This is a genomic window from Spirosoma sp. KCTC 42546 (assembly GCF_006965485.1).
In the GTDB taxonomy this organism is placed as follows: domain Bacteria; phylum Bacteroidota; class Bacteroidia; order Cytophagales; family Spirosomataceae; genus Spirosoma.
Genome location: NZ_CP041360.1, coordinates 6011686 through 6069356 on the forward strand (window position 1 = coordinate 6011686; position 57671 = coordinate 6069356).

The window sequence follows — 57671 nt, forward strand, 5'->3', positions numbered from 1 at the left end:
AACTCGGGTAGCCACTGCCCAGGAAGCTACTGACTATCTTCAGGATTGTGTAACCAGGCAATTATCATTACCTCGATTGGTTCTGCTGGATTTATATCTGCCTACACGGGAAGCTGGATTCGCATTTCTCAACGCTATCAAAACCTTCACGCCAATCTCAACCCTTAGACGGTTACCTATTGTTATTTTGAGTAGCTCCGATCACCTGGATGATATTGGCCAGGCATATGAATCAGGAGCTTCTTCATACTTCACGAAACCCACCTTCCCACAGGAGTGGACAGCCTATTTTCAGGCAATATTTGAGTACTGGGGTCGAACGGTTACGCTACCAGACAGTAATGCCAGTTAATACCAATACTTCCACTCACAAGTAGGACCAAGTCCATCTAGTCAATTAGGCATCATAAAACCTCGCCGGGCATTCACTAACCCGACTCGTAAATGGCTTTTGTAGTCAATGATTCTACTGTCTTTTTAAAGTTTCTGCCTGCTTCCGTATTTTTTTGGCATCATTTTCCCTTTGCCTAAAAAAATACACGATCCGAAATACTTTAGCCACTTATCTTCGTTAGTTCACATATAAGCCCTTTTCGATGCACAGAAGTTAACAAAAGGCATGGATTTCGCTATAGCTCTACGAAAGCTTATACCTGTACTGACCGCTTACCTCAACATGACTCTTACATTTGCCCAATACAGTATTCTCAAGGCCACTTATAAAGGGGTGACCTATGGACAACTAGAACAGGAAACCAATTTTGATTACCTGATGATTACATATTATATCAGTGGGTTATTAACGATTGGTTTGATACAAGCGAGTAATAAAGAAGGTAGCGAAACTACGTTCTACAAACTAACCGATGAGGGCGAGAATTCGATTGAAGAGTATGAACGGGCGAATCCGGCCCTGATTATTAAACAGGCTAGTAACCAGTCGTAAACTCTTACTGAATCCCGCCCATCCACTTCCTAAGCGGTTTTGCCAACAGCAATAGCAGAAAACCAAAACCTAAGCTGAAATACGCGACGCTTTGAAACATGCTGGGCATCTGGCTCACATTTTTTTCATCGAAGCCCCCTGCAAATAACCCGGCAATCAGGTTCCCCAGTGATGTGCCAACGAACCATACACCCATCAATTGGCTGGTGTATCGTTTCGGTGCCAATTTAGAAAAAGCACTTAAGCCCACCGGACTCAGGAATAACTCGCCAAGTGTAAAAAACAGGTAGGTAGATGACAGATAGAAAGGCGATATGCGTGTTCCTTCTAACGCCAGTTTAGAGGCAATTACCATTATTACGTAGGCCAGACCAAGCAAAATGAGGCTGGTTGCAAACTTGGCAGGCACGGAATAGCTAATCTTCCGGTTTGCCAGAAAAACCCACAACATGGCAAGAACGGGCGAGAAAGTCAGGATAAAGGCCGGATTAAGGTTCTGAAACCAGCTCGATGGCATTTGCCAGCCAAATAGGTTAAGGTCGGTATACCGGTCGGCAAAGATTTGCAGTGAAGAGCCTTGCTGTTCATTACCCGCCCAGAACAGGGCAGAGGCCAGAAAGAAAACAAACAAGACGACCACCCGCTTTTTCTCGACAGTATCCAGCCCACCCGCTAACAGAATATAGACAAAATAACCCACAGCGATCAGCGAAATGATGGTACCCATCGCGCGGGCCAGCCCTTGGGCAGTGGTCATGTCTAAAACACCGGTCAGTTGGAGTGTCGTTAACAACACGATAATAACCGCTAAGAATGCCAGTAGTGAGCGGTTACCGGTCGATGAGGCCTCGGTTGGGGGTTGTACTACGTAGTTGCCGTGTTCGCCCAGAAACCGCTGCCCAAACAGTCGGAATGTAACAAGGCCCAGCGCCATCGCTACGGCAGCAGCTCCAAACCCATAATGCCAGCCAACTCGCTGCCCCAGGTACCCAACTGTAAAAATACCGAGCAGCGAACCGAGGTTGATCCCCATATAGAAAATAGAAAAAGCGGCATCTTTACGAGCGCCCCCTTCAGGATATAGTTCACCCACAACGCTGCTGATGTTCGGCTTGAGAAGCCCAGTGCCCATAGCTACCGTGCATAGACCCGCATAGAATAGCCCCGGTCCGGATGGAATGGCCAGAATGATGTGGCCGAGCATGATGATTAATCCGCCATACCAGATGGACTTACGCTGTCCCAGAATGGTATCGGCAATCCAGCCGCCGGGCAGTGAGAGTAGATAAACGGATGCCGTATAGATTCCATAAATGGCCGCGCCCTCGGTTTCATTCAACCCCAAACCACCCCGAACGTTGTCGATCAGGAACAGCAACAAAATGGCTCTCATGCCGTAGTAGCTGAACCGTTCCCACATCTCGGTAAAAAACAGGACGAAAAGACCTGCCGGGTGCCCGAAAAGGGTAGTCTTGTCTATGGGCTTTTCAATAGTGGCTTCCATTTAGTTAGGTTAAGTGTTCAGTTTGCCGAAGAATCTATTCGTAAGTAACAAAAAAATAGATGTAAATATACTGCTGGCAACTGAATCCGGCAAGGCTACGTATCAGAAGCCCGGATCAAACGCCCACAAATCATCGAACCGTGTAGTACCAGTCGAACCCGTACTTATATAGCCTTTCGATCCGACCGCAAAACCAACCGCTTTTATCCGGGCTGCACCTTCAAAAGATCCTTTTTGAACCCATGAATCTATTTCTGGTCTATAAGCTAAAACCTGGTTTAGGCCCGCACCTATTGTGCCGGTTATCAGATAGCCAATACCATTAACGGCAAAACCAACACTATATGAACTATTAGAGACTTCATCCGGAATACTTCGACGTTGCGCCCAGCTATCTTGATCGGAATCATATACCCACAGATCGTTATGGGTCTTATTTAGTGAGCTTCCCGCTCCAACATAAGCGAGATTATTTATGACAAACGTAGCCGCACTAACGCGTGTGCCATCTCCGAAATCCTTGCGCTGTGTCCAGCTATTCGTAGAGGGATTAAATCTCCAGAGGTCTGCTTTTTCACTTCCATCGAAACCTAGCCCAACAAACCCCGCATCATATAGAGTAAAAGCAACCGCCAAACGCCGGGCACTACCCCCAAAATCAGCTACACGCATCCAGGTATTTGCGGTTGGGTTGTATTCGTAGAAGTCGCGGAAGAAATTACTCTGTGCATCTACCCCAGTCCCAACATAGCCTTTTGAATCGACAGCGAAAGCAACAGCTTCAGTACGTCCTTTTCCGGGTAAACTGGCTATCTGCGTCCAGGTATTTCGGGAAGGATCATATTTCCAAAAATCATTGAGCGCGTTATTGGAAACATCCAGCCCAGTGCCAAGGTAGGCCATATTCCCGATCGTAAAGGAAACGGCTGCAGCCCGGGCTGGCCCTTCCAATTCAGCCTTCAACGTCCAGTTGCCCAACAGGGGGGATAACGTTATTGTACGCTGTGTACACTGCTGGAGCAGGAAGATTAAAACCACGCTTAAGCTTAGGACTATATAATTGACTTTCATTGGATTAAGAGATTTAGTTAAACAAAAACGCGTTTTCCTGCATAAAAAAGATGGTGATTAGCGATGCTTAACTTAGTTTAAGGTAATGTTTCCCAGGTTTACTTCGAACGACTAATGCTTCTCCCCTTCGACTATAAAAAAGACCCTTACCTGATTCTTGACTTCTCAGCTTCCAACCCTGATCTCGAAACACTCGACCTGACGGATACGGCCCTTTTCAGTGCATATGTATACGGTAAACTTCGGGCAGCCGGTGCCAGGGTGGGTATGGGTGGCTACAACGAACACCGGGTTATTTACCGGCGGAGTAAGCATTTTAATACATCTGACGAAACCTCCCCGTACAACGGTCCGCGTGAAATTCACCTTGGTATCGACTTCTGGGCCGAAGCCGGAACGCCCGTTTTCGCCCTTCTGGCAGGTCGTGTGCATAGTTTTCAGGACAACGCTCACTTCGGCGACTACGGCCCCACAATTATTCTGGAACATACGGGCAACGCGGCTGGAAAGTCGTTTGGTCAAACGGCTTTCCAGCCGCGTTACTCGCTGTATGGGCATCTGACCCGCCAATCGCTGGATGGGTTGCAGGAAGGAATGGAATTTAATGCCGGTCAGAAAATTGGCGAAATTGGGCCCTATCCCGAAAACGGCGACTGGCCTCCTCACCTCCATTTTCAACTCATGACTGATATGCTCGGACTAAAAGGGGATTTTCCGGGTGTATGCTCCCTAGCGGATCGTGAAAAATTTCTCCGTATTTGCCCCAACCCAAATGATTTATTAGGCATTGCTGGACTAGGTTAATTCATTGGCTACAAAGCTGTTTAGGCTTTACTTTTTAATGGATGAGTACTTAATTTTATCAGTCAGTTTTACCCCTAAATCCCCTGAAGGGGACTTTGCTCGTGTTCAAACAAAGTCCCCTTCAGGGGATTTAGGGGTAAAACAGGTTAGAAAAATAATCCTAAACAGCTTTGTAGCCAACGAGTGTCTTGCGCAACCATTTCTTTCAAAATATTTTGAAAGTATAAAAACAATTGCTTATCTTTGAGCATGGAATTCAACGAAGCCAAGGATAAATTTATTCATACCTGGGGTACACTAGCCACCCAATGGGGTATCAATCGGTCGATGGCGCAACTGCATGCGCTGCTGCTAATTGCCCCTCAACCGTTGGCTACAGAAGATGTGATGGAACAGCTGCAGATTTCGCGTGGCAACGCCAGCATGAACCTGCGCGACCTGATGGATTGGGGCCTGATTTATAAACAATTGAAACCAGGTGAGCGCCGGGAGTTTTTCATAGCCGAGAAAGACATCTGGAAAGTGGCCCGGCAAGTAGCCAAAGAACGTCGTCGCCGGGAAATTACGCCGGTTGTTGAGGTATTAAACGAACTGAAAACTATTTCAACCGACACGCCTGAGGCAAAGGAGTTTCAACGAGTGATGGAAGGGTTAAGTAGTGTAGTGAGCTTTGCCGATAGCACACTTAACGCCGTGATCAAAGCCGAAGAAAATTGGCTGATAGGTCAATTTATAAACGTATTCCGGTGATATTTTTTTACCATTATCTTTCAATAGTTTCTGAAATTTTAAACAGTACAAACTAATGAAAAAATTAATCGTTTATGACGAAAGCTGCCCAATGTGTCGACTCTATACAAAGGGTATGGTGGCTGCCGACACGAGCGGCTGCCTAACGCGAGTCAGTAGTAGTAAGTTGCCGCCTGAATTAGTGATTAATCGTTTGGATAAGCAACGGGCACGTCATGAAATACCCATGATTGACCTCGACGGTGGGGAAACCCTCTATGGAGTTGATACTTGGATTTATGCAGTTGGCCAGATGAATCAACAACTACAGAAGCTACTATCACTCAATTGGTTAAAACTCATGTTGCAAAAAATATATGCATTTATCTCCTACAATCGACGCATCATCATTACCTCGCCACCAGGTCGCTGGCAACTATTGGACCTTCAACCCGATTTTCATGCAGGTCAGCGGCTTGCCTTCATCCTATTCATTTTTGGGTTAACAACCAGCCTTTGGTTTTCTGGAAACAGCTCTGCCTGGCCACCAGCTCTATTCCTAGTAACAGTGGGTCAATTAGCAGCTGTTAAGCTTTACTTGCTTACACAACCATCGGCCAATACCACTGAAACAGTACTGGATTACACAGGTCACCTGGGCATGAGCCTTTTCCTGGGAGTACTGATTATCAGCATCAGTTCTCTTGTAGGATGGCAGATCCTTGGTCTGGTTGGCTACGCACTAATGATTGGTCAGCATTTTATTCGAACCTACCGGCTTGGCCTAAGTCCGTGGCTAAGTATCTGGTTTACTACGCTGGTTTTCGTACTGCTTCTGCAAGCGTAAAGCAGAGTTGCAAACATCCATAGGTAGGAAGTAGCAAAATCAAATTCAAGCAACGTTTTTCTAGCCGATTATAACTATGCGAAATACGTTCGACCCCTATACTTGGCACAACAACCTGTATTTTCGGTGGACAGCCCTACCGGTTTTAGCGCACATGTTCAGTTGGATGACTGGTGTTGGTGGTGTACTTCTCTTCCCGATTCTGATAACGGTTGCCCAGTATCTTATTTTCAAAGTTCATCCAGCTGTTGCGCGACCCGGCTTCTGGTTCGTAACCTTACCGATCACGTTTATTTGTTGGGTGAAATGGGGACCATTTATTACATCCACTCAGTCAGGGGGCATCATACAGGGAGTAACGGCTTATTATATAGGCCAGCTTGTCATCGCACTGTTTATCCCCCTGATAATCAAACCGGAACGGCCAGAATTCTTACTAAACTGGATTGGGTGTACTATAACATCTGGCCTAGGCTGGGTCGTACTCTACTGGTTTGTAACGGGTATGCAGGGCAACAAAGTCAATATCCCAGGAAACGTTACCATATTCCTGATTTATCCGGCAATCGCTTTGATTGCGAACAGTGCCAGTGGCTTTTTCCTGTTAAAGGAGTAGTAACCAGATCACACTGACACATCTATAGCTACGGTTTCGTCAAAAACTCCACGACGGCTTTCGAAAACTCAGGCGTACGCATGGCACCACCATGATTGCCCGGTACAATAACCAGCCTGGACCCCGGAATAGCATCTACCAGTGTCTGCGGATCACCATTGTCCTTATCCTGATCCCCGTTGACAACAAGCACCGGAATCTTAATCTTCCCTAAATCGGCACGACTCGTCACAGGCTGAAACTCCTGTAGACGGGCCAGCACAAGCGTATCGGCTCCAGCCTTTTTAGCATTATCTACAGCTGGTTGCAACTCAGGATGGCTGCCGGGTTTTGTTAGGGCTTCGTGGAAATTTTTGCGCCGAATCCAGTTGGGATCCGAAAAATCGACACTAATGCCGCCCATCACGGCCCGACGCACCAGTTTGTCCATGGTCAGTAGTTTAGCTGCCAGAATGGCTCCCCGCGAATAACCCACCACATCATAACTGGTTATGCCAAGGTATTGCACTAAGGCCATCACATCTTTCAGCTCGGCATTATTATCGTAGGCATCAGCAGCATGCGGCTTATCTGATAGGCCGTTGCCGCGTAAATCAAGGGTTATGACTTTGAATCCAGCATCGGCAAGCGACTGTCGTACAGGTGCCCGTTTCCAGCTTTCACTGGTCGAGATAAAGCCATGGAGTAACACAACCGGCTTGCCTTCTCCTATAATATCATAATGAATTTTCGTCCCATCGAACGATATAAACAACGGGTCACGAGTGGATTGAGCGCGAACAGCAAAAACCGTCGACAGACAGAGCAGAAACAGAACTGATTTCATAGCGTTTGTGAGCAATCTAAAGATGCCAGGCAACTGGACAAGTCTAACTTTTCGCTATTCTAATGAGTTATTCCCTCATAAACAAATCACTCAACGACTATGACAACCCTATTGACTCATGAAGCCCCCGCCGATGCCGAATTGATTGGTTCCCGCATTGGCCGTATTGACCCCGACAATTTTGAGAATCAGAGTGGAGCGGCCATCGAAGACGGCGACGATACAGACGAAGAAACTACTGATGAGGAAGAACTGGCCGATGAGCCACTTGACGAAGATGGTGACCCAACGGGTGAACACGACCATCATCAGGATGATAATTATGCCCTAGGCGGCCATGTGACTCGCTCAGGTAGCTAATCCATACATAGTTTTAAACTTACTATGAACACGACCAACGAAAATTATAATCCTGCCGACGATGGCAATCAGGGCGTTGTCCAGCTGATGGCGCAAAGCGAAGAAGCGAATGCCAGTGTTGCGCTGGATCAGCAAATGAACCCTGTTCACGCATCAGGCCCCGAACCCGAAAAAGCAGAAGTCAATGATTCTGACGTGGATGCAAATGGGGTCAACAACGATTTGCTGGAAGAAGAAGAGGTAGAGAACGGGGTCATTGATGAAACTGAAGATGACCAATAGCCAGTTAGCGCAACTTGTGATACGTATTGGACTGGGCATCAACATGCTTATGCACGGTTTGGTACGTATTCCTAACCTGAACGCCTTTGTCGCCAAAACGGGAGCCGGGTTTGCCAGTACCATCCTCCCCCCTATTTTGACTAAAGCCTTTCTCTATACCTTGCCATTTGTAGAATTGACTGTGGGTATTCTCATTCTGCTGGGTGGTCAGTTTAGTAAGTGGGGCTATTTGCTGGGCGGCTTAACGATTGGTGCCTTATTATTTGGCACAACGCTCAAAGAAGACTGGTCTGGTGCCGGAAATCAATTAATTTATGTGATTGCTTTTTATCTCGCATTGAGAGGGTTAGATGAGTCAGGGCGTCGGCGCTAACGATTTGATGATTGATTTTGCAACGGTTTGTTGGTCGCTTGGGTCAACAAAAGCAAACCAATTCATATAATCATGACAGTAAAATCAATTCTGCTCTTCGTCACAATCAGCTTTTCATTGATCGTTTCCTCCTGTAAAGAGGATATGACGCCAGTACAATCCAACACTCTCTATCAATCAAACTTTCAACAAAACCAGGACGGCTGGACTGCCGACATTGCCGATTACAGTACGCAACAACAGGACATTCGCTTTGAATCGGGATGGGCTGGCTTACCAAGCCCTCTGGATACTACCCGCAAGTCGATCCGGGTATCGAGCATGAATCGGAGCGACGATCTCTTTATGTTTCTGAAGAAAAAGCTCACAGGTCTTCAACCTAATACGGATTATAGACTTGTTTTCGACATCGAACTGGCATCGGCCTATGCTACAAATTCAATAGGTGTTGGCGGCTCGCCGGGTGGCAGTGTCTATCTGAAAGCGGGGGCCACGGCTACGGAACCAGCAAAAGTGCTGGACGATGATTTCTACACCATCAACCTCGACAAAGGGAATCAGTCGACGGGCGGAAAAGATGCCGCTCTACTGGGCAACATCGGCGCGGGTGAAGATGTAACTGATTATAAGCTAATTACTCGCACCAACGCCGAAAATCCGCTTACGGTTCGCTCAAACGCAGCAGGTGAACTCTGGCTTGTTGTTGGTACCGATTCAGGCTACGAAGGCCTTACAACGCTGTATTACAGCAACATAAAAGTGACAAAGAAGTAAGTAGCCCTACTTTCATCCATCTAACCAATGCCATCACCAGAAAGTGATGGCATTTATGTTTTACCAATCAGGTTAGTTAGCTAAACTCAGAAAGGTTGCTGAAATACCGAGAAGAAGTTCAATATTGATACGTCGTTGAGGAGATGCCATAACCAGATAGACTATACGTATTGAAATACCCGAAATAACGGAAAGTTTCCGATATTTGTCCAGCCTGCCCGGAACGTACCTATAGGGCAATTTGTTAAAAAAGCAGTGCATTGGTTCACTACCATGCAACTAACCGAGACTATGAGCAAGGACGTTGAAATTTTAGAGAGTATTACCAACGCCGAATATAAATACGGATTTGAGACGCTAATTGAGGCCGATGAGGCCCCTGTAGGCCTTGATGAGAGTACGATTCGCTTCATTTCTGCAAAAAAGAATGAACCCGACTGGTTGCTCGAAAATCGCCTGAAAGCCTTTCGGATGTGGCAGGAAATGACGGAGCCGAAATGGCCTAATGTTTTCTATCCCAAAATTGATTATCAGGCCATTAAGTATTACTCGGCCCCGAAACAAAAAAAGACGCTTAACTCCCTCGACGAAATTGATCCCGAACTGCTCGATACGTTCAAGCGGTTAGGCATTTCGCTGAACGAACAGAAGCGGTTGGCAGGTGTAGTTGACGGACCCGATGAGGATTCAGCCCAATCGAATCGACCACGAGTAGCGGTTGATGCGGTCATGGATTCGGTATCGGTAGCAACTACGTTCAAAAAAGACCTTGCCGAACGCGGTATCATTTTCTGTTCCATCACTGAGGCTGTTCATGAACACCCCGAACTGATCAAGAAATATCTTGGGTCGGTTGTTCCGGCTAAAGACAATTATTTTGCAGCCCTGAATGCGGCCGTCTTTACCGATGGTTCGTTCTGTTACATTCCAAAGGGAGTTCGTTGCCCCATGGAACTGTCGACCTATTTCCGCATCAACGCAGCCGGAACCGGCCAATTCGAGCGGACGCTAATCATTGCTGATGAAGGTTCGTACGTAAGCTACCTCGAAGGCTGTACCGCCCCCATGCGCGACGAAAATCAACTTCACGCTGCGGTTGTTGAACTGATTGCGATGGGTAACGCCGAAATCAAATACTCGACGGTACAAAACTGGTATCCAGGCGATAAAGAAGGCAAGGGAGGTATTTATAACTTCGTGACCAAACGCGGTATCTGTGATGGTCCGAACGCCAAAATATCCTGGACGCAGGTGGAAACCGGGTCGGCCATTACCTGGAAATACCCTTCGGTCATTCTGAAAGGCGACAATTCTATTGGTGAGTTCTATTCGGTTGCGGTAACGAACAACATGCAGCAAGCCGATACAGGCACCAAAATGATTCACATTGGCAAAAACACCAAAAGCCGGATCGTATCGAAAGGAATTTCGGCTGGAAAAAGCCAGAACTCCTACCGGGGTTTGGTGCAGGTGATGAAACGTGCCGAAAATGCCCGCAATTACTCCCAATGTGACTCGCTCTTACTAGGCGATAAATGCGGAGCCCACACATTCCCCTATCTGGAAGTAAACAACCCCTCGGCTACGGTCGAACACGAGGCTACGACCTCTAAAATCGGGGAAGACCAGTTGTTCTATTGCAACCAACGCGGTATCCCAACTGAACAGGCTGTAGCACTGATTATCAATGGGTACGCCAAAGAAGTATTGAATCAACTTCCTATGGAATTCGCGGTAGAAGCTCAGAAACTGCTCGCAATTAGTCTGGAAGGAAGTGTTGGGTAACTAGTTTATTAATTTTGTTTATATTGGAGCCTCTGTGAAAACACAGAGGCTTTTTTGTTATATTTGATTAGTCCCATCCGTACCTAATGACCGAAGATGAACATACAGACCTGCTAAGATTAAAAGCATTTCTGGAAAAAGCGTTGATCTCAGCAGAAGATGATCTGATACTTACTGACCCAAGGTTGTCAAAAAACGACTATGATTTTTTGATTAAGAAAGCCAGAATGTATCGTAATAACTTAGATAAAGTAATTGAATTACTGAACGAATCTAACAGATTGACATGAGCATGAACATAGTAGACGAATATCGGAACCGAATTCGCAAGGCTACTAACCTTGACGAGAAGAAAGCTATCGCAGCAGAACTTCATCTGTTGGCTGATACATTCGACAAAGTACAACGATCTAATTATGAACAAGCGATGCAGGAACTGCGTAGTGATATTGCCTTTCAGCTAGAAGTTATTGATCCGATTTCCCAACGTGCTGAAGCCATTCTGAGCCAATATTCATCCGTCGTAAAAGGGTAATATAAAGTGTTTGATGTGACCCCTATACAAGCGGAAGCATTATTACAGAATCTTGTATTACGCAATGCACGTTTGAGTCTTGAACTAAAGTAGAACTTGAAATAAAGCTAGCCCAGAAGAACAGCTAGTATCAGCTTGTCATACTATTCTATTTAATCAGCGGCTCAATTACGTTTCCCACGCTACCACTGGGTTCCAGAATCTTAAGCAGTGCCGATACAGTTGGCGCGGTATCGGCAACAACAGTACGGTTAAAGGTCTCGCCCGCTTTGACACCCCAGCCATAAAATAGCAAGGGAATATGGGTATCATACGCATAAGGCCCACCGTGACTGGCCGCAATAGAGCCCGCCATCCAGCCCGGTTCAATAACAAGCTGAATATCACCACTCCGTTTAGCGTGCGTACCGTTTTTATATAACGTCAGTTGGTAATCGTTCAAATTAGCCGTTCTTAACTCATGCAGGTTAAGAACATCTGCCACACCGTCCGTATTGAGAATGACACCACGAATAGCCAGATAGACGTCGTTTACCGAAATCTTTTTCGTTTGTAACAGCTCATGATTGAGATAAAACTGGTAATTCTCCGAAGCCCGGATATAATCACCTTCGCCAAATTTCTCCCTAAGCGCAGTTTTCACCGCAGCATTAATTCCACCCATATTGAGTCGACCGGCGGGCAGGTGGTGTTCCTTCAATAACTCCACTACATCCATTACACCGTGATCGGCAGTGATAAAAAACAGGTAGTTGCCTTTGCCAACCCAGGTATCTAATGTTGTCAGCATATCGGCCAGATCACGGTCAAGGCGCAGGTAAATATCCTCTTCCTCAACTGAAGTTGGGCCAAAAGCGTGGCCTACATAATCGGGCGTTGAAAAACTGACCGCCAGGAAATCGGTAGCGGTTCCTTTCCCCATATTTTCGTTTTTGAGTGCTTCCAGTGCTATTTCCTTCGTCAAGGTATTGCCATGGGGCGTACTGGCTATAATCCCGAATGCATCCCCCGACCGACCGGCCAGATCATACGGGAAAACCGATTTTTTCGAACCTGCCAGCTTGAATTCATAGGCTTTATCATCGGCGGTACTTTCTGTGTATTGGTCAATGGGCAGCAGCGTCTGCCAGCCTAACTTCATGAGTTCAGAGGGCCGTTTTCGGTCGTTATACTCCTTTACCCACTGCGGTAGCTCAGGTCGGTAAAATGTACTGGTGATCCAGTTACCCGTTTTACCATCAAACCAATACGCCCCATTGGCCGTATGCCCAGCGGGCAAAATGGCACCGCGATCTTTGAACGCCACGCCAATCGTTTTCGATTGATAGTTAGTGCCAATCCGCAACTGGTCGGTAACCGTACTGACCATCAGGTTTCTCGGCGACATTTTTCCCGCTGCGGCATTCGTTGTCCCCACGGCCTGAACGGAACTATCGCCCACGCAATACACACCTGTGCCCTGCCGTTTATCATACCATTCATTACCAACAATGCCGTGAATAGCCGGCATTGAACCGGTATAAACGGAGGCATGACCCGCAGCCGTAACTGTCAGTGCGTAGTGGTAATGATGGTTTCGACAGTTAAATCCTTCGCGCAATAAACGCTTAAATCCTCCTTCTGAATATTTATTGTAATAGCGATACCAGTAATCATAACGCATCTGATCCACGACCACACCAACCACCAGTTTTGGCCGGGCTAACGGTTGGACAGTCGTTGTTTTGTTCGTTTGAGCGAAAAGGGAGGATGTGACCAGCAGCAAAAAAAGCGAAAGACGGAACATAGTCTAGATAAATTGGGAGAATAGGAAATTGAATAGAGAACACAAAGGAACTAGTCAATTCTGGAAAAATTCTGCATTCTTCGGGCCGTAGCGACGGCCCACTTTCTGTTTTTAAAACGAATACGTGACCGATGCCCAGAAGCTTCCTGGCAGAATGATACAGCCAATTTGCCAGGAACCTCTCTCGAAATTGCCGTTTTGCAGGAACTGATCGCCACGAACGTTGCCTTCCGTTACCCCCCGACTATTGAGCAGATTGTCGCCCCAAATACGTAAACCAATTGATTTGCTCAGCCGATAGTCGACGCCAATGGATAGTTCGTCATACCCCCTAATTGATACACATAACTCGGCGAACTCCACCGCTTCCACGGGTAAATTTCACTTTGCCCGACAATTTATCTGTACAACATGTGGGCCTCTTACGACCGATGCCATCCTGAGACTCTACAGAATCCAGAGAATCTGGTTTAGTATCGCCCGCAAGTTGATCACCCCAGCCTCATGATCGCATAGTTAAAAACAGCCAGAGTGGCCCTTTTATCAAAAAAAATCTGAATTTTACCGCATGAAACTTTTCCGCTTCGGCTTGCCCGACCACGAACACCCCGGCGTAGTACTGCCCACCGGCCAACATATTGACGTAACCCACTTTGGTGAAGATTACGACGAATCTTTTTTTGCCAGCAATGGTCCCGAACGCCTGACGCATTGGCTTACGGCTCACGCACACACGTGTCCCGAAGTTTCGGCTGATGAGCGCTTCGGACCCTGTGTCAAGCGGCCATCTAAAATTGTATGTGTTGGCCTGAACTATGCCAAACATGCGGCAGAAACCAACGCTCCCGTTCCAGCCGAGCCGATTCTGTTCTTCAAATCGACCAGCGCGATTGTTGGCCCGAATGACAACGTCGTGATTCCCAAGCGCTCTGAAAAAACTGACTGGGAGGTAGAGTTAGCTATCGTTATTGGCAAGAAGGCCAGTTATGTTGAGCTGGACGATGCTTTTGATTACATAGCCGGTTACGCACTGCACAACGATTATAGTGAGCGGGCGTGGCAATTAGAGCGCGGTGGTCAATGGGTGAAAGGCAAAAGCGCTGATACGTATGCGCCCCTGGGCCCTTATCTGGTCACGAAAGACGAAGTAGCCAACCCTAACGCCCTCAATCTGTGGCTAAACATCAACGGTGAGCAATTGCAAAATTCCAATACCGACGACATGATTTTCAACGTCCCAACGCTGGTTAGCTACATCAGTCAGTTTATGACGCTGTTACCTGGCGATGTAATTTCCACCGGCACCCCAGCTGGCGTAGGAATGGGGCTGAAACCCCAGCGCTTCCTCAAACCCGGCGATGTAGTCGAATTAGGCATTGAAGGATTAGGTGAGCAGAAACAGACAGCGGTCGCATTTACTTAATGGATAATGAATAATGTAAAATGCATAATGAGGCTATATCCATAATTCATTATGCATTTTACATTATTCATTATCCATTCTACATTAACGTTATGACCATCGACTCACACCAACATTTCTGGTATTTCGATCCCGTTCGGGATAGCTGGATTACGGATGATATGGCCATCATTCAGCGCGATTTCTTACCCGCCGATTTAGAGCCGGTTCTGACGCAGAATGGCATCGATGGGTGCGTGGCCGTTCAGGCGTCGCAATCGGAGGAAGAAACGCTGTTTCTGGTCAAAATGGCCCAGAATTATGACATCGTGAAAGGGGTGGTTGGCTGGGTAGATTTGCAGTCCGAGCAGTTGGCAGATCGGCTGGAGTTGTTTTCGCAATACAAGGAAATCAAGGGCTATAGACACGTAGCGCAGGCTGAGCCCGACGACTTTCTGGCTCGGCCGGCGGTTATCGACGGCATTCGGCAACTGGCCCATTTTGGTCTGACGTACGACATCCTGATTTACCCCAGCCAACTGAAAGCTGCCCTGCATCTGGTACGGGCTGTCCCTGAAGTCAACTTTGTAATTGACCACCTGGCAAAACCATATATCAAGAAACAGGAGATCAGTCGGTGGTCGAATTTCATGACCGAGCTAGCAAAAAACAAGAACGTTTCGTGTAAACTATCCGGCATGGTAACCGAAGCCGATTGGCACAATTGGAGCAAACGCGACTTCTTTCCTTACCTGGATGTAGCGTTCGAGCACTTTGGCCCCGACCGGCTCCTGTTTGGCTCCGATTGGCCGGTTTGCTTAGTTGCAGCCAACTATACGCAGGTTAAAACACTGGTGGAAGACTACGTTGATCCTTGGGGAGCAGAAGCCCGCGCAAAAGTCTTCGGCGAAAATGCGGTGGCGTTTTATAAGCTGACTGACTCATGAACAGTTATTACACAGAGAGTGATAGAGATACATGGAGAACAAAGAAAAACTCGGTGTATCTCTATCACTCTCCGTGCGTCTCTGTGTTTCATTTTTTTATCTCCTACTTATGAATTGCTTTGTTGGCGTTGACGTCGGCACAACCAACGTAAAAGCCCTGGCGATGCCGTCGGATTTGAGTCAGATTCTGGCCCATGCATCCGCTCCGCTTACCACACTCAACCCCGAAGCGGGTTATGCTGAACAGGACCCCGCCGAAATCTGGTCGGCTTTTGTTCAGGTCATTTCGGAAGTAAGTCGCGAAGTAGCCCAAAGCGGCAATGTGATCACGCACGTTGCCTTTTGTACGGCCATGCACAGCCTCTTGCCAATTGATGGGAATGGCAACCCGCTTGGCAATGCCATTCTCTGGTCCGACAACCGAGCCGAAGCGCAGGCAAACGAACTCCGAACCACGCAGGCCGATCTGGGAAAAACCATTCATGAAGAAACGGGCACACCCATCCACCCCATGATTCCGCTTTGCAAGCTGGCCTGGCTACGTGAACATGATCCACGTCTATTGCGCCGTACAGCTCATTTCGGTTCAATCAAAGAGTTTTTATGGCAGAAACTAACGGGTGAGTTTGAGATTGATTTTTCAATTGCAACCGCTACGGGTTTGTTCAACGAAAGCAAGCGTCACTGGAGCAAGCGCGCCATGGATTACGCGGGTGTACGGGTCGACCAGCTATCGACGCCCGTTCCCACAACCTACCAGCGCACCTACCAGCGCAGACCCGAAACAGCCGGAACCGGATTGCCAACGGGAGTTTCCCTCCTGATTGGTGCCTCCGATGGCTGTCTGGCTAATCTGGGCGCCGGGGCCATCAAACGGGGCACCGCTACGCTGACCATCGGCACAAGCGGAGCCATTCGGCAAACGGTTCGTAAACCGCTACGAGATCCGCAGGGGCGCTTATTCTGTTATTATCTGGATGAAGGGTATTATGCGGTTGGCGGCCCTACCAATAATGGGGGTAATGTATTGGAGTGGGTTTCCGAAAAATTAACCCAACAGGATACTAAAACCGTTCTGGAGGAAGCCGCCACCATTGTGCCCGGCTCGGATGGTCTCTTATTCCTCCCCTACCTGCAAGGCGAACGGGCACCTTTATGGGATGCCTCCGTACGTGGTGCCTACCTGCACGTTGATTGGCAGCATACGCGAGCGCATTTTATACGTGCTGCGCTGGAAGGTGTCTTATTTAATCTGCTCAGCATTAACGAGCTTCTGAAGGAGTACACAGGCCCTGCGCGGGTTATTCATGCCAACGGAGGCTTTGCCCAATCTACGCTCTGGGTGCAGATGCTAGCCGATATGGCGGGTGTTCCAGTGCGGCTCAACGCCAGTAACGAAAGTGGTTCAATGGGTGCGATCTTGTTGACCATGAAAGCCATTGGCATCGTAAAAACGCTGGACGAAGCCGCCGAACGAGTTGCTTTTGGCGAAACGTTTGAACCGGACTTAACCCGTCATAAAACGTATCGCGATGAGTTTAGAAAGTGGCAGGATGCCCTGACGCGGCTATGAATTAACAACTGGCGTTCCAAATAATAAAACCTCGTCACCGGTTGTAAGACGTACAGGCCGCTCAAAACGTAAGCCCAGCTTTTCGAGAAGATGAATGGAGTTTTGGTTATCAGGATTGGTAATACCGACAATTCGGGCGGCACCCAATACGTCGCGGGCATAAGTCATGACGGCGTTAGCAACTTCATAGCCGTACCCTTTACCCACATAACCAGGCAGCAAGGCAAAACCGATGTCAATATCCTCCAGGGTATCGCGCTTAAACAGGCCGCACATGCCAATGGAGACTCCATTGCTTTTTAGTGCTACACGATAAGGTCCAAAACCGTGTTCTTCATAACTTTTGATCGACCCATTTTGAATGTACTGACGTGCATCGTCCAGGTTTCTAACACCCCGATCACCAATGAACGTAAGCCACGAGGGTGTATTCAGAAGCTCAAGTATGAATGGAGCATCCTCTATCGTGAACTTATCGATTAGTAAGCGGTCAGTTTCAAGCATCACACGTAGCCTGGATGTCCACGTCCGGGTATTGCATTATCCTTTATACCTTTACCCAGACGTGGACGTCCAGGCTACAGTATACTTAAAACGCTACTGATTTCAGGCGGAGTCCCGTATCCTCCGGCAAACCGAAAACCAGATTCAAATTTTGAACTGCCTGACCCGATGCACCTTTGGTCAGGTTGTCGATTATACTGGTAATCAGCAATTGGCCATCGTGTACTTCCAGATGCAACAGGCATTTATTTGTATTTACAACCTGCTTCACATCGATGGGTGCGTCGCTCACGTGGGTAAACGGATGGCCTGCGTAATAATTTTTGTAAAGTTGCTTCGCTTCTTCCAGGGTACCTGAAAATGGTGTATACACGTTGGCCATAATTCCTCGTGTGTAATCACCGCGATACGGCACGAAATTGATAGCGTGGTTGAAATCAGGTTCCAACTGAGTTAGACTCTGACGAATTTCGGCTAAGTGCTGGTGCGTGAAGGCTTTGTAAATCGACACATTGTTATTTCGCCACGTAAAGCCTGTTGTAGGGACAAGCGCCTGCCCTGCACCCGTACTTCCTGTAATGGCACTTACCTGAACCGCATCGGTTAGCTTTCCAGCTTTAGCCAACGGCAGCAACGCCAACTGAATGCTGGTTGCAAAGCAGCCCGGATTCGCAATGCGCATGGCTTCCTGAATACGCTCCCGCTGTAATTCGGGGAGGCCGTAAACAAAATCATCGTGCTCATCGCGAAAATCGGCACTGAGGTCAATCACCGCAACGTCGTCGGATATGTCATGCTCAGCCATAAACGTGACCGATGCACCATGCCCTGAGCACAGAAAAATAGCGTCAACGGTTGCTTCCCCATCCCGCAAGGACGGAACCTCACCCGAAAACGTTAGGTCTGTATCGCCCAGCAAATCAGTATGTGTAGACCAGACAGGTTTACCAGCCTGGCTATTACTGTACACGAATGCGACGTTAACAAACGGATGATTTATAAGAATACGGAGCAGTTCGCCACCCGTGTAGCCTGCCCCGCCAATGATACCAACATTTATTTTTTCCATACTTTTTAGCTAACGACCGCCTTAGCTGATTGATTCACTTCGAACTAGTAACCCGGCTCCGTTCATTCACGTTCCGAAACCAGTCCATTGCTTGTTCCAGCACAGCGTCATCAAAAACGGTAACATATTCACTCTGAAAGCCAGGCCGATCAAGAATCAACGAGCGACTCAATTCATGATTATGAATCACCATGGTTGGCTGGCTGGCGATCGGAAAAAATTGAATACCCATACCATTTTTCTGAAACGAAAATGTTGGACAACCTAAACAACAGAGGTGCATGGGTAACGAGTCGAGTGTAAAAGCGGCTTGTGCCTGTTCGCTCAGGCTGGCAATATCCTGAAGGTTCAAATTACCAACGGCAGGTGTCAGTCGATCAGCCGCAGCTGGGTTCTCGGCCCGAACGCGTTCGTATAACTCCGTTGTGAAGGCTTTCTGGCCACTAAATACAAGTGGGTGTGGCGTTTCGATTAACAACCGTTTTGCCAACTGACTCCAGTAATCAACGGAGAGCATCCGAACCTCACTTCCTGATTCAGGAAAAATCAGAATAGGTTTCTGCAGAGGAACAGGGCGGTTTAACTTTGCCCACAACTGGGCTGGCGATTGGTCTGGGTGAACAAAATAGGGTTCAACCGTTCGTAAATCGCCGACAACACCCATTGGCTTCAGTACCTTCAAAATCAGGTCGAAGTTATGAACTTCCTCATCGGGCATAAAAAACTCATCGTCGAGCAGACCGCCAAAACCACGGGTACCAAAGCCAATTTTGCGTTTGACCTGCAAATAAGGCAACACAAAGTGCATGGGCGAATCCGAGAACCGAACATCAACCGAGTAATCATACACCGTATCGCGTAGGTCTTTTATTGCCGATCGGGTTGTCCGGTAAAATTCCTGCCATTTGGCCCATTTCGACAATGGACGCCGATTTGTGCTGACGTGGTTGAGGTGAACAACCCGCCGAATGTAGGGGTTACCTTTCCAGATGGGATCGCACCAACTCCCCGCCAACACGTCGATTTGTGCGTTAGGGTAACGCTGACGGATGAGCGGGAACGCATACGACAAAATCAGGGCGTCGCCCAAATGTCCCGACGTCATGAGCAAAATTTGGGGAGCCTCCTCATCCAGTGAACCGAAATCGCGCTGGCTGTAGCTTCCCCGCGCGTACTGATCAACCACAACATCAAGGAGTTGAAGTGGGTAACCAATACGCCTGGGAGCGCAATATTTTCTCGGTTTACCGATCACTGATTGTTAATTTTCTCGTAGATCATCACCTGGTTGGAAGCCACTTTGGAGAAGCCCCGCACATCATCGCCAGTCCAGGCGTTGTTCATTTCGCCATATGAACCAAATTTCGACGACATCAGATCATGGTCCGACTCAATGCCCAGTACCTGGAACCGATAGGGTGCCAGCAATACGTGCACCTTACCCGAAACATGCGCCTGCGTATCGGCCAGGAACGTTTCAATGTTGCGCATTACGGGGTCCATAAATTGGCCTTCGTGTAGCATCGTTCCGTACCAGTTGGCCAGTTGCTCTTTCCAGTACAACTGCCATTTGCCCAGTACGTGTTTCTCGAGGGTATGGTGCGATTTAATAAGAATCAGCGGAGCAGGAGCTTCGAATCCAACCCGTCCTTTAATACCAATGATTGTATCGCCTACGTGGATGTCGCGGCCAATGCCAAACGGCCCGGCCAGTTCAGTGAGTTTACGAATGGCATCAACTGGATTGGCAAATTTCTCGTCTCCAATTGCCTTGATTTCGCCGTGCTGGAAGGTAAGCGTAATGGTCTCCTGCTCCGTTTTCGTTACCTGAGTTGGCCAGGCTGACTCGGGCAGAAACTGGTCAGATGTCAGGGTTTCCTTACCCCCTACTGAGGTTCCCCACAGTCCTTTGTTGATCGAATAGGCGGCTTTGTGCCACTCCTGATCGACGCCTTTAGCCTTTAGGTATTCGATTTCGGCCTCCCGCGATAATTTAAGATCACGGATGGGCGTAATGACTTCGGCATCGGGCGCAATGATCCGAAATGCCATATCGAAACGAACCTGATCGTTACCCGCACCAGTACTACCGTGTGCAATGGCCGAGGCACCAATTTCCCGCGCGTATTCGGCAGCGGCAATCGCCTGAAAAATTCGCTCGGCACTTACGGAAAGTGGGTAGGTGTTGTTTTTCAGGACGTTACCGAACACCAGAAACTTCAGGCATTGTTGGTAATAATCGTCCGTTTTGGAGATCGTCACGTGGGACTTAACCCCTAGTGAGTATGCCCGTTCCTCAATCGCTTTGAGTTCGGCATCGGAGAAACCGCCCGTATCGACTAGCACCGAGTATACATCCATACCCCGGTCTTCGGACAAATATTTAACGCAGAAGGAGGTATCGAGACCTCCGCTGAAGGCAAGAACTACTTTTTGAGACATCAGACAGAAGACACCGAACGCCATAACGCCCGGCATCAGTATAGTTTTGGAGGAGCAAATATCGGGCTTTTGACGTTTAGTTGCGCTAATGACTGTAAAAGGGTGCAAGACAAGTCCATTTTTACGGCTTATCAGCGCAGATTGTGTCTATTTGTATGACAGGATTACAGGATTTCGGTTTACCGATAATCCTGTAATCCTGTCATACAAATTTGTTTTGCACTCGTAAGCGTCAGGGTGGTTTACAAGGTACTCGAAAGATCCTAATCACATTTTAATCCCTGATTACAGTCAGATAACCAGAAGGTTATGCCCACTTAGCTTATCCGAAGAGCAAGTGCCTTTTCCTTACTATTCACAAATCCAGGAAAATGAGTTTTATTAAACCGCTTTTAGGCTGATGCGCGTAACGAGTTCTCAACCACCAATGGGTTGCCTTGGAGAACAAGGCCCGTTACAAACAAAATAATACACAAACCAACTCGATGTTTATCTTAAAAACAAAGACGATTTATGACCAATTTATTCGTTAAACAGTTATGTACTGTTCTAATTGGAGCAGTTATTCTTTCTTCGTGCAGTAGGCCCGTCGCTTATTTTCAGCGTAGCCCTGTTGAACCGGCAACTCTATTCAACACGCAAACAGCAGCTATTTCGACACCTACTCAGGCTATTCTGGTACCAACTGAGACACTCACGCCAGCCAATGATACCAGTAAGCAACTTGACATCTATGCTCGTACTGATAGCAGACTGGTGGCCAACAAAAAGTTAAGCAAGCGCATGGATCGGGTGAGAAATTTGTTGGCCACAAGCTTTGGAGTAAAGGCAGCAACCGGTGCGAATACCCCTCGTAAGATGAATATGGTGGAGCGGTTAATGCTTAAGAAGGTAAACAAGCAGATCAATCGGCAACTGGCCCCTACCCATCCAGAAAAAGCAATGCTTAGCCGGGGTTATCTGATTGGAGGGGGCGCGGTTCTGTTGATTGGCGGTTTACTGTTGCTAATCATTGGCACGGGTACTGCTGCCTTTATCGGCCTAATTATAGCCCTCATAGGTGCCGTTGGATTAATACTTGCCCTGTTTGGTTATTGATAATAGAACCGCTTTAGTTACAACAAGACCAGCAAGCTTCCCGGCAATATCCGTACCTCGGCGCGGCCTGTGGGTAATATCAACGGTTCACCATCGGCATGAATCAATAAAGGTTCACTGGTTTCCACGGTCGCGTTCGTGATTGAGTGCCCCCGCCAGTAGCTTGATTGATTTAGTGTTTTGTTGAACAATCGCCAGGTGATCATTGGGGCCGACTGCGCTGGGAAAGGTCGAATTTCGCACTGTTCCAGTTTCCCGTCGGCAATGTTGGCAGTGGGGGCCATCCAAGCGTTATTGCCAAACTGCCCGGCATTGGCGAAGGTTAATGAGAATACTTCCTTAGGCTGCCCATTCAGTAGGAGCCTCTGTGGCTTATAAGCCTGAAAAGCCCGAAAAGCTGTGCGGACGTAGGTTGGTAGTCCACGTACGGGTTGCTTCGCAAACTCGTGGGCCACGTAGGCTTCAAAGCCCAGCCCGGCGGTGCAGAAAAATGGGTACTCGTTAATTTCGCCACTGTCAATCACAACCGGACGACCACTTAAAGCCCGCTCAACAGCCTTCATTGGGTTTAGCGGAACACCCAGATGACGGGCGAGTCCATTCCCTGATCCAATGGGCACAATACCCAAGGCCGTCGCCGACCGCCGGAGTGCTTTTGCGATTTCGTTGATGGTACCGTCGCCCCCAATAGCGAGGATACGCATAACCCCCCGCTCAGTAGCTGCGGCTGCTAACTCGGTAGCATGACCAGCATGCGTTGTGTGAGCCACTTCGGGAACGTAACCCAGCGCATCGGCCTGGCGCATAAATGCATCCTGAAACAGTTTTTTCTGCTCGGCAGATGTTGTGCCAGAGTTCGGGTTAATGATGGCCAGAACGGCCGAGCGGGTAGCCACTTTACGAAAAGAAAATGAATAAGATGAGTATGAAAATCACGATAAAGATATAGTACCAGCCGTCGGAAAAAATATACGGCTTATACTCATTATAGAATTTTCGGATTCTGTTCATGGAGCGGTTACGGTAAATACGCTTGTAAAGATAAGCACGGTTTGTGGTTTAGGTATTCGGGTTATGGTATTTGGCGGCACGTTGCTACACTTGTGCGCCAGTCCACCATAACCCAAATACCTAAAACCACCTACAACGCCTGGCCCCCATTCACCGACAGCACGTGGCCATTCACAAACGAGGCTTCATCGGAGGCTAAAAACAAATAGGCGTTGGCAATGTCCTCGGGTTTGCCAATACGCCGAACGGGTATCGTAGCCACGGCCTGATTACGTACTTCATCGGGCATAGCATCCGTCATGGCTGTTTGAATAAAACCTGGCGCAACGGCGTTGGCCGTAATGCCCTTTGGTCCCAGCTCTTTCGCCCATGAGCGAACCATACCAATAATTCCCGCCTTGGCAGCCGCGTAATTAGTCTGCCCAAATGCTCCATGAACGCCATTAATGGACGAGGTACAGATGATCCGGCCGTATTTCTGCTCAACCATGTAGGGCGCAATCACTTTGGTGCAATTGAATACCCCCGTCAGGTTAACGTCGATGACCTGCTGCCATTCAGAGAAAGACATTTTCAGCAGGGTTTTATCCCGGGTGATACCGGCATTGTTAATCAGAATATCAATTCGCCCATAGCGGTCAAACACATCCTGGGCTGCGGCTTCAATTCGCGGCACATCGGTTGTACTCACATGCATGAATTCGCATCGAAAACCCTGGTCAGTCAGCGTTTGTGCAGTAGTGCTCCCTTCGTTGAGCACATCCCAGATAATGACCGTGGCTCCTTCACGACAAAATACGTCCGCAGCTTTCTGGCCTATTCCCCGGGCAGCGCCGGTAATGATGGCCACTTTATTTTGTAGTCTCATGATTCATTCGGTATAAACTCCTGTTCAGAATGGGCGCTAAATAACGTTAAAATATATGCTATTTACCAACCCTGGGAGGGTTACCTTCGTTTCATCAAAAAACACCGACCATGAACCGACTATATATCGTTTTAGTACTCTCCTTCATTGGCTGGTCTGCCTTTGGTCAGCAAACCATTGAAGCGCAATCAAAGCAGGTAGCCAAAGAGCGCAGGACTATTCTGCAAATTTTAGAACGCCAGACCAGCGACTGGAACAGCGGCCGTGTCGATAAATTCATGAACGGCTATTGGGTTTCCGATTCACTGACCTTCGTTGGCAAAGCGGGCGTTACCTACGGCTATCAGGCAACACTGGCTAACTACAAAAAGCGCTACCCGAGTCGAGCCTCCATGGGTTCGCTCAAATTCGACATTCTGCAGCTGGATTTTCTGACCCCTGATGTTGCCTATGTCATTGGCCGCTTTCACCTCACACGCCCAAAAATTGGCGATGCTGATGGTCACTTCACGCTACTCTGGCGCAAGATTAAAAATCGCTGGGTCATTGTGAGCGATCATTCGAGTTAAGTGAAGTGAGTGGAATTGGTGGAGTAGGTAAAGTGAGTGCAATAGGTTGATTAAGAAAAAATACATCTGTCAGACTCACTTCACCAATTCCACTTACTCTACTCACTTCATCAGCTCCGAAATCGTAGGTTCTTTAGCGGATAATCGGTCGCGGAGTTCGGTGACGGGTTTCTCGAAGAACTTGTATAAAAGCGTTGAGAGGATCAATACCAGCCCCCAGAACAAGCCTACTTTAAGCCAACCCGTAGCCAAGGAGGTTGTCGGAATTCGCTCCACAACGTTTAGCATGATTGGAGTCAGATTCAGCAGGTACATTGAGTACGAAATCAGACTTATATGTGTGATGGCTCGGGCAATGCCAAAGCGTGCCCACAAGCCGGTAGCCGTACGCCACCCATCCATGTAGGGTACCAACAAAGCCATACTGAACCCAATTAGTGGGAAGTAAAATGTGCGCTTGAAAAAGGTATAGGCGGGGAAAACGCCCAGGTGAACATAGTAGCCGATAATAAGAATGGAGGCCGAAAATGCAGCCAGTACCGTCATGATCAGGCCAATAACCAGGAGTCGGCGACGTAAGGCTTCATTCATCCATTGAGCCGGAAAGTAATGCTTGGCATATGCAGCCAGTACGCCATACGAAATAGCATCCAGCCGAGTGACAACAATACCCCGGTAGCCTAACTCTCCTTCCTCAATTGGAATCTGGATAGCCGTAATAAAGCGGTACAAATTAGTACCAATAATGATCAGGAGGATGGTGGCCAGTACGATCCGTTGCCGCGACCATTGAGCTGAAAACAGGCTATGCATAATCCAGAGCACCAAAGGGAGCGTAATATACGACCACTCTTCAATGGCCAGGCTCCAGGTTTCCGGAAAGAAATCAGGCACAAACTGGGCGAAATTCTGGACGAAGAAAAAGTATTTAATCAGGGTTCCGGCGGGGGGCAACGTATGGTGCAGGCCACTTCGCCAGGCACGAAGCAAGGCCGTCAGAATTAACCCACCCAGTACCAGGTAATAGTTAGGTAAGGTGCGAAACCACCGACGCGTCCAGAAATTGAGCAGTAACTCGCGATCAAAGCGTTTCTTTTTTTCGTAGGACCGAATCAGAATACCCCCGATTAAAAAGCCACTCAAAACAAAAAACAATTCAACACCATCGGGCAGCAGATGATGAATAAAAAGCCCATTGTAGTATTCTTTCAAGGCAATGGTAGCATGTGCATCCACCACAATCAGGATGGCTAGTGCCCGCATCACATCCAACCCAAATACGCGTTTAGAAGCCGCCGTATTGAGCGAAAACAGTTTCGTAAGCATAATTAGGTACGAAGGTAAGACCCAATGAATAATGTATAATGCAGAGTTGGTAATGAATAATGTAAAATGGATAATGTAAAATGGGTAATGATTCCTTTACCTATGCGACCTTTGCTCCATAGTTATTATACATTATTCATTTTATATTATTCATTTTCGCCAGATGGAATTTGGACTTAATGCTATTCATCGCTATGCTTTTCGGTTCTCACAGGCCGAAGTAGCCGATTTTGCCCGCGTTACGGGTGATAATAACCCACTTCACCTTGATCCTGACTTTGCTGCCCAAACCCCTTTTAAACGACCTATTATTCATGGTATGCTGGGGGCCAGCGTATTCACGAAAGTGCTGGGTACGGAGTTTCCGGGCTATGGCTCGGTTTATTTAGGCCAAACACTAGAGTTCCTGCGACCTATGTTTGTCGATACAGATTATGAAGCCACGTTCACCGTACAGTCCATTGACCCGGCAAAACACACAGCGCAAATTCTGGGCGAAATCCGGGATGTGAAGACTGGCAAAGTCACAACCAAAGGCATTGCAACGTTAATGCACAAAGAGAAGATCAATGCACAAAGAGAAGATCGTTTAAGGTAGAAACGCCTGGTTGACGGACTAACGAACCAATCTTTACAAAGACGAAAACTCCCTCGTCAGACAGTATACTGTCTGACGAGGGAGTTTTCGTCTTTTACGGTCTGGAAAACCGTTGCTTACGCGGCTCCGTTCTTTGTATTTTGAACTTCTGAACGGATTTCCTGCGCCAGCGTTTTCAGATCCTGCATTCCTTTTCGAACGCGAGTACCGGCAGCCTGGTTATTTTTTTCGTAGAACTTCTCGAAATCACCTTCCAGCGACATAACCAAATTCTTTACTTCATCGAAGCGTGCCATAGCGATACGTATGGGTTTAAGTGTGTGAAAAATGCCCAAATTCCGCTAAAAACGCGGTTTTCGGCTGAAATTTAGTCATTCTCTCATACAGCGCAATAGCTTAGACAAAAAAATGACCAAAAAATCCAATTTTTTCACAAAAACCCTACTCAGTGGCTGCTTCGGCCGATACTTCGAGCGTTTTTGGCGCTATTGGCGCTATATTTTCCCGGTAAACACCGCGTTTAAGTTTATCACCCATTTGAGCAAAGGCATTTAGGGTATATTCTACATCTTCCAGGGAATGAGCAGCTGTTGGAATGATGCGTAACATGATTGTTCCTTTCGGAACAACCGGGTACACCACAATTGAACAGAACACACCCATATTTTCACGAAGGTCTTTCGTTAAGGTGGCAACTTCAGCAACGCCCCCTTCAATATGGTGCAGGAATACCGGGGTTACTGGCGATTCTGTATCGCCAATATCGAAGCCACGTTCGCGCAGGCCAGTTTGGATAGCCCGAACATTCGTCCAGAGTTTATCCCGGAACTCCGACGAGTTCCGGATCATATCGAGTCGCTTTAGACCACCCACTACATAAGGCATAGGCAATGCTTTCGCGTAGGTCTGCGAGCGCATGTTATACTTGAGGTACATGATGATGTCATGATCGGCAGCGATAAACGCACCAATAGCGGCCATCGACTTGGCAAAGGTTGAGAAATACAGGTCGATTCCCGCCTGGCAACCCAACATTTCGCCAACACCGGCACCCGTTTTGCCCATAGTGCCGAAGCCGTGTGCATCGTCAACCAATAAGCGGAATTCGTATTTTTCTTTTAAAGCAACAATCTTATCCAGACTGCCTACTTTGCCCGACATGCCAAATACGCCTTCGGTAATCACCAGAATACTGCCCCCCTTTTCGGCGGCTAGTTTGGTGGCCCGCTGGAGGTTCTTCTCCAGACTAGCCATGTCATTATGGTTGAATTTGTAGTATTCACCCATTTTAGCCTTATGCAGCCGGATACCATCAATCAAACAGGCATGGCATTCGGCATCGTAGACGATTACATCACGATGGTCAACAACGGCTTCGATAGCTGACATAACACCCTGATACCCATAGTTGAGCAGAAATGCATCTTCTTTCCCAACAAACTGGGCCAGTTCCCGCTCAAACTGCTCGTGGAGGTCACTATTCCCCGACATCATGCGGGCACCCATTGGATAAGCCAACCCCCACTGTGCTGATGCGTCGGCATCGGCTTTCCGAACCTCGGGGTGATTGGCTAAACCAAGGTAGTTGTTCAGGCTCCAGTTCAACACTTCTTTGCCCCGAAAACGCATATGGGGGCCAAGTTCGCCTTCTAGCTTAGGGAACGCGAAATAATGGTGGCCATTGAACTCCCGTGCCGGCGAACCGATGGGACCTAAGTTGTTACGTAGCTTCTCAAATAAATCCACTTTTTATTATTGTTTATCAGGGCAAACCCTTGTTTTTTACGGAGTAAATGCAAAAATACGGTTAACTTTCGGTAGCGCAAATTTTCAATTCGATAATCGTTTTGTATTATTGGTCATAAGATTGCCATTAACTGGTCAGTTATCGTCATTCGTGGTCATTAAACCTTATAACCAGAAATGACAATCTTATGACCATGAATGACAATAACTGATCAGTTAATGACAATCAAAAAACTCCTTATTGCCAACCGGGGTGAAATTGCCTTACGGATTATGCGAACCGCCCGCGAGATGGGCATTCGGACGGTAGCTATCTACTCCGAGGCTGATCGTAACGCTCTCCATGTTCGCTACGCCGACGAGGCTGTTTGTGTTGGCCCTCCCCCATCAACGGAATCCTATCTTCGGGCCGATGTTATCATTGAGGTGTGTAAACGGTTGAACGTCGATGCCATTCACCCAGGCTATGGATTTCTTTCGGAGAATGCCAATTTTTCCCGCGCTGTTCGTCAGGCAGGATTGCTATTCGTTGGCCCTTCTCCGGAAAGTATTGAGGTTATGGGCAGCAAGCTAGCGGCCAAAGCGGCCGTGGCCAACTACAATATCCCGATGGTACCGGGCACACCTTCGGCTATTACCGATCGTGCCGAAGCCAAAGCTATTTCGGCCAAAATCGGCTACCCAATCCTGATTAAAGCCAGCGCAGGCGGTGGCGGGAAAGGGATGCGTGTGGTAGAGAATGAGGAGGAATTCGATGAGCAGATGGATCGCGCCGTAAGTGAAGCCCAGTCGGCCTTTGGCGATGGATCGGTGTTTATTGAGAAATACGTCACCTCACCCCGGCACGTCGAAATTCAGGTGTTGGGCGATCAGCACGGCAATATTATTCACTTGTTCGAGCGCGAGTGCTCCGTACAGCGACGGCACCAGAAAGTAGTCGAAGAAGCCCCGTCGGCGATTCTGACGCCCGAAATCCGCGACGCGATGGGTCGTGCAGCCGTTGATGTTGCCCGTGCCTGTGGATACTATGGTGCCGGGACGGTTGAATTCATTGTCAACGACAAGCTCGACTTTTATTTTCTGGAGATGAACACGCGCCTTCAGGTTGAGCATCCGGTTACTGAACAGATTACCGGTGTGGACCTGGTAAAGCAGATGATTTACATCGCCGAAGGCAAACCGCTGACGATTAAACAGGAAGATTTACAGATAAAAGGTCACGCGGTAGAAGTGCGGGTATATGCCGAAGATCCAGCCAACAATTTCCTGCCCGACGTGGGCACGCTCGATACCTACATCCGGCCACAAGGCAACGGCGTTCGGGTAGACGACGGGTTCGAGCAGGGCATGGCCATCCCGATTTATTACGACCCAATGATTGCCAAGCTCATCACGTACGGCGACTCGCGCGAGGAAGCCATCCAGAAAATGATCCGTGCCATCGACGAGTATCAAATTTCGGGTGTGCAAACAACGCTTCCTTTCTGCCGGTTTGTGATGGAACACGACGCCTTCCGATCCGGCCAATTCGACACAGGTTTCGTAAGCAAGTACTTCACACCTGATAAGCTAACCCCCAAGCCAGATGACACTGAAGCCGAGTTAGCGGCTGTACTGGCAGCCTGGCTAATGGAAAATCAGAAACCAAAGACGAATGGCACACCTGTTCAGGTAGCGGCTAAAAGCAGCAAGTGGAAAGCGAACCGGATGGGGTGACTTTCAAATTATGTATCTTTGATAGATACTATAGCAATCTGTTCTATGAAACTAAAAGTAGTTGTTCACAATGCCGAAGAAGGTGTTATTGGGCCGAAGTACCATCTATTCCCGGTTGCATGACACAAGGTGATACGTTTGATGAGTTGCTCCAGAACTTATATGAAGCTGTAGAAGGTTGCCTTTCAATCGATGTGGATGAACCAACGGCTGATGCCGATGCCCGAATTATGGAAATTGCCATTTGAAGCAAGTATCTGGCAAAGAGTTATGCCGTTTATTAGAACAAGAAGGATGGGAATTGAAGCGAGTCAATGGTAGTCATCATATATTCCTTATGCAAGGTCGTCCCGAACGCCTTTCCGTACCCATGCATGGGAACCAACCGCTTAAAACAGGCCTACTGAAAGCCCTCTAAAAACGGCGGGTATTGATGAAAGTGATTTATACTAAATTGGCCGTTTGACGAATGAGTGGGCGATTCAAATCAAAACCCCATCTTCACTTCCTGACGCTCGCCCGATACAGTTTGTTCATCTAAATTGAAAATGTCGGCTAACGTCATAGGTTCCTTGGTGCGATGTTCCATACCCAGGTGCGTGAGCAGGTTGTTGGCTTTGGCAGGAGCTAATTTACCAAACGCATAGTCGACCATCAGACGCCCTTTTCGGAGTAGTGCCTTATCTAACAGATGCTTGCTGGCGTTGAAGGTGGCAATGACCTGTATGTGCATGCAGTCTGCCAATAGCCCATCCGTGAGGTTCAGGATATTTGAAACGCTGTTCGTGTCGCCACCAGCTTCGCGTGATTGCAGAATCCGTTCGGCATCTTCAATGATCAATACCGACTCCTTGTTATCCAGTAGAAACGGAATGATTTCGGGCGATGTCAGGTAGTTGGTCATGTAGGGAGGAAGAATGAGCATGTCCTTTTTAACCAGCGAACTGAGGTGTTTTATGTAGGTGGTCTTGCCCGTTCCGGGTTCACCGTGGAGCAGAATCAGTCCCTTGCTCTTGGGCTGAGCCAATAGGCCAACCAGACGTTCATGAACCGCCGGGAAGTCGTCGTTATAGTGAAGATCGAGGTCAATATCGGGAGGAAGAATCTCAACCCGTTCGGTATGCAGACCGCCCAAACCACTTTGAATTAGATAAATGTGCGTCTGATTATCTTCGTGTACGTACTTATGGTCCTGAAATCCATCCAGCAGGTTTTTTGCTGATACTTCATCGCGGTAATAGCCATACAGCCGAAAAAACCGCTCGCCAACAAATTCCGCTTTCAGAACGATACCTTCTTCATGTTGGTAAATTCGCTCGATAGCATGCCAGCCCTGGTCCGTAACGCGGATTGAGTGATTGATTAACACAAATCCCCGCGTATCTAACAATTGTTGCGCAGAGAGCTTAAAATCGTCATTGAAATGAAGATAGTTCGGATAACTCCCAAACGCCTGCACAAAATGCGGAGCAAGCGGAAACTCCCGATCTAGATCGCTGGGAATGTAGAGATTCTGAATAACTGATTGATTAGGCATACGACTATTGGCAGACAGATACCGCAACATGTCGGCCCTAAAAATCTCATTAGAAGGTTTCAATCGGGCGTTTTGTTACGTTTCCAGTGGGCCAATTTACCATTTTTTTCGTTGAAAAGGTGACAAACGATCAGGCCAACCTATCAGTATTTAAACGTTAGGACATTCGGCGCAAAGCGAAGCATGATTTCATGAACGCTCTTTTGATCGTATTGCATCGCATTGGGGCTCTCTGGCGTTTGAGAGTTAAAAATGTATGCCAGCCGGATTGATTTGGTTAACTGATATTCAGCCAGAGCCTGCACATAATTTGTTGAAATAAGCCCAGGGCTATTTTGTCGATACGATAGACCTAGTCCCACCTGCTCATTAAACCACGCCCGAAGATTAATATCGAAACCCAGTGAACGATCAGCTATTTTAGAAATAAGTACGGATGGGATCAGTACCGTATTTTCGGCTACTTCAATTGGCATGCCCGCCTGAATCATAATAGGCCGAACACTTTTGTACAAGTATTGCCCGGTTATATCGGTTACCTGCCCGCTCAGTTCAGGTGCCGAAATACCACCAAAAAAGCGATCAGACTGATAATAAATCCCGACCCCAAAACTACCCATCGTTCGATTAATGCTCCCAATTGTGGTTGAATTAGCCAATGGCAGAATACTAACCCCGCCCTGAACACCAATCGACAATTTGGCCAGTGCCGGTAAGTTGAACCGATAGGCAACGCTTCCATAGACTCCCTGGGCCGTAAAAACACCCATTTGGTCGTTTAAGGCCTGAAACCCTAACCCGACTTTACCGTGCGCAATAGCTCCATCGGCCGAAACACTCTGAGTGACGGGTGCATACCGGACGCTGATCCATTTACGCCGGAGAAAAGCCGTCAGGTGAAACGACTCGCGACTTCCGGCAAAAGCAGGATTGATACTGAGCGGATTTAATAGGTATTGGGAATATAAAACCTCTTTCTGTGCATAGGCACCTGAACTCAAAAAGAGGAGAAAACTGACAATTAAAAAAGAAGCAACTGACGTACGGAAACCAATGCGCATAAGGACGTTGAAATAAAGAAACAAGTTGCGAGGTTTTGGTGGAAAAACCTAAGGCATTAAAAAGGCTGGGACACAGAGATGCACTAAGACGCACAGAGATACACAGAGAAAAATGATAAAACTCCGTGTATCTCTGTGCGTCTTAGTGCATCTCTGTGTCCTAATCTCTTAATCCAGTTTCAGAATTTTAATCTCCGTCCGGCGATTTTGCTGATGTTCCTCTTCAATACAATTCACACCGTCTTTGCATTTGTTCAATAATTCACTTTCACCATAGCCTTTCGCTACCATTCGTTTAGCCGGAATCCCTTTGGATTTCAGATAGGCTACGGCCGACTTAGCCCGATTGGTCGATAAGGTATTGTTATACTTCGCCGTTGCCCGACTATCGGTGTGCGACCGCATTTCGATGGTCATGGTTGGGTATTTCTTCATCAACTCCACCACTTTATCTAACTCAGCAGCGGCATCGGGGCGGATATTCGCTTTATTCAGGTTGTAATAGATATTATCGATTTTAATTACATCTCCTTTTTTGAACATAGTCAGATCCGTTGAGCCAGTACCTTCTTTGGTAATGTGGCTTCCAGTCGTGCCCATATTATCTTTCATCGCTTCGAGGGAGTAATTACAACCCGGTTTCACGGCAAACTCGTAGCTACCATCAGGCCCGGTAGTGGTCTCCTGCGAGTTACCATCACATTCATTCACCAATACAACTTTTACACCTGCAATCGGCATTTTGTCTGTCTGGGTGGTTACCCGTCCGCGCAATGTAGTCATAGCAGTTGCTTCGGCGACTTCTTTCGGCTTCGAGAGCGGGATTTCCAGGCGGGACGGTTGGTCATCTGACAGGTCTTTTGTTGAAAAACCAACTTTGCTCTCAACGTACCCTTCATGGCTGGCTAAGAATTTAAAGTCGCTGTCAACGTCCAGGCAAATACGAACCAATCCCTCTGAGTCGGTTTTAAGCTGTTTTTGTTTGTCGTTAACTGCATTATCCATGGCTACCGATGTATTGGCCAGTGGCTGCTTTGAGTCAGCATCGGTAACACTTACGGTTAATTCGCGGCAGGGATATAGCGCCCCATCACGCGTGAATCGGTACACATCATCATCGGCACCGCCGTTTTTGCGGTTACTGCTGAAATAGCCAGCCATCCGGTTGCCATCCGTTACAATTCCAAAATCATCTTTGGGTGAGTTCAATGGTTCGCCCAGGTTACGAGAGAGTAGTCCTTGCTGGCCATCGGGTGTAAGTTGTGCGTAGAATATATCCAGATCTCCCAGGCCAGGACGGCCGTCGGAGGAGAAATAGATGTTCCCTTTTTCGTCTACAAATGGGAAGAGTTCATTCCCTTTTGTGTTCACCTCTTTACCCAGATTGACGGGTTCACTCCATTTGCCATTCATCCATTTCGAGACGTAGATATCAGTACCACCCATTCCACCGGGTCGATCCGACGAGAAATACAGGAGCTGATCATCTTTAGAAAGTGCCGGGTGTCCGGTCGAATATTCATCACTATTGAAGGGCAGTTCTTCGGCTTTACTCCAGATACCACTCGTTTGCGTAGCGGTGTAGAGTTTTAATTTATTTACCCCATCGCTGCTTTTTCGGTACTGACCTTCGTTGAAGTTATTCCGGGTAAAGATTACCCGTGAGCCATCTTTCGTAAACGTTGCCGGGCCTTCGTGGTATTTTGTATTCAGCGTCCGGCTAAACCGATCAGACTCACTAATGGGCTGATCCTCGTAGCCTAAACTGATATTATTGCCCCCGTAGAAGCCAACCGTTTTTGTATCGTTGGCAGTAGGAGCCGTAAAATCGTCGCTACCGAGCGGGCGGATCAGTTGGGTTCGTACCCGTTTGGCCGATACTTTACTACCACCCAGACTCGACGCTTTTGAGCCTCGTAAGGTTTTTGTATCTGGTAAGTAGTACAAATCCAGAAAGGGTGTGTTGTTCCATTTGAAAACCCGTTTGATCCCGTTGCCGCCCGTACCAGCCGATACAAATACCAATCCCTCTTTATACATTACTGGACTGAACTCAGCCCGGCGGGTGTTCATGCTCAAAAACTCAACTTTGTAGCTGCCTGCATTTTTAGTTAGGGCGTTAACATCCCGATAAAGTTTTGAAAAAGATGGAGCCCGTTTATCTCCGGTCTGCATATTCCCGTATTTATCGTAGGCTTCCTGGGCCTCCTTATATTTTCCATTACTGGCTAATGCCTGGGCATAAAACAGGTAGCATTTGGTATACTCAGCCGGTAGTTCTTTCCCACTCACTAAGTCATGGTACACGCGCTCTGCATTGGGCATATCACGCGTTTGCTGATAGCTATACCCTAATTTAGCCTTCACATCCATACGATCGGCCTCCGACATGGATGTCTGTTTGGTAAGAGCCTGCTCATATAACTCAATGGCCTTGGTGTAGGCTAACTGGTCGAATTGGTGGTCCGCCTGTTTAATAAGCGACTGAGCCATCAACGGACTCACAAGTAGCCAGAGGAGAGCGATGATAGGGATAATTCGTGTCATACACTATGCAAGTTGGTAATCGGCAGAACAGAAAAAGATACGATATACTCTCCTATACAAGTTAAGAGGATATATCGTATGAACAAGCAAATACTGAGCCGAAAATAAAAGCGAAAGAGTGAAAAAGTGAAAGAGCGAAAAGCCAATTACAAGGTTTTTCGCTCTTTCACTTTTTCACTCTTTCGCTTTCTCTTAGAAATAACGCGGTGTCAGGATACGGTTCTTACCGAAACCGAATTCATACCGAATCATAATCTCATGCGAACTTGGAGCAACAGTCTGTAACCCGTTCATCGTGTGATCATAGGCATACCCGAAACGGAACTGATCCGTTAACTGAACCTCCAGCATGCCAACAACAGCATCGGTCGTAAACTTAGTCCAGGTAGAAAACTGGTTCCGGCGAATCGAGGCACCAATTGAAATACGGTCGGCAAACCAGAAGTTAATGTTGCCATCAAAACCAAGTGGAGCGCCTTCGGCATACTTCACCAACATCGACGGCTTCATTTTGATACCTGGGCTTAGGCCAACGACAAAACCGGCTGCTAAGTAGGCCTGACGAGCCTGCACCGACCGATAATCCCCTACGTTATACTCGCTTAGCTTGTTCTTGATCAGGCGAGGCACGGATAAACTTAGGTATGACCGGTCGTTGCTCAGGTAGATACCCGTTCCGAAGTTCGGCAGGATTTTCGAGATGTTACTGGCAAAAGCCGGATCAAGCTGGTTATCGGGCGAGGTTTTCACCTCCGTCAGATTAGCCTGATAGCTCGAGGCACCCGCCTGTAAGCCCAATGCAAGTGTTGATTTAGCTCCTACTTTGATCCGAAAGGCATAGGAAGCAAATGCACCGGCTTCCTGAATCACACCAATCTTATCGCCGTAAAGCTGTAATCCGACGCCCACCCGCTCATTATTCAGGGGCATATCCATCGTGAAGGTGGCTGTCTGGGGCGCGCCCGGTAAGCCAGTCCACTGGTTCCGGTAGAGGGCCGACATGCTCAGCACATCTCGACTACCGGCGTAGGCCGGGTTAAGGGCCATCATGTTGAACATGTACTGCGAGAACATTTTGTCCTGCTGTGCCCGGACCTGGCTGCTACCGATCCCAAGGATCAGTAGCAGCACGACTGCCCAACGTTTATTTGAAAACTGGTTTGACATCGGTATTAGCGGTTAATCGTCATGTATCGTACAAACTTGCGTCCATCGCTCAAATTAATCACGTAGTAGTACGTTCCGTCGGGTAGGCCGTTCGAATCCGAACTGACTGCAATACCCGAATTAGGCTTACCATCCCAATCGTTGTGGTAATCGGCGTTGGCGTACACCAGATGACCCCAGCGGTTGTAAACATCCAGACTAACAGTCAGGCCAGCGGTTCCACGAATCACGAACAGATCGTTGATACCATCACCGTTTGGCGAGAAACCTTCTGGGATGAAGATAGCCAAATACGTTGGTGGCAGATTCAGCGCCGTTGCTTCGCGTTCGTTCGAATCGGTTGGGTTTCCATTTCCATTCAGGTCAGGATTCAAACCACTCGTCGACACATCACTAACCGTACCTGTTTTAGCGATTGCCTGCGCATACGCTGAGTTCAGGAACGTTGTTGTGCTACCGTTCGAAGCGATATTCACCACTACCTGAATCGTATCGACTTTACCCGCTGCCAGCTTGCTGGTGCTGTCGCCCAGAACGATTACGGGGTCATTGCCACCGTCGAAGTTCGGGTTCAGTTTCAGCGCACTACCTGTTGAGGTAATAATCGGTGCACTAACCACTCGGTAGGTCGATCCTGTCTGGTTGTTGAAGACCTTCGACAGCGTATCGCTCACGCTCACATTTTTCAGCGGATCTGGACCGTAGGCTTTCACCACAATCTGATACGTTACGTTAAAGCTACCATCTGCCTGACGAACCGTATCACGAACCGACATAGCGACACCAATATACGACGTAGACGAGAGACTGTTCAACACAATCGGAGTCGACTGACTGTTGTTGCGTGGATCCAGGTCATTATCTGGGTCATCATTGGTACCAGCAGTTGATACATCTTCTACCACCTCATCTGTCGGCGTTAAGGCCGATGCCAGCGCCGTGTTATAGAAGGTAAGCGAATCGGCACTCTTCACATCCACACGAACGGTGAAGTTCAGGGTTGCTTTTGCACCTACCGCCAGCGTACTCGCCGAATCAACCAGCATGTTGGTGATCAGACCCTGACCCGAGTAAGTTGGATCAACACTAATCGTACCCGTACCGCTAACTGAAATCTGATTGCTGACAATCAGCGCACCATGTCCGAAGGCTTGGGAGAGGTTATCTACTACCTGAACCTTCTTGAGGGCTACTTTACCCAGGTTGCTCAGAATAATTGTGTACGGTATGTCGTAGACACCTTCAGAAACCAGCGTTGGTGTACCAACCGATTTAGCTACCCCAAGCAAGCCTTTCGGCAGATCGAAGCGAACTGTTGTCGATACAGAGCCTGTTGGGTTTGGATCGATTCCATTGTTGGATATATCCAGAACCGACTGACTTCCATCGAGGGTAGTACCCGTAGCGGTTGCTGTGGAGTAGAACGGACCGTTGTTTCCATTGGTCTTCACATTCACAACGAACACCACTGTATCCTGTGCACCGGCCGCTAATGTGCTGGCGGTACCGAGAATATTGGGTTGTGTATTACCATCGAAGCCTGCGTTAGCTACTAAGGTACTACCAGCGCCTACTATCGGCGCCCCTACTACACTGTACGAAGCAGGCGAGGCAAATACCTTACTCAGGCTATCCGTCACACTTACATTCTTCAGATCCACATCACCGAAGTTCTTGATCGTCGCTTTGTAGGTGACGTTGTACGAACTATCTGGTAGCTGCTCTATTTTAACAACCGCCAGCGCCAGGCCAATACTTGGTCCTTGTGGCTGTGCAGCGTTCAGTGTGAAGCTGGCAGCACTGGTGTTGTTTGTCGGATCGCCATCGTTATCCGGGTCAGCATCACCACCGCTCGTGGAGATGTCGGATACGGTTGTCAGGCTATTGAAGGCCGTTACAATACCGTAGTTATTGAACGACTTAGTCGAATCACCCGCAGTCCGTTTCACCGTCACATCCAATACGATCCGTTCTGAATGACCTGGCGTGATATAGCTAGTAGAGTCAAGCATGATACTGTTGCTACCCGTTCCGGTAAAGGCCGGATTCAGTTTCAACGAGGAGCTAACACCTGGCAACGTCACTTTCGCATCGATCACCGTGTTTGGCGAGAATGCATAGGCCAGGTCATCTGCCACCTGCACATGCTTCAGTGTGTCATCACCAAAGTTCGTTACTACAAATTGGTACGAGACTTTGATGAGCGAATCACCTATTGCTTTCGGTGTTCCGAGTACGGCTTTAGCTAAACCAATCAGACTGTGCTTTTGAGCCGATGTGTCTTTCACCGTTACACTCGAGCTGTTGTTAGCCAGGTTGGTGTCTTGGTTGTCGAGATAAGTAATCTCGGCCTTGTTGACAACGTCCTGACCTTTTACCAGCAGCTTAGCAGCAAACACAATCTGTGTAGAAGCACCTGCTTTCAGGCTATCGATCGTTTGGGTAATCACGCCGTTCGATACCTTATAGGATGGTGATGATGCAGGCACCAGCTCCAGTCCTTTAGGTAGTACGTCACGAACATCGATGTTCTTCGCGGTGTGGGGTCCTGCGTTACTCACCGTAATGGTGTAGGTAACAGGCTCACCGTTTTTCACGAAGGCTGTGCTGACCGTTTTAGCGATACTAACATCGGTATTGAGTGTATCTGTAGCACAGTTGAACACCTTAACGACCACTTTAGATGGCTTGCTCACACAGCCCAGCGCGTTTTTCTCAACAATCCAGTAATTGCCTTCGCAAACTGAATCTGGACGAATCACGATGTTTGACGTGACGCACTCACAAATCCGATAGGTATACGTGCTACCTGGGTTTGTCGAAGAAAGAGCCGTTGTCAGGTCAACTATTTTCGACGGGCAGGTATTGCGCAGATTGTGTACCAGCGGAGGTAGAACAGGCTCACTAACCTTCACAACCACAGCATCCGATTTAACCGAGCTACAGCCTTTACCATCGTAAAGTTGAACGCTGTAGACTCCACTTTTCTTCACGACGATGCTCTGAGTTGTTTCGTTATCGCTCCATTTGTAACCCGAAGCACCAGCTGGTGCTTTCAGGGTTACTGAATCACCGTAGCAGAGGTTCAGGGCACCAACTACTGTCACAACAGGTGTCGACTTGATACCGTCGATGGTCAGCAGCATAGCATCCGTTGCCACTGGGCAGGCTGCGTTGTTTGTGCTTACCGATAAGGTCAGGGTTACTTTACCCGACAGTACGTCTTCGGCACTTGCTGTATAGATCGCATTCAATGCATACGAATTATCGAAGGTACCACTACCACTGGTGGTCCAGTGGGCGGTTTTACCCGCACCACCCATGACACCACTCAGTTGATAACTCTTCGCGGCACACACACTGGCGTCAGGGCCAGCGCTAGCCGTTGCCGGATTCTGTCCATCGCAAGGCGTTGGCTCCGTGCACGTCGTAATCTGCACATGAATGGCAACCGGCAGACCTACACAACCATTAACCGTCCGTTCAACAACGTAGTACGTTCCGGTACCAACGTGTGCTGGATCAGCTACTTTCGACGCACCACTTAGCGATGCATCTGTGTAGTATTCGAACAAACCACCCGTTGTTGCTGGGCTACCCGTGATCGCTTTAGACAGATCAGCAGTTGTAATCGGACATACATTGGTTATATCCGCTACCGTTGGCTGAGGCACTTTCGGCAGAACCGTCACTATAACGGGTTGCGATGGTACACTCTTACAAGCGTTCGAGTTGCAGCAGCGAGCCGTGAAGGTTGCTGAGCTGGCCAGCGATACCGTGATCGAGTTACCCACTTCATTGTTCGACCAGGTTACGTAACTGTTTGGCGAACATCCTTCAGCAACCAGGGTTACCGGTGTACCGAAGCAGAGTGTCGTGCTAGCTGAAGCGCCAATGATCGAAACCGTTGGAGCAGACGGTGCACCTACCTTGATGGTCGTATAAGCAGACCAGTCACCTTCGCATGTACCTACTTTACACTTTACGCGGTAGCTTACATCTGAGGTTGGGGTTACTGTCAGCGTGCTGCCTGTTGTTCCATCTGACCAGACATAATTACCACTTTCGCAGCCTGTAGCCGTCAGTGAAAGTACTTCGCTCACACAGATAGCTGACTTGTTGCTTACGATAATCGGGATAGTTGGTGCAGCGATGACAATGTGTACAGATGCCGATGGCTTGCTTGGGCAACCATCAATCTGACAGATTGCAGTCAATACCCGTTCGGTATAAACCGACGTTGAATAGACTGAACCATAAGGGCCATCTGACCAGATTACCGTACCATTTTCACAACCGGTAGCGGTGATCGACACAGGGCCACCCCAGCAAACCGTGAGCGATGAGCCAACCGACAGCGTTGGTGGTGCCACCACAGTTACGTTCACTTTCGCGCCTGTTTTATCCAGATCAGCACACTTCGTACCAATTAGTGCCAGTACATCGGCCGTTGTCGTGATGCCGGTGTGTACTGCAGACAGATCAAAGTAGTTCTTATCACCTGCGTTAGCGTTATAGACCAGCGTTTGGATGGTATATAATCCACCATCACTCCTGCCGTCTAAGTACGGTATGGTATTGATAGTGAAGCTTGGCGTGGTGCTGGTTTGCCGAATTACACCGCCTTTCGACAGCAGATACACGAGCGAATAACCACTTGGCTGAACGAGTCCACCATTAAGCGTTGCTCCGATCGTTACTGTGCCACTTGTACCACCACAAACCGTTCCGTTCACCGCTACCAGTGTGCCAGCTTTCGCTATGCAATCACCTGGGTTGATGATGATCGTAATCGACGGATCGCTCAGACACTCGCGGAACTGACACTGTGCATAGTAAGTCTGCGTACCTTCTGGTCGCACGACGATAGACGCACCTTTGTTATTTCCATTGATGTCATTAGCTGACCAGATTACGTTACCAGCACAACCTGTAGCTGTCAACGTAACCGTACCACCTGGCTCAACAGCTGTAGCCGATGCAGTAATCGTTGGAACCGCCATTGGGATTACCGTGATGGTATGCCCTTCTGTTGTTGCACTTTTGCAAACACCATCCTGACAGTATACTGTGTAGGCGGTCGTTACAGTTGGCGATACAACGATGCTCGTTGTCGTTTCGCCCGTGCTCCAGTGAGGAGTACCCTGGCAGTTTTTCACCGAGAACTTCACTTGCTCACCTGGGCAGATCGTATCGGCACTGCATAGGCAGCGAACAATAGTCGGCGTTGGCGTTGGAGTTACGTTGATATTGATCACATTCGACTTCCCGGTGCCGCACAGCGTACCACTAGTTGGTTTGCAGAGCGCATAGAACTCGTGGTTGCCAGTTGTTGCTGTTACAGAAACAATGGAACCAGTCTGACCATCCGACCATTTCACCGTACCCTCGCAACCCGTGGCTGTCAGCGAGACGATACCACCATCACAGATAGCCTGTGTCGACGCAGTGATCGTTGGGGCCGGAGCCGTAGAGGTATTGACCGTTACACGAACCTTGTTTGATGGTTCACTTTCACAAGAACCCTGTTTGCAGGTAGCGTAGTATTCTTTGGTCTCGGTTGGGTAAATGTTGATGCTGGCACCAACTTTATCAACACCATGCCATTGAATTGTACCGTTACAACCTGTAGCTGTTAGAGAGAGCAGGTCTCCGCTGCAAACGAGCGTCTTACTAACCTTAACAATCGGTGATTGTGGGGTTACCACTGCGACATTCACCGTATTCGATGGATCGCTCAGGCAGTTCCGGAACTTACATTGCGCGAAGTAGCTAATGTTAGCCGTTGGAGACACCGTGATGGTCGATCCAGTTTTACCTCCTACGTTCCAGTAGACAGTTCCGTTACAATCAGCAGCCGTCAGGGTAATTGAACCACCGGCACAGATTGTATCAGCACTGGCTGTTACAGTCGGAATAACCGGAGCCACAACCTTGATCGTGTACACCGCAGACGACTTGCTTACACAAGCTCCACTCTTGCAGTACACCGAGTAGCTATTATTACCAAGTGTTGGCGTAACAACGATGCTGGTTGTTGTAGCCGTGGTGCTATTCCATACGGGCGTACCCACACAGTTTTCAACTGTCAGCGTCAAGGCTTCACCTGGGCAGACAACTGTTGTGCTACAAACGATCGTTGGTGTTGGACTATCCGTATTCACATTGATCGTTTTCACCGCTGGGTTGCTTAGGCAGCTTGCCATCCGGCACTGAGCCGTGTAGGTCGTTTTGCCATAAGGCGTTACCACAATTGATGTACCCGTTTGCGCCTTATCAGACCATTCGATGATGCCACCCGCACAACCCGACGCCGTAAGCGTTACAGAAGTACCTGGGCAAACATTATCGGCACTAGCCGTGATCGTTGGTGCTTGTGGTTCTACGATCGTTACTGTGATTGGGTTCGATGCAGCACTTGTGCACTGACCAACTACGCAACTAGCCGTATAGGTCGTTGTTACCGTTGGGCTCGCAAAAATTGTCGAACCACGATGACCATCAGACCAGATCACGGTACCATCAGCACAACCTTTCGCACTTAGCGTAGTTGTTCCACCCTTGCAAATCTCGGTGATTGCACACACGATAGATGGTGGGTTAACAGCGCACGGATTAACCGGGATTGTAACCGATGAGGTATCGTTCTCTGTGTGATTCGGATCATTGTCCGGGCTTTTAACAATTGCCGTATTCTTAATCGAACCGGAACCAACGATGGTTGCTTCAACCAGGAGGTTACGATCTGAATTAGCGGTCATTGTACCGATTGACCAGATTCCAGTAGCCGGACTGAACTGACCAACAGGTGTTGAGCTTACGTATGTCAGCGATGCTGGCAGTAGTTCACTTACAGTCACACTAGTAGCCGTGATCGGGCCATTGTTTTTAACCGTGATAGCATACGTAATTTTCTGACCTACACTATATGGACCAGGCGTTACTACGGTTTTCACAATACCCAGATCAGCCAGGCATTTGCCAACGGTGATCGTCAGGGATGAGCGAGTGCTTACACAACCTGCCTCATTGAAGGCTTCAGCATAGTAGACAACAGAACCGGCTTTCGATGGCGTTATCACCAGTTTGCCTCCGCTTTGTGTTGTACCAATCAGCTTACCATCTTCGTCATACCAGTTGATTCTGGCACCCGGAGCAAAGCCAATCAGTTTCGTGCTGCTACCCTGGCAAACCAGTGTATCGTCGCAGGCCACATTTACAGGAGCATCTGGGCGCTTGCTGATCTGTGCAATCAGTGAGCTAGTTGCTGCCTGACACACCCCTTGTCCGTCTGGATCATTGGTCGTTGCTGTGATCAGGACACTGCCTGCTGTAATATCGGCAGCAGATGGGGTGTACGTCGATGTCAGGCTGGATGGGTTACTAAATACACCCGTACCATTTGACGACCAGGTTACACTCGTTGCTGAACCAGACAGTACCGCTTTGAGCGGGATAGCATCGTTAGAGCAGGACAATACGCCTGGGCCAACATTTACACCAGCTACGCTCTGGCAGCTGCAATCAACAATTTCAACAGTTAGTACCGTTGGGTTGCTGTAGCAATTACCCGATTTAGCGAACAGATAGTATTTACCAGCACCTACAGCCGTCAGGTTCGTTACCCGTGTAGCGTTCGAACGATTGATGCTCGTGTACCACTCGTAAATCAAACCAGTGCTGTGGTTTTCTACCTGAATTTTAGTCAGATCAACCGTTGTTGCTGGGCAGGTATTCTTCGTATTACCCAGGCAAATTGGCGTTGGTACCGTTGTAACCTCAATTACAACCGGCTTACGAGCGCTCTTACATCCATCTGGTGTAGTCACCTCAACATAGTAAACGGTTGTTGTTGTCGGTTTAACCGAAACTTCTTCACCGCTGCCAACAATGGCAAAGGCGGTTCCGTCATATGGCGTCAAGTACCAGCAAACTTTAGCTTGTGGGACAGGAGTCGTAGCAACTAGCTTAATTGAGTCGCCATTACAAATCGTTGCATCATTCGATACCACCAAATTATAGTTGGTTGGGCATGATGGATAGTAGCCAGCATCCAGATTTGGATTGAACTCGCCTGGGGCTAAGGTTACCGATTGAGTACGGCCCGTGATTGGATCCGCATCACTATCTAAAGAACCGTTGCCACCCTGATGAGATAACGTAGCCGTATATCCACTTGGGGCGGTGAAACCAACCGAGTAGCTCAGGCTACTGCCTGGGGTCAGACCTGTGAAGCTGTAGAAGCCAGTCGCATTCGTCACCGTTGTTGCCGAGGCTACTCCGTTTACATAAAGCGTAACCACAACACCCGCAATTGGGGTGTCTCCACCATCCTGAATACCGTTCTTATTATTGTCCGCAAAGACGTAATCGCCTAAACCAGCACCTGGAATGTAGAAGCCAGCATCCAAGTTTGGATTGAACTCGCCTGGAGCTAAGGTTACCGATTGAGTGCGGCCCGTGATCGGATCCGCATCACTATCTAAAGAACCATTGCCACCCTGATGAGATAACGTAGCCGTATATCCACTTGGGGCGGTGAAGCCTACCGAGTAGCTCAGGCTACTGCCTGGGGTCAGACCTGTGAAGCTGTAGAAGCCAGTCGCATTCGTCACCGTCGTTGCCGAGGCTACGCCATTTACATAAAGCGTTACAACAACACCCGCAATTGGGGTGTCTCCACCATCCTGAATACCGTTCTTATTGTTATCCGCGAAGACGTAATCGCCTAAACCAGCACCTGGAATGTAGAAGCCAGCGTCCAGGGTTGGGTTGAACTCACCTGGGGCTAACGTCACCGACTGGGTACGACCTGTAATCAGATCGGCATCACTGTCCAAGGCATCATCCGAACCCTGGTTAGCCAACGTGGCCGTGTAACCGCTTGGTGTCGTAAAGCCTACCGAGTAGCTCAGGCTGCTGCCTGGGGTCAGCCCCGTGAAGCTATAGAAGCCAGTGGCGTTGGTCACCGTCGTTGCTGAGGCTACGCCATTGGTATATAAGGTAACCAAGACGCCCGCAATTGGGGTGTCTCCGCCATCCTGAATACCGTTCTTATTATTATCGGCGAAAACGTAGTCACCCAAGCCAGCCGATGGGAGGTAGAACCCAGCATCTACTGTTGGGTTGTTTCGTGCAGTGCTGGATTCGGGCTGGCTCGTATCTATCATATATACGCCCGTAAAACCATTTAATCCAGCATCACTATCTAAGTCATCAGTCACACCCGCGGCATTTACCGATGTAGATTGATAGCCTGTTGGCGAAATAAATTTCACCACATACTTGCCATCTGTTAAGCTATCAAACAGGTATTTACCGCCACTAGCAGTAACGGTTGAGTCTAACTTAGTTGTACCGGTCTGATCGTACAGATAAACTTTAACGCCATCTATACCTGGCTCACCAGTTGTTTGTGCACCATCCTTATTAAGATCTTTCCATACATAATCGCCTAAACTACCATAAGGTCCCTGAATGACCTGAATGTCACAGCAGTTCGTAGCCGGACAACCACCACGGTAGGTTACGAACCGATAGGTGCCTGGGCTTTTGATCGTCAGGGAAAAATCGCTGTTGACCTCAGCTAGTGAAGTCGATACCGCCGATGTACTAATTGGCGTGTTGTCACGATACCAAACAATCTGGTCGTAGCCAGATGGGATCGTTACCGTATATTCGTCACCCACGTACCAGAGAATTGGTACCGAAAAACAAACAGCGTCGTAATCATCTTCTACCAGACTCTGATTATTCGGAATTGAATTCGCATCTGTCTGATCAGCTGCAATGACTTCAGCCGTATTAAACCAAACGCCCCGTTCTAAAACAGTCGCTTTTAAAACGACAACTGCCGAATCGCCCGGAGCAATAGAAGGAATAGTCCAGTTACCAACAGTAGCTGTTGCCGAACCCGTTGGCGTGTAGGTTCCCGTTCCGCGTGTAACAGTAGCAGATCCTGGTACGAACGCCACACCACCAACGGGCAACTTATCTTGTACAGATACATTCGTAGCCGTGGCCGTTGCCGTAAGAGCATTCGCTACAGTTACTGTATAGGTAACAATGTCACCAATGACTGGAGCCTGTGTACTGATACTCTTATGAAGGCTTAGGTTAATGGTTCCCTGCGCCTGTGCGTATACGGGTGAACCAACTAACCAAAGCAACAGAAGCGAGAATACAGACAACGCCCCTTTCAGGACGGGTCTCTTTGTGCCAGAAGCCGAATCGACAAATGAGGATAGCAACTGATAAAAGTTGCTTCTCATTGGCGGTTTCGACCTCACAGCGCCTAATCCTCCGCCCGAATCTGCGAGCAGAGCCGTTTCGTGAGGTGACTTGTTTAGTATAAATTGCTCATTCATTGGTCGTTGTGCAAAAAAATGATAGGCTTTTTTCTCGATATAAACAGGGTACCCGGGTGGCCCAGAATCGGGTATATCGGGCGGTTCCGGATCAAATCCTACCAAATCCTGGGTACTGCTCTTCATACGTCCGGGCTGAGCCAATAACAACGAGGAGGTAGAGGCTTCATCAGCCTCTACAGCTGCCTGAAATGGAAGAATTCCCCCATGAATCAGTCCCCAGATGTGGCTTATTATCCGTCCGGCAAAGCGAACTAGTTGATTACTCATGCCAATAGATTGGCGGACCTGCTCTGAAGAGGTGCGGCAAATCACAGGCTCAAGACGTTCTGTGTGTAGTGTAGACATTTCTTCCATCTGCAACTTAATTTGGGACGATCTCACAGTGCAAAACAGTCCTCTACAGAATATATAAATATTCTGACCAGCTGACCGCATATAAGTCACGGTAAGCTAATCGAGTGTAAAAGGGCTATTTTGCTTTCTAAAAATTAACTAAAACTATGCCAAATCACAGCCACTTTTTGGATCTTCTGCGCAATACGCATTAAAATGCTGTTTACTAGACACTTACCGCTAAGTAACTATTTTGCCACTGTGTTATTATAGCCATGAATGCACTTGATAGCATTAACCCAATAGGGAGTAGTTGAAGCGCCAAGTGGTTAGCGAAAACTATGCCAACTACATTGTATACAGCCTTGCTCTGTTTATTTATTTGTGTTGCAATCATTACAAAGAGACAGTTACAACAGCCATGGTGGCTTAGCTAGGCGATCAAAAAGAGGGAGAGTAGATCAATTTATGGAGGGACCTATAGCTTAAATAGCTACCTAAGCGGGCGAATATACTGTCCTGGTGCCTTACATTTAGTAGTAATTTACTTTTCGGCTACTATTAGTGCATAAAAAAGCCACTCTTTATGAGTGGCTTCGAACGTTCTATACTAGCGCTTATTTAGAAATCATAGCCAAGTGTCAGGTACGCAATTGGTTTCCCAACTGTTTTATCTTCAAGGCCCCAGGCGTAATCAAACTTAACAAAATAACCAAAAATCATAGTCCGTACGCCTGCTCCGTATCCAATCAGGAATGGATTCTTAAAGTTTGTTACGATTGCCCGGAATGGTATGCTTCCTCCACCAACAACCTCCGTATTCAGGCTATTTTGCTGACTAAAAGGCCCACTCCCCGTCCAGGCGGTGCCAATGTCGGTAAAGGCAACTAATTGAAGATTTCGCAGGAAATTCGAGGTTATATTACCCCGATACAGGTATCGCACCAACGGCAGGCGAAGCTCAGCGTTAAAGAGCATATAACTATTACCTGTCAGTTTGCCCTGCCGGAAACCGCGTAATGGAGCCGCAAAATCCAGGAAGAATACATCACGATAATCATAGGGAATTTCGTTGCGCATCGTGTTTGGAACCAGCAGCGGATTCGACGCAATCTGTTCTTTAGGATTGGGTCCAATCCAGTTTTCCATACCACCCAGTGTGCTCTTCTTGGGAGCGGATCCACCAGACTGGCTAAACGCGAAACGGGTAGCAAGAATCAGATCGCGATGGATTTTCTGATAATGCCTTAAATCGAGCGACAGGCGCCGGAACCCATCCGAAGAAGACCGTAAGCCTGCATATTCTTCAAATCGAAGTTTGGCTTTTGTACCCACCAGCATATTCATGCCGTTCACCTGTGTATTATCGAAAACGAATTCAGCCCGTAGACCAGCATAATCGGATACATGATCGGGCTCAGCAAACGAGGACAGATCGATCAGGCGCGTAAGGGCATAAAATGGAGAAGCCGTAAACCGACTATTGACGGAAATCGGATAGGAAGCCGATACGGCAAAGCGGTTGTATCGGTATTTCTGAAGCAGTCCAGCACCATCAACAAACAGCGTTTGGCGGTCAATTCGCGCGCCATAATCAATGCGATGTGTCAGGTTTGTGTATTCAGCAAACAGATCGCTATTACGCAATGTGTTGGTCAGGCTAATGAACCCACCGGCACGAAGCACATGATTTTCCAACAAATCGGTCAACGTCACTTCCTGTGCATAGCCAAAGCCCTTGATAGGATCAATACGCCAGTTTGAGGGAGCTTCGTTAATACCAAACGTACCTTTATAGTCAAATGGACCCCGGATTGTGATATTTTCCCGGCGACGATTTCGGGGCAATGTTGTTGTCAGGCCTGGCGAAACGCCTGCAGTTGTACGACGTTGACGATATTCGGCAGATTTTAGGACCTCGGGATCAAACTGATAGTTATCTGTATCTACCTCGCCGGGCTCAAGGGCCAGCCTTTTAGTTTGATCAGGTTGGCCAGCCTTGGTTTGATTGCGGCTAGCGGCACTCGTATCAGCCGTCACACGACCAGCTTGGCGGGCAGTGTCGCTTTTAACTTCTCCCGTACGGGCTGCATTCGCGCGAACTGTGCTTAGGCTTCGCTGGGTGGGAGGCACCTGCACCGATTGGTTTATATTCAGTTGCGAACGAAATCCTATGTATTCATCCCCGTTTTTTAAACTGCTATACACGAAGCCACCATTCGATGGCGTAAGGTCATATAAATGAATACTTTGGGGAAAAGCCGTTATTTGGGACAACGACTTGCTTTCTGTATTTAACCGGTACAGATTTCGAATGCCGTATACATCATTGAGGAAATAAACTGTTGTTTCACCTGCGGGGATAGGTTGCGTTGCGTGGGAAAGAGAATCCGTCAGCCGAACGACCGATAAATCCCGGGCGCTTCCCTCATGAGTGAACAGCGACATGTAATCACGAATCGTTCTGTATGATCCTTTATCGACACCCAATGTATCTTCTCTACGGTTCGAGCTAAAGACTACCTGGCGGGCTGTACGACCAATGAATGCCGGATATAAATCGTCGTACAAATCGTTGGTTAACTGCTGATAGGAGCCCCGGTTAATGCTATACAGAAACAGGTCATTCTGCCCTTTTCGTTCAGCGCTCAGAATCAGACTGCCCCCATCCTCCGAAGCATCCATCCAGATAACCTGGGATAATCCCGTCACCTTACGTTTAAATTCCCGCTTGGCTCGTTTCTCAAACCCGCTAAACTGATAGAGGTTTGTTTCACCCAGTTCATCGGTAATGATCAGTAGGTTGTTGTCTTTTTGCCAGGCTACTAATGGTGTACTGGTATGCGTTGCCTGACCATCGAGCCGATAGCCTCCTGATAAAATCGTCGACTTTTTATGATTGGCCGTATTGACAACCTCAACATGGAATTTGCCGTCTCGTAGAATCGTATAGGCGATAAACGCTTTATCAGGACTCAATTTCAGACTCACTAATGATGACTTATCGTCGGCAGAGCCTACTTTGAGCTGAAAATCGTCCGTGCCTTGTTGATACGACTGGGCTATACTACTGGCCATACCTGCGTAGTATTCTCGCCATTCACGCAAAAACCGACTGTAGGGCACACCCAGCGTACTGGAAATGCTGCTCTGCTCATTGCGGATTATACGTGTCAGGTTCAGGATATTTGACACATTGTCTCGACCATACCGCTGCACAATGTAATTCCAGATTGAATGGCCAACCCGTTCAGCCTCAGCACCAGCCAACAGGGACGGTTTTTTAACAGGACGCGTTAGCGAGACATCCCGCATATAATCATCCAGTTCCAGGCTATTCCCTTCGGCTATGTACGAGGCAATACCAGGCATGAACCAGTCTGGAAGAGTAAGTAGAAGTGAACTCTGAAGGGCATCTTTCAGGCTTCCTCCGTAGAGCATATCATACACAAACAGCATGGCGATGTCGTGTACAACTTGCCGACGGAAGCTGATCTGATCACCGGTGAACGCCAGTTCAACCCGCGATTTAGACAGGTTCTGTTCCCGACTACTCAGTCCACTCTGCGAATTAAGGCCAATGTTGCTCTGGGCAAGTTCGGCAGGTGAGTTAAAGAGGAAGACCTTAACCCGATTGTAAGGCGTATAACCAAGTAGCTCGGTAATTCGATCGAATTCCGATTCGGCATATTGTGCCGTCAGGTTAGCAAGCGGGCTGCCATCCTGATAATAGTAAATCTCGAAATTCGAGGTACGGATTATTTTCCACTCGAAGTTTCGATATTGAATCCGATTTTTCCCGAATCGCTCCAGCGACGGATAGTTTTGTGCCGAAGCCAGGCTCAATCCGCCCAGCCACAGAACTACTAACAGAATGTATTGATTTCGCATAACAAGACAACCAGTACACTACCCCCTACTCGTACAGAGAATAGCGTTTAAAGACTGAATACTACCTAAAAAAGATGAACTTTCGATGCATTACATCTACTATTCTGATTCGTGTTACTATAACGAAACATAGCGGCTAATATTCGCTTCCGGCTCCAAATCTTCGCCATCTAGTAAATGACGGGAAAACTGTTCAGCCAAATACGGAGCCAGTGATACCCCTTTTGTACCCATACCTCCAAAAATACCAACCGCCGGTTGGGTTGGATGTAAGCCAATAAACGGTCGCCGATCTTTGGTCGACGGACGGATACCGGCCTGCTGCGCTACCACCTGGTACGGAACTTTCAAAAGCTCGCGTACTTTCGACTCTAAAAACGCACGACCATCGTCCGTTGTTTGCCAATCCAGGTCATGCCAGCTATAGGTAGCACCAATCTTCAACAACCCATCCCGAACAGGCAAAATAAAAATTCCCTGATTAACTATGTTCTTAATAGAGTAATTCTCCGCAACCGCCGTCAGAAGCTGCCCTTTCACAGGATTGTACGGAAGCCAGTCAAATAATGAATTCTCGCGGGCTTGAACCCCATCACAAAATATAACTTTCCCGATAGTAAGCCCCTGATAGTCGGTAGTAGTCTCGCTGATTTTCAGATCTTCAACACGGACATACCCTTCAAAATATTGATTTTTTTTTATAAAATAACCCTTTATAATTCTGACGAACTCCGTTAAATCCAACCAGCCAGCCTGGGTTACTTCAAGCCCTCCAAACGGATTAGTAATAAACTGACTATACACCTGGTTATCAACAGCTTTAGAAACATATTGTTGCACATCAGGGTCATTTGCTATTGCCAAATAGCTCGTTTGTTCAGCAAGTGAGCGGAATGGGCGATAAATATTTTTTGGATGAAAGAAGCGGACGTTGAGTTCCTGTTCAATACCCGAATAAAACTGATGCAGAAAGGGAAATAACTCGTTGGCCTTCCAGGTATGAACGAGTTTGCGGCCCGTGAGCGGATTGACGATGCCAGCGGCTACCGACGACGCCGAGGGAAGGGCAGGATCGTCGGCGAGTATAACCGAGCAACCACGCTGATCAAGCGTCCAGGCCAGCACCGACCCGGCCACACCCTGACCCACAATCAAAAAATCAACGTTCATTCGTAGTTGGTGGAGTAAGTGAAATGGGTGGAGTGAGTGGAAGTAGTGAAGTGAGTGGAATAAGTAAAATGGGTGCTGGAGACAATGTACTCTATTGACTTACTACACCTACTCCACCTATTTCACTTCGTTACTTACTCCACTACTTCATCAGTAACTTTCGTTCCCGCTTACGATGAAGTTCGGCCAGACGATGGTCGGCGAGTTCAATGACCCAGTCAACCTGTTCTTCGATGGTCATATGCGATGTATCCAACAACACGGCATCAGGCGCCTGTACAAGTGGGCTTTCGGCGCGGGTTGTATCAATACGATCCCGTTTCTCTAAATTATTGATTATATCCTGAAGATTAACCAGTTCTCCTTTCGCCAATAGTTCCTGCTGTCGGCGTTTGGCCCGGGTGTAGGTATCGGCCGTCATAAACACCTTCACTTCAGCGTCCGGGAACACCTTTGTTCCAATATCCCGGCCATCCATAACCAGTCCCCGACGGCGGCCCATTTTCTGCTGTTGTGCCACCATAGCCCAACGCACTTCAGGAATGGCACTCACCTCGCTTACAATATTGGAGATGTACATTTTCCGAATTTCCTCCTCTACGTTCAGGCCATTCAGGTAAGTTTCGTTCCTGCCCGTACGGGTATTATGCTTAAACGTAATGTGGATTTTTTCGAGGGCTTCTGTTACTTCTTTCTCACTAGAAAGTGCAACATGTTCCTGCATAAAATACAGGCTAACAGCGCGGTACATTGCTCCAGTGTCAATATATCCATAGCCCATCTGGGCGGCCACCGCCTTAGCCGTTGTGCTTTTTCCACAACTGGAATATCCGTCAATTGCAATCACTATCTTCGGCATGAATAGTGGGTCCGCCGAAGCGGTAAGGTTCAACAAGTTAACCACAAAAAATGGCGTATAGTTAAGTAAGTTTTAGCCAGCACATCATGAAAATAAACTGAACTCGTAAACAATGGCTAACTAACGCTTAGTGGTTGAGGAATTTAACTCTCGATGTTCAGAGCGGAGGATAGAAAAAATATGTTCGTCTAAATACTGATTGTTTTTAACCGCTGCTTTCCGATGAATTGCTTCATGTGTATATCCGGCAGTTTCAAGTACGCGCATCGAGCCAATATTCCCCTCCAACACGCATGCAAAGATGCGATTAACCTGGAAATTCTGAAAGATATAATTTGTTATAATCGGTACAGCCTGGGTCATAACACCCCTCCCCCAGTAATCTTCGCTGATCCAATACCCGATTTCGGCATTGTATCGGTAAATATCATCCTTTACCGTAAAGCCTATATTACCAACCGCTTGCCCATCTATTTCTACCGCCAGGTTGTTAGGCTGTTGATAGGATTTGTTGGAGCGTACCCATGAATGTGCATCGCGGGGCGTGTATGGATACGGAAAAAAGTCGCGAACATTGTTCCAGATATGCCGATTGCTGGCATGCCGAACCAACGACTCTTCATCACCCTCGCGCCAGGGACGAAGTTGGCCGATAGAAAGAGGAAAGCAGATCAACGAAGTAGTCAAAGAAGCTCAGGTTAATAGGTTACTAACAAAGCGTATAGCCAAATGTTAGCCCAACGCAGGTGTTTCTTGCACAGAAATTACGTTTGGTTTTCCAATACTACGAAATTACTTCATCTCTCCCCTACCCTATTTCACCCCATACGTACTGGCATTCGTCGGAAAATGTATACGACCACCTATTAGGAACTATAGTTTTGATCCACCCAATCGCAGAGCAGGCCAGACGCACTAGGCTGTTGCACAGGAGTTTCGTTGCCGATTGTATAATTAAGCGATCGAAAAAGGCCAAAGCGAATGTAGATGAACCGTAAATAGCTGAGTTAATAAAGCAGGTAAACGCAAATGAAATCAACGACAGAACTAACAAAAGCAACTACGGCTAACTCGGAAGAGATCGCTATTCGTTGGGTCTTTGAACAACTGGCAACTGCCTGGAATACAGGAAACGCCAAGGCCTTTGCCGAATTGCTAACCGATGACTGTGACCATGTTACGTTTGCCGGACAACACATAAAAGGTAGAGAAGAAAATCAGCAGATACACTATGATCTATTTACCTCATGGGCCCTAAAAGGTTCAACCATGCACACAGGACCTGAACAGGCTTCGATAGCTTTCCTGAGCAATACAATAGCCATTTCTCATTCTACTGGCACCATTCAACTTCGTTTCCAGAAAAAGCCGCCGTTGGACCGACTTTCCATTCAAACGATGGTCTTGATTAAAATCAATGGACAGTGGAAAATTAGGGCTTTTCACAATTGTCGTATTCAAAAACCGGGCTTATTTCAGCGATTGCTCATGGCCTTAAAACGCAACTAATCAATCATAACAGGGTTGAAATAGTCCGTTGAAAAATTTACTACTTTTAGAAATAAGTCGGCTAGTCAGTAAATGGCTGATGCGAGAATACGCTTAACGCGCCATCTATTTACTGACTTACCAACTTATCAACTTATCAACTAATGAAATGACCCGCGAACAACTCATCGGTACGATTGGTAAAAATGGCCGACGACTCAATATGATGGGCTCAGACCTAGCTCACTTTGATTTCAGTGGCCTTGATCTGACCCAGGCTGATTTTCGTTTTTCAAACCTCGACAAGGCTAATTTTAGCGGAGCCATTCTCCGGGGGGCCGATCTGAGTTTTTCAAACCTAAGTGGCGCTACGTTTGCCAATGCTGATTTATACGAAGCAAACCTGAATTTCTGCTCACTGGAAAATGTCGACCTGAACGGGGCCAATGTGGAAGGAGCTACGTTCAATTTCGCCGGACGTAGTAAATACCGGAATCCAGCGGCAGAATCCCTCCCTGAGCAAATTACGCTGACGACTATTCTGCAAAAATCAGGCTGGGGAACGCTCATTGGCATGTTTCTGGGCGCCCTGCTTGTGTATGGATGCAACGCAATCATCTATTTCACCAACCTGATTATCAACGCCAAAGACCCCACAATGGCGGGCCTTTATCGGTTTCTGATCGTTCAGAATATGACCAATGGGGCCGTTGTATTTCTCTTAACATGGGCATTGTCAGGTTGGCTTAGCCGTCAATTCCCGGCCATCTGGCAACGGCATCTGGTGGTTAGTTTTGCGGTTTTGGTCAGCATTTTCGCCGTCAATACGGGCTTATATTTTGTATTACTCAAGCCATACGTCGACGAATTAATGAAGCGGCCAGGAATTATTGAGGAAACGGCTCCCTGGTACATCTATATGGCGGGCGATTTGCTAATCGCCAATATCTTCCTGTATGTGCTGCAACAGGGTCGCCAGCTTACCCGAAAATTATCGGAGCAGGAGTTCCAGTTGCTCAATATGGAAAAGCTCAAAACCCGCGCTGAACTGGATGCATTGCAGGCTAAAATCAATCCCCACTTCCTGTACAACGCTCTTAACAGCATTGCCAGTTTAGTGCACGATGATCCTGATAAAGCGGAAGAAATGACGCTATTACTATCGAAACTCTTCCGGTATTCGACCGGGCGGGATGGTGAACTTTTCGCTACACTGGCCGACGAACTGGAGATGGTTCGGACCTATCTAAAAGTAGAACAGGTACGCTTTGGCAACCGACTTACGTTTAGCGTAGAAGTGTCTGATCCGGCGTTGAATGATCTAAAATTACCCCAGTTTCTATTGCAGCCCATTGTTGAAAACGCCATCAAACACGGGATTGCCAAACGCGCCGACTCGGGTCGGATCGATGTTCGGATCTACGAGAAAAACGGTGAATTAAACCTTTGTGTCCACGACAATGGCCCGGCTTTCCCCGACGATATGGATGGTGGCTACGGGCTGCGTAGTATTCAGGATAAACTTAAATTACTTTATGGCGACGACGCTCGGGTTGAACTACAGAACTGGCCCCTCAAACAGGTTCTGCTATCCATCCTGATGACCAAAATTCAAAGTAGTCACGCTTCGTTAACGCCTGAAGCTTAATCTCTACAGTTTATGGTACTCCCCTTACGAACGATCCTCGTCGACGACGAATCACTAGCCATTAGTCGACTGCGCCGTCTTTTAGATAAACACCGCGATGCGGTTGATATTATAGGTGAAGCTCCTAATGGGGCCGAAGGATTAACACTGATCGAAGCCGAGCGTCCGGATCTGATTTTCCTGGACATCGAAATGCCTTTACTCAACGGCTTCGAGATGCTCTCCCGACTGACAGCCATGCCGATGGTCGTGTTTGCCACTGCGTTCAACCAGTACGCTATTCGGGCGTTTGAAGAAAACTCCATCGACTATCTGCTGAAGCCCATCGAAGCAGATCGCCTAAATCGTACTATCCAGAAAATCAAACTATTAACTGAACGAAGCGAAACGATTCAAACGACGCAAAACCCAATGACCGAGAGCGTTATGCGGCTTCTGGCGCAGATGCAACCAAAGAAAGAAGTTTACTCGATCTCGGTGAAAACAGGTGAAAAAATCAAATTGATTCCCCTCTCAGACATCGCCTACTTTGAAGCCGAAGATAAATATGTCTTCCTGTCTACGATAGATGGCCAGAAATTCCTGACGACCTATACATTGACAACACTGAACGAAAAATTACCCGATACTTTCGTCCGGGTCAGTCGATCAGTTATGGTTAACCGGCATAAAATCGTCGAAATTCATCGCCATTTCGACGGCAAATTCATGCTGGCCATGGGCGACAAAAAAGGAACAAAATTAACCAGCGGTAGCACGTACGGCGATGCCGTTCGGCAGTTAATGGAACTTTAATTCAACCAACGTTATGAAAGCAGCTACTGAACGAAAAATCATTCGCTGGTTCCATATTTTGGCCAGTATTCCAATTCTCGGCTACATCTACGGCCCGGTTGCTTCACTTCCTGAGCCCGCCTTTGTCGTTAGGGCGATTATTCTACCTGCTGTTATTCTGTCGGGTTTCTGGCTCTGGCTTGGGCATTACGCCAAAAAGTGGTGGCGTACAAAACGGCAACCCAGCCACTCATTGGCCAAAAGACAGTAGCTTTGCCCACAAATATTGTTAGCCATGAGCAAGAAAAACCGACCTGTCGGGGTAGTCTATTCCACTGATCCCAACTTTCAATACCAGTCCGATGAACAGCCTGAAGCCGAAACATTGCCTCCAGCCCAGCAGACACTTAAAATCTGGCTGGTGAAGTTGGGGGGTAACAAAGTAGTGACAGCAATACGAGGCTTTATCGGCACCGATGCTGATTTAGCGGACTTAGGAAAACAACTCAAATCGGCCTGTGGAGCGGGTGGTTCTAGTAAAGAAGATGAAATCCTGATTCAGGGCGACCACCGGGATAAGGCTCTGGCGTGGCTTACCGGTAAAGGCTACAAAGCAAAAAAAGCGGGAGGTTAACTTTCAGCCACTCTGTAAACCCTTCGTACATCTCAGGCGTTATTCTCCCGACATACGCACAACTGATTTAAATGATGCGTATCGA

49 protein-coding genes (1 of these 49 running past the window's edge) are annotated in these 57671 nt (G+C 47.9%); 26 read left to right on the forward strand and 23 right to left on the reverse strand.

Features of this window, described 5'->3' with window-relative positions:
* Window positions 1-352, forward strand: the 3' portion of a protein-coding gene (locus EXU85_RS24795) for a response regulator (protein WP_142774663.1). 134 nt of this gene lie to the left of the window's left edge; 352 of the gene's 486 nt are visible here — the last part of the coding sequence; its start codon lies beyond the left edge, outside the window; its stop codon occupies window positions 350-352.
* 324 nt (window positions 353-676) lie between these two features.
* A complete protein-coding gene (locus tag EXU85_RS24800) occupies window positions 677-946 on the forward strand; it encodes a MarR family transcriptional regulator (RefSeq protein ID WP_142774664.1) in 270 nt (89 codons plus the stop codon).
* 4 nt (window positions 947-950) lie between these two features.
* On the opposite strand, the gene EXU85_RS24805 is transcribed toward EXU85_RS24800, so the two are convergent.
* Window positions 951-2450 carry a peptide MFS transporter gene (locus EXU85_RS24805; protein ID WP_142774665.1) on the reverse strand — a complete coding sequence of 500 codons (1500 nt, stop codon included), beginning with the start codon at window positions 2448-2450 and terminating at the stop codon, window positions 951-953.
* A 102-nt stretch (window positions 2451-2552) separates the two neighbouring features.
* Window positions 2553-3521, reverse strand: a complete 969-nt coding sequence (locus tag EXU85_RS24810) for a kelch repeat-containing protein (protein ID WP_142774666.1) — start codon at window positions 3519-3521, stop codon at window positions 2553-2555.
* Window positions 3522-3635: 114 nt separating this feature from the next.
* Here EXU85_RS24810 and EXU85_RS24815 point away from each other — a divergent pair, with 114 nt between their 5' ends.
* From EXU85_RS24815 to EXU85_RS24830, 4 genes are all read left to right on the forward strand, one after another.
* Complete coding sequence (locus EXU85_RS24815; RefSeq protein ID WP_142774667.1) at window positions 3636-4325, forward strand: peptidoglycan DD-metalloendopeptidase family protein; 690 nt, start codon at window positions 3636-3638, stop codon at window positions 4323-4325.
* Between the two features lie 249 nt (window positions 4326-4574).
* Window positions 4575-5075 (forward strand): GbsR/MarR family transcriptional regulator, encoded by a 501-nt coding sequence (locus tag EXU85_RS24820; protein ID WP_142774668.1) that lies wholly within the window; start codon window positions 4575-4577, stop codon window positions 5073-5075.
* 55 nt (window positions 5076-5130) lie between these two features.
* The gene (locus tag EXU85_RS24825; protein WP_142774669.1) at window positions 5131-5901 is read left to right on the forward strand and encodes a hypothetical protein; all 771 of its coding nucleotides are present in this window, start codon (window positions 5131-5133) and stop codon (window positions 5899-5901) included.
* 76 nt (window positions 5902-5977) lie between these two features.
* Window positions 5978-6517: a hypothetical protein gene (locus EXU85_RS24830; RefSeq protein ID WP_142774670.1), complete on the forward strand. Its 540-nt coding sequence runs from the start codon at window positions 5978-5980 to the stop codon at window positions 6515-6517.
* 28 nt (window positions 6518-6545) lie between these two features.
* Here the strand turns inward: EXU85_RS24830 and EXU85_RS24835 are convergent, their stop codons facing one another.
* Window positions 6546-7343: an alpha/beta fold hydrolase gene (locus tag EXU85_RS24835; protein WP_142774671.1), complete on the reverse strand. Its 798-nt coding sequence runs from the start codon at window positions 7341-7343 to the stop codon at window positions 6546-6548.
* A 99-nt stretch (window positions 7344-7442) separates the two neighbouring features.
* Here EXU85_RS24835 and EXU85_RS24840 point away from each other — a divergent pair, with 99 nt between their 5' ends.
* The 6 genes from EXU85_RS24840 (at window position 7443) to EXU85_RS24865 (ending at window position 11452) form a co-directional block, all read left to right on the forward strand.
* Window positions 7443-7703: a hypothetical protein gene (locus tag EXU85_RS24840; RefSeq protein WP_142774672.1), complete on the forward strand. Its 261-nt coding sequence runs from the start codon at window positions 7443-7445 to the stop codon at window positions 7701-7703.
* Between the two features lie 24 nt (window positions 7704-7727).
* Window positions 7728-7985 carry a hypothetical protein gene (locus EXU85_RS24845; RefSeq protein ID WP_142774673.1) on the forward strand — a complete coding sequence of 86 codons (258 nt, stop codon included), beginning with the start codon at window positions 7728-7730 and terminating at the stop codon, window positions 7983-7985.
* Window positions 7963-8358 carry a DoxX family membrane protein gene (locus EXU85_RS24850; RefSeq protein ID WP_371731946.1) on the forward strand — a complete coding sequence of 132 codons (396 nt, stop codon included), beginning with the start codon at window positions 7963-7965 and terminating at the stop codon, window positions 8356-8358. Before EXU85_RS24845 ends, EXU85_RS24850 begins: the two co-directional genes overlap by 23 nt.
* A gap of 72 nt (window positions 8359-8430) precedes the next feature.
* Window positions 8431-9132 carry a hypothetical protein gene (locus EXU85_RS24855; protein ID WP_142774674.1) on the forward strand — a complete coding sequence of 234 codons (702 nt, stop codon included), beginning with the start codon at window positions 8431-8433 and terminating at the stop codon, window positions 9130-9132.
* Window positions 9133-9423: 291 nt separating this feature from the next.
* Entirely contained in the window at window positions 9424-10917 is a 1494-nt protein-coding gene (sufB, locus tag EXU85_RS24860) for a Fe-S cluster assembly protein SufB (RefSeq protein ID WP_142774675.1), read from the forward strand.
* A gap of 292 nt (window positions 10918-11209) precedes the next feature.
* A complete protein-coding gene (locus tag EXU85_RS24865; RefSeq protein ID WP_168207867.1) occupies window positions 11210-11452 on the forward strand; it encodes a hypothetical protein in 243 nt (80 codons plus the stop codon).
* Between the two features lie 148 nt (window positions 11453-11600).
* Here EXU85_RS24865 and pafA read toward each other — a convergent pair whose 3' ends face one another.
* A complete protein-coding gene (gene pafA / locus EXU85_RS24870; RefSeq protein ID WP_142774677.1) occupies window positions 11601-13238 on the reverse strand; it encodes an alkaline phosphatase PafA in 1638 nt (545 codons plus the stop codon).
* A 111-nt stretch (window positions 13239-13349) separates the two neighbouring features.
* Window positions 13350-13610: a hypothetical protein gene (locus EXU85_RS24875; protein WP_168207868.1), complete on the reverse strand. Its 261-nt coding sequence runs from the start codon at window positions 13608-13610 to the stop codon at window positions 13350-13352.
* 196 nt (window positions 13611-13806) lie between these two features.
* Here EXU85_RS24875 and EXU85_RS24880 point away from each other — a divergent pair, with 196 nt between their 5' ends.
* The 3 genes from EXU85_RS24880 to EXU85_RS24890 all read left to right on the forward strand — a co-directional run bounded on the left by EXU85_RS24880 (window position 13807) and on the right by EXU85_RS24890 (window position 17160).
* Entirely contained in the window at window positions 13807-14661 is an 855-nt protein-coding gene (locus EXU85_RS24880; RefSeq protein WP_142774679.1) for a fumarylacetoacetate hydrolase family protein, read from the forward strand.
* A gap of 92 nt (window positions 14662-14753) precedes the next feature.
* Window positions 14754-15587, forward strand: a complete 834-nt coding sequence (locus EXU85_RS24885; protein WP_142774680.1) for an amidohydrolase — start codon at window positions 14754-14756, stop codon at window positions 15585-15587.
* A gap of 109 nt (window positions 15588-15696) precedes the next feature.
* The gene (locus EXU85_RS24890) at window positions 15697-17160 is read left to right on the forward strand and encodes a gluconokinase (RefSeq protein ID WP_142774681.1); all 1464 of its coding nucleotides are present in this window, start codon (window positions 15697-15699) and stop codon (window positions 17158-17160) included.
* Here EXU85_RS24890 and EXU85_RS24895 read toward each other — a convergent pair.
* The 4 genes from EXU85_RS24895 to EXU85_RS24910 form a co-directional block, all read right to left on the reverse strand.
* Window positions 17155-17664, reverse strand: coding sequence for a GNAT family N-acetyltransferase (locus tag EXU85_RS24895; protein ID WP_142774682.1), 510 nt, complete (start codon window positions 17662-17664; stop codon window positions 17155-17157). The two genes, EXU85_RS24890 and EXU85_RS24895, sit on opposite strands and share 6 nt — an antisense overlap.
* 85 nt (window positions 17665-17749) lie before the next feature.
* Complete coding sequence (gene argC, locus EXU85_RS24900; RefSeq protein ID WP_142774683.1) at window positions 17750-18733, reverse strand: N-acetyl-gamma-glutamyl-phosphate reductase; 984 nt, start codon at window positions 18731-18733, stop codon at window positions 17750-17752.
* Between the two features lie 34 nt (window positions 18734-18767).
* Complete coding sequence (locus EXU85_RS24905) at window positions 18768-19919, reverse strand: glycosyltransferase family 9 protein (protein WP_246859234.1); 1152 nt, start codon at window positions 19917-19919, stop codon at window positions 18768-18770.
* Window positions 19920-19984: 65 nt separating this feature from the next.
* Window positions 19985-21175, reverse strand: a complete 1191-nt coding sequence (locus tag EXU85_RS24910; protein WP_142774685.1) for an argininosuccinate synthase — start codon at window positions 21173-21175, stop codon at window positions 19985-19987.
* A gap of 513 nt (window positions 21176-21688) precedes the next feature.
* Here EXU85_RS24910 and EXU85_RS35855 point away from each other — a divergent pair.
* Window positions 21689-22273, forward strand: coding sequence for a hypothetical protein (locus EXU85_RS35855; RefSeq protein ID WP_246859236.1), 585 nt, complete (start codon window positions 21689-21691; stop codon window positions 22271-22273).
* A 17-nt stretch (window positions 22274-22290) separates the two neighbouring features.
* Here EXU85_RS35855 and EXU85_RS24920 read toward each other — a convergent pair whose 3' ends face one another.
* Together EXU85_RS24920 and fabG are read right to left on the reverse strand one after the other, a co-directional pair.
* Window positions 22291-23169, reverse strand: coding sequence for a diacylglycerol kinase family protein (locus EXU85_RS24920; RefSeq protein WP_142774686.1), 879 nt, complete (start codon window positions 23167-23169; stop codon window positions 22291-22293).
* 245 nt (window positions 23170-23414) lie between these two features.
* Complete coding sequence (gene fabG, locus EXU85_RS24925; RefSeq protein WP_142774687.1) at window positions 23415-24152, reverse strand: 3-oxoacyl-ACP reductase FabG; 738 nt, start codon at window positions 24150-24152, stop codon at window positions 23415-23417.
* 110 nt (window positions 24153-24262) lie between these two features.
* Here fabG and EXU85_RS24930 point away from each other — a divergent pair, with 110 nt between their 5' ends.
* Complete coding sequence (locus tag EXU85_RS24930; RefSeq protein WP_142774688.1) at window positions 24263-24721, forward strand: DUF4440 domain-containing protein; 459 nt, start codon at window positions 24263-24265, stop codon at window positions 24719-24721.
* 102 nt (window positions 24722-24823) lie between these two features.
* On the opposite strand, the gene EXU85_RS24935 is transcribed toward EXU85_RS24930, so the two are convergent.
* Entirely contained in the window at window positions 24824-26047 is a 1224-nt protein-coding gene (locus EXU85_RS24935; protein WP_142774689.1) for an acyltransferase, read from the reverse strand.
* A gap of 163 nt (window positions 26048-26210) precedes the next feature.
* Between EXU85_RS24935 and EXU85_RS24940 the strand changes: the two genes are divergently transcribed.
* Window positions 26211-26645 carry a MaoC family dehydratase gene (locus EXU85_RS24940; RefSeq protein ID WP_142774690.1) on the forward strand — a complete coding sequence of 145 codons (435 nt, stop codon included), beginning with the start codon at window positions 26211-26213 and terminating at the stop codon, window positions 26643-26645.
* A gap of 116 nt (window positions 26646-26761) precedes the next feature.
* On the opposite strand, the gene EXU85_RS24945 is transcribed toward EXU85_RS24940, so the two are convergent.
* Both EXU85_RS24945 and EXU85_RS24950 read right to left on the reverse strand, forming a co-directional pair.
* Window positions 26762-26941, reverse strand: a complete 180-nt coding sequence (locus EXU85_RS24945) for a histone H1 (protein WP_142774691.1) — start codon at window positions 26939-26941, stop codon at window positions 26762-26764.
* Between the two features lie 145 nt (window positions 26942-27086).
* Window positions 27087-28391: a pyridoxal phosphate-dependent aminotransferase family protein gene (locus EXU85_RS24950; protein WP_142774692.1), complete on the reverse strand. Its 1305-nt coding sequence runs from the start codon at window positions 28389-28391 to the stop codon at window positions 27087-27089.
* A 219-nt stretch (window positions 28392-28610) separates the two neighbouring features.
* Between EXU85_RS24950 and accC the strand changes: the two genes are divergently transcribed.
* The 3 genes from accC (at window position 28611) to EXU85_RS36240 (ending at window position 30525) form a co-directional block, all read left to right on the forward strand.
* Window positions 28611-30107 (forward strand): acetyl-CoA carboxylase biotin carboxylase subunit, encoded by a 1497-nt coding sequence (accC, locus tag EXU85_RS24955; RefSeq protein ID WP_142774693.1) that lies wholly within the window; start codon window positions 28611-28613, stop codon window positions 30105-30107.
* A 119-nt stretch (window positions 30108-30226) separates the two neighbouring features.
* The gene (locus tag EXU85_RS36030) at window positions 30227-30355 is read left to right on the forward strand and encodes a hypothetical protein (RefSeq protein WP_256366005.1); all 129 of its coding nucleotides are present in this window, start codon (window positions 30227-30229) and stop codon (window positions 30353-30355) included.
* A gap of 53 nt (window positions 30356-30408) precedes the next feature.
* Window positions 30409-30525, forward strand: coding sequence for a type II toxin-antitoxin system HicA family toxin (locus EXU85_RS36240; RefSeq protein WP_371732053.1), 117 nt, complete (start codon window positions 30409-30411; stop codon window positions 30523-30525).
* Between the two features lie 69 nt (window positions 30526-30594).
* On the opposite strand, the gene EXU85_RS24970 is transcribed toward EXU85_RS36240, so the two are convergent.
* The 9 genes from EXU85_RS24970 to EXU85_RS25010 all read right to left on the reverse strand — a co-directional run bounded on the left by EXU85_RS24970 (window position 30595) and on the right by EXU85_RS25010 (window position 53729).
* Complete coding sequence (locus EXU85_RS24970; protein ID WP_168207940.1) at window positions 30595-31674, reverse strand: AAA family ATPase; 1080 nt, start codon at window positions 31672-31674, stop codon at window positions 30595-30597.
* Window positions 31675-31787: 113 nt separating this feature from the next.
* Window positions 31788-32705, reverse strand: a complete 918-nt coding sequence (locus tag EXU85_RS24975; RefSeq protein WP_142774696.1) for a PorP/SprF family type IX secretion system membrane protein — start codon at window positions 32703-32705, stop codon at window positions 31788-31790.
* Between the two features lie 168 nt (window positions 32706-32873).
* Window positions 32874-35252 carry a carboxypeptidase regulatory-like domain-containing protein gene (locus tag EXU85_RS24980; protein ID WP_142774697.1) on the reverse strand — a complete coding sequence of 793 codons (2379 nt, stop codon included), beginning with the start codon at window positions 35250-35252 and terminating at the stop codon, window positions 32874-32876.
* Window positions 35253-35444: 192 nt separating this feature from the next.
* Window positions 35445-36419, reverse strand: a complete 975-nt coding sequence (locus EXU85_RS24985; RefSeq protein ID WP_142774698.1) for a type IX secretion system membrane protein PorP/SprF — start codon at window positions 36417-36419, stop codon at window positions 35445-35447.
* 5 nt (window positions 36420-36424) lie between these two features.
* The gene (locus tag EXU85_RS24990) at window positions 36425-47056 is read right to left on the reverse strand and encodes an SdrD B-like domain-containing protein (protein WP_246859237.1); all 10632 of its coding nucleotides are present in this window, start codon (window positions 47054-47056) and stop codon (window positions 36425-36427) included.
* A 687-nt stretch (window positions 47057-47743) separates the two neighbouring features.
* Window positions 47744-51013: a hypothetical protein gene (locus tag EXU85_RS24995; protein ID WP_142774699.1), complete on the reverse strand. Its 3270-nt coding sequence runs from the start codon at window positions 51011-51013 to the stop codon at window positions 47744-47746.
* Window positions 51014-51130: 117 nt separating this feature from the next.
* Complete coding sequence (locus EXU85_RS25000) at window positions 51131-52183, reverse strand: FAD-binding oxidoreductase (RefSeq protein ID WP_142774700.1); 1053 nt, start codon at window positions 52181-52183, stop codon at window positions 51131-51133.
* A gap of 142 nt (window positions 52184-52325) precedes the next feature.
* Window positions 52326-53042, reverse strand: coding sequence for a (d)CMP kinase (cmk, locus tag EXU85_RS25005; protein WP_142774701.1), 717 nt, complete (start codon window positions 53040-53042; stop codon window positions 52326-52328).
* 120 nt (window positions 53043-53162) lie between these two features.
* Window positions 53163-53729, reverse strand: coding sequence for a GNAT family N-acetyltransferase (locus tag EXU85_RS25010; protein ID WP_246859238.1), 567 nt, complete (start codon window positions 53727-53729; stop codon window positions 53163-53165).
* Window positions 53730-54071: 342 nt separating this feature from the next.
* Here EXU85_RS25010 and EXU85_RS25015 point away from each other — a divergent pair, with 342 nt between their 5' ends.
* From EXU85_RS25015 to EXU85_RS25035, 5 genes are all read left to right on the forward strand, one after another.
* On the forward strand, window positions 54072-54551 hold the full coding sequence (locus tag EXU85_RS25015; RefSeq protein ID WP_142774702.1) for an SgcJ/EcaC family oxidoreductase: 480 nt from the start codon (window positions 54072-54074) through the stop codon (window positions 54549-54551).
* A gap of 148 nt (window positions 54552-54699) precedes the next feature.
* The gene (locus EXU85_RS25020; RefSeq protein ID WP_142774703.1) at window positions 54700-56178 is read left to right on the forward strand and encodes a histidine kinase; all 1479 of its coding nucleotides are present in this window, start codon (window positions 54700-54702) and stop codon (window positions 56176-56178) included.
* Window positions 56179-56190: 12 nt separating this feature from the next.
* Window positions 56191-56973: a LytTR family DNA-binding domain-containing protein gene (locus EXU85_RS25025; RefSeq protein ID WP_142774704.1), complete on the forward strand. Its 783-nt coding sequence runs from the start codon at window positions 56191-56193 to the stop codon at window positions 56971-56973.
* A gap of 13 nt (window positions 56974-56986) precedes the next feature.
* Window positions 56987-57223, forward strand: a complete 237-nt coding sequence (locus tag EXU85_RS25030) for a hypothetical protein (protein WP_142774705.1) — start codon at window positions 56987-56989, stop codon at window positions 57221-57223.
* A 24-nt stretch (window positions 57224-57247) separates the two neighbouring features.
* Window positions 57248-57586, forward strand: a complete 339-nt coding sequence (locus EXU85_RS25035) for a translation initiation factor (RefSeq protein ID WP_142774706.1) — start codon at window positions 57248-57250, stop codon at window positions 57584-57586.
* The last annotated feature ends 85 nt before the right edge of the window (window positions 57587-57671 follow it).

Bases quoted from the DNA above. Each gene is read 5' to 3' on its own strand.
- EXU85_RS24800 (WP_142774664.1), top strand. From the start codon at position 677: ATGACTCTTACATTTGCCCAATACAGTATTCTCAAGGCCACTTATAAA.
- EXU85_RS24805 (WP_142774665.1), bottom strand. From the start codon at position 2,450: ATGGAAGCCACTATTGAAAAGCCCATAGACAAGACTACCCTTTTCGGG.
- EXU85_RS24810 (WP_142774666.1), bottom strand. From the start codon at position 3,521: ATGAAAGTCAATTATATAGTCCTAAGCTTAAGCGTGGTTTTAATCTTC.
- EXU85_RS24815 (WP_142774667.1), top strand. From the start codon at position 3,636: ATGCTTCTCCCCTTCGACTATAAAAAAGACCCTTACCTGATTCTTGAC.
- EXU85_RS24820 (WP_142774668.1), top strand. From the start codon at position 4,575: ATGGAATTCAACGAAGCCAAGGATAAATTTATTCATACCTGGGGTACA.
- EXU85_RS24825 (WP_142774669.1), top strand. From the start codon at position 5,131: ATGAAAAAATTAATCGTTTATGACGAAAGCTGCCCAATGTGTCGACTC.
- EXU85_RS24830 (WP_142774670.1), top strand. From the start codon at position 5,978: ATGCGAAATACGTTCGACCCCTATACTTGGCACAACAACCTGTATTTT.
- EXU85_RS24835 (WP_142774671.1), bottom strand. From the start codon at position 7,343: ATGAAATCAGTTCTGTTTCTGCTCTGTCTGTCGACGGTTTTTGCTGTT.
- EXU85_RS24840 (WP_142774672.1), top strand. From the start codon at position 7,443: ATGACAACCCTATTGACTCATGAAGCCCCCGCCGATGCCGAATTGATT.
- EXU85_RS24845 (WP_142774673.1), top strand. From the start codon at position 7,728: ATGAACACGACCAACGAAAATTATAATCCTGCCGACGATGGCAATCAG.
- EXU85_RS24850 (WP_371731946.1), top strand. From the start codon at position 7,963: ATGAAACTGAAGATGACCAATAGCCAGTTAGCGCAACTTGTGATACGT.
- EXU85_RS24855 (WP_142774674.1), top strand. From the start codon at position 8,431: ATGACAGTAAAATCAATTCTGCTCTTCGTCACAATCAGCTTTTCATTG.
- sufB (WP_142774675.1), top strand. From the start codon at position 9,424: ATGAGCAAGGACGTTGAAATTTTAGAGAGTATTACCAACGCCGAATAT.
- EXU85_RS24865 (WP_168207867.1), top strand. From the start codon at position 11,210: ATGAACATAGTAGACGAATATCGGAACCGAATTCGCAAGGCTACTAAC.
- pafA (WP_142774677.1), bottom strand. From the start codon at position 13,238: ATGTTCCGTCTTTCGCTTTTTTTGCTGCTGGTCACATCCTCCCTTTTC.
- EXU85_RS24880 (WP_142774679.1), top strand. From the start codon at position 13,807: ATGAAACTTTTCCGCTTCGGCTTGCCCGACCACGAACACCCCGGCGTA.
- EXU85_RS24885 (WP_142774680.1), top strand. From the start codon at position 14,754: ATGACCATCGACTCACACCAACATTTCTGGTATTTCGATCCCGTTCGG.
- EXU85_RS24890 (WP_142774681.1), top strand. From the start codon at position 15,697: ATGAATTGCTTTGTTGGCGTTGACGTCGGCACAACCAACGTAAAAGCC.
- EXU85_RS24895 (WP_142774682.1), bottom strand. From the start codon at position 17,664: ATGCTTGAAACTGACCGCTTACTAATCGATAAGTTCACGATAGAGGAT.
- argC (WP_142774683.1), bottom strand. From the start codon at position 18,733: ATGGAAAAAATAAATGTTGGTATCATTGGCGGGGCAGGCTACACGGGT.
- EXU85_RS24910 (WP_142774685.1), bottom strand. From the start codon at position 21,175: ATGTCTCAAAAAGTAGTTCTTGCCTTCAGCGGAGGTCTCGATACCTCC.
- EXU85_RS35855 (WP_246859236.1), top strand. From the start codon at position 21,689: ATGACCAATTTATTCGTTAAACAGTTATGTACTGTTCTAATTGGAGCA.
- fabG (WP_142774687.1), bottom strand. From the start codon at position 24,152: ATGAGACTACAAAATAAAGTGGCCATCATTACCGGCGCTGCCCGGGGA.
- EXU85_RS24930 (WP_142774688.1), top strand. From the start codon at position 24,263: ATGAACCGACTATATATCGTTTTAGTACTCTCCTTCATTGGCTGGTCT.
- EXU85_RS24935 (WP_142774689.1), bottom strand. From the start codon at position 26,047: ATGCTTACGAAACTGTTTTCGCTCAATACGGCGGCTTCTAAACGCGTA.
- EXU85_RS24940 (WP_142774690.1), top strand. From the start codon at position 26,211: ATGGAATTTGGACTTAATGCTATTCATCGCTATGCTTTTCGGTTCTCA.
- EXU85_RS24945 (WP_142774691.1), bottom strand. From the start codon at position 26,941: ATGGCACGCTTCGATGAAGTAAAGAATTTGGTTATGTCGCTGGAAGGT.
- accC (WP_142774693.1), top strand. From the start codon at position 28,611: ATGACAATCAAAAAACTCCTTATTGCCAACCGGGGTGAAATTGCCTTA.
- EXU85_RS36030 (WP_256366005.1), top strand. From the start codon at position 30,227: ATGACACAAGGTGATACGTTTGATGAGTTGCTCCAGAACTTATATGAA.
- EXU85_RS24970 (WP_168207940.1), bottom strand. From the start codon at position 31,674: ATGTTGCGGTATCTGTCTGCCAATAGTCGTATGCCTAATCAATCAGTT.
- EXU85_RS24975 (WP_142774696.1), bottom strand. From the start codon at position 32,705: ATGCGCATTGGTTTCCGTACGTCAGTTGCTTCTTTTTTAATTGTCAGT.
- EXU85_RS24980 (WP_142774697.1), bottom strand. From the start codon at position 35,252: ATGACACGAATTATCCCTATCATCGCTCTCCTCTGGCTACTTGTGAGT.
- EXU85_RS24985 (WP_142774698.1), bottom strand. From the start codon at position 36,419: ATGTCAAACCAGTTTTCAAATAAACGTTGGGCAGTCGTGCTGCTACTG.
- EXU85_RS24990 (WP_246859237.1), bottom strand. From the start codon at position 47,056: ATGAGTAATCAACTAGTTCGCTTTGCCGGACGGATAATAAGCCACATC.
- EXU85_RS24995 (WP_142774699.1), bottom strand. From the start codon at position 51,013: ATGCGAAATCAATACATTCTGTTAGTAGTTCTGTGGCTGGGCGGATTG.
- EXU85_RS25000 (WP_142774700.1), bottom strand. From the start codon at position 52,183: ATGAACGTTGATTTTTTGATTGTGGGTCAGGGTGTGGCCGGGTCGGTG.
- cmk (WP_142774701.1), bottom strand. From the start codon at position 53,042: ATGCCGAAGATAGTGATTGCAATTGACGGATATTCCAGTTGTGGAAAA.
- EXU85_RS25015 (WP_142774702.1), top strand. From the start codon at position 54,072: ATGAAATCAACGACAGAACTAACAAAAGCAACTACGGCTAACTCGGAA.
- EXU85_RS25020 (WP_142774703.1), top strand. From the start codon at position 54,700: ATGACCCGCGAACAACTCATCGGTACGATTGGTAAAAATGGCCGACGA.
- EXU85_RS25025 (WP_142774704.1), top strand. From the start codon at position 56,191: ATGGTACTCCCCTTACGAACGATCCTCGTCGACGACGAATCACTAGCC.
- EXU85_RS25030 (WP_142774705.1), top strand. From the start codon at position 56,987: ATGAAAGCAGCTACTGAACGAAAAATCATTCGCTGGTTCCATATTTTG.
- EXU85_RS25035 (WP_142774706.1), top strand. From the start codon at position 57,248: ATGAGCAAGAAAAACCGACCTGTCGGGGTAGTCTATTCCACTGATCCC.